General features: G+C 68.3%; 41 protein-coding genes, 4 tRNA genes and 3 rRNA genes (1 of these 48 only partly in view). 35 read left to right on the top strand and 13 right to left on the bottom strand.

What is annotated here, in order from left to right:
• The 3 genes from DY157_RS05940 to DY157_RS05930 form a co-directional block, all read left to right on the top strand.
• Positions 1–877 carry the 3' portion of a sugar ABC transporter ATP-binding protein gene (locus DY157_RS05940; protein WP_115727654.1) on the top strand. 674 nt of this gene lie to the left of the window's left edge, so the window shows 877 of its 1,551 coding nt (coding positions 675–1,551); its start codon lies off the left edge, out of view; its stop codon occupies positions 875–877.
• A 34-nt stretch (positions 878–911) separates the two neighbouring features.
• Entirely contained in the window at positions 912–2,177 is a 1,266-nt protein-coding gene (locus DY157_RS05935; protein ID WP_115727653.1) for an ABC transporter permease subunit, read from the top strand.
• A gap of 131 nt (positions 2,178–2,308) precedes the next feature.
• Positions 2,309–3,451, top strand: coding sequence for a substrate-binding domain-containing protein (locus DY157_RS05930; RefSeq protein ID WP_115727652.1), 1,143 nt, complete (start codon positions 2,309–2,311; stop codon positions 3,449–3,451).
• Positions 3,452–3,535: 84 nt separating this feature from the next.
• Here the strand turns inward: DY157_RS05930 and DY157_RS05925 are convergent, their stop codons facing one another.
• Together DY157_RS05925 and DY157_RS05920 are read right to left on the bottom strand one after the other, a co-directional pair.
• Positions 3,536–4,285, bottom strand: coding sequence for an ATP-binding cassette domain-containing protein (locus DY157_RS05925; RefSeq protein WP_115727651.1), 750 nt, complete (start codon positions 4,283–4,285; stop codon positions 3,536–3,538).
• Positions 4,282–5,466, bottom strand: a complete 1,185-nt coding sequence (locus DY157_RS05920) for an ROK family transcriptional regulator (protein ID WP_235827079.1) — start codon at positions 5,464–5,466, stop codon at positions 4,282–4,284. The genes DY157_RS05925 and DY157_RS05920 overlap by 4 nt, the downstream gene beginning before the upstream one ends.
• 156 nt (positions 5,467–5,622) lie before the next feature.
• Here DY157_RS05920 and DY157_RS05915 point away from each other — a divergent pair, with 156 nt between their 5' ends.
• The 6 genes from DY157_RS05915 (at position 5,623) to DY157_RS05890 (ending at position 16,327) form a co-directional block, all read left to right on the top strand.
• The gene (locus tag DY157_RS05915; RefSeq protein WP_115727649.1) at positions 5,623–6,825 is read left to right on the top strand and encodes an ABC transporter permease subunit; all 1,203 of its coding nucleotides are present in this window, start codon (positions 5,623–5,625) and stop codon (positions 6,823–6,825) included.
• A 156-nt stretch (positions 6,826–6,981) separates the two neighbouring features.
• Positions 6,982–8,409, top strand: a complete 1,428-nt coding sequence (locus DY157_RS05910; protein ID WP_115727955.1) for an NAD-dependent malic enzyme — start codon at positions 6,982–6,984, stop codon at positions 8,407–8,409.
• A gap of 733 nt (positions 8,410–9,142) precedes the next feature.
• Positions 9,143–10,686 (top strand): 16S ribosomal RNA (locus DY157_RS05905).
• Positions 10,687–11,026: 340 nt separating this feature from the next.
• Positions 11,027–14,151, top strand: a 23S ribosomal RNA gene (locus DY157_RS05900).
• A 195-nt stretch (positions 14,152–14,346) separates the two neighbouring features.
• A 5S ribosomal RNA gene (gene rrf / locus DY157_RS05895) occupies positions 14,347–14,463 on the top strand.
• Together the 16S, 23S and 5S rRNA genes form the textbook arrangement of a ribosomal RNA operon.
• 466 nt (positions 14,464–14,929) lie before the next feature.
• A complete protein-coding gene (locus DY157_RS05890; protein WP_115727954.1) occupies positions 14,930–16,327 on the top strand; it encodes a threonine/serine exporter family protein in 1,398 nt (465 codons plus the stop codon).
• A 360-nt stretch (positions 16,328–16,687) separates the two neighbouring features.
• Here the strand turns inward: DY157_RS05890 and DY157_RS05885 are convergent, their stop codons facing one another.
• Positions 16,688–18,283, bottom strand: coding sequence for an aspartate:alanine exchanger family transporter (locus tag DY157_RS05885; protein WP_115727648.1), 1,596 nt, complete (start codon positions 18,281–18,283; stop codon positions 16,688–16,690).
• A 381-nt stretch (positions 18,284–18,664) separates the two neighbouring features.
• On the opposite strand from DY157_RS05885, the gene DY157_RS05880 reads away from it, so the two are divergent.
• From DY157_RS05880 to DY157_RS05860, 5 genes are all read left to right on the top strand, one after another.
• On the top strand, positions 18,665–20,425 hold the full coding sequence (locus DY157_RS05880; protein WP_115727647.1) for an acetolactate synthase large subunit: 1,761 nt from the start codon (positions 18,665–18,667) through the stop codon (positions 20,423–20,425).
• A 3-nt stretch (positions 20,426–20,428) separates the two neighbouring features.
• Entirely contained in the window at positions 20,429–20,941 is a 513-nt protein-coding gene (ilvN, locus tag DY157_RS05875) for an acetolactate synthase small subunit (RefSeq protein ID WP_115727646.1), read from the top strand.
• A gap of 2 nt (positions 20,942–20,943) precedes the next feature.
• A complete protein-coding gene (gene ilvC, locus DY157_RS05870) occupies positions 20,944–21,969 on the top strand; it encodes a ketol-acid reductoisomerase (RefSeq protein WP_115727645.1) in 1,026 nt (341 codons plus the stop codon).
• A gap of 240 nt (positions 21,970–22,209) precedes the next feature.
• Entirely contained in the window at positions 22,210–23,268 is a 1,059-nt protein-coding gene (locus DY157_RS05865; RefSeq protein ID WP_115727644.1) for a 3-isopropylmalate dehydrogenase, read from the top strand.
• 120 nt (positions 23,269–23,388) lie between these two features.
• Positions 23,389–24,534: a branched-chain amino acid aminotransferase gene (locus DY157_RS05860; protein WP_115727643.1), complete on the top strand. Its 1,146-nt coding sequence runs from the start codon at positions 23,389–23,391 to the stop codon at positions 24,532–24,534.
• Between the two features lie 576 nt (positions 24,535–25,110).
• Here DY157_RS05860 and DY157_RS05855 read toward each other — a convergent pair.
• A complete protein-coding gene (locus DY157_RS05855) occupies positions 25,111–25,812 on the bottom strand; it encodes a type 1 glutamine amidotransferase (RefSeq protein ID WP_115727642.1) in 702 nt (233 codons plus the stop codon).
• A 14-nt stretch (positions 25,813–25,826) separates the two neighbouring features.
• Positions 25,827–27,020, bottom strand: a complete 1,194-nt coding sequence (locus tag DY157_RS05850; RefSeq protein ID WP_115727641.1) for a cobalamin-independent methionine synthase II family protein — start codon at positions 27,018–27,020, stop codon at positions 25,827–25,829.
• A gap of 274 nt (positions 27,021–27,294) precedes the next feature.
• Here DY157_RS05850 and ilvD point away from each other — a divergent pair, with 274 nt between their 5' ends.
• From ilvD to DY157_RS05835, 3 genes are all read left to right on the top strand, one after another.
• Positions 27,295–29,166, top strand: a complete 1,872-nt coding sequence (gene ilvD / locus DY157_RS05845; RefSeq protein ID WP_115727640.1) for a dihydroxy-acid dehydratase — start codon at positions 27,295–27,297, stop codon at positions 29,164–29,166.
• A gap of 23 nt (positions 29,167–29,189) precedes the next feature.
• Positions 29,190–30,806, top strand: a complete 1,617-nt coding sequence (gene cimA / locus DY157_RS05840) for a citramalate synthase (protein ID WP_115727953.1) — start codon at positions 29,190–29,192, stop codon at positions 30,804–30,806.
• Positions 30,807–30,916: 110 nt separating this feature from the next.
• A complete protein-coding gene (locus tag DY157_RS05835; protein ID WP_115727639.1) occupies positions 30,917–31,966 on the top strand; it encodes a lipoate--protein ligase family protein in 1,050 nt (349 codons plus the stop codon).
• A gap of 37 nt (positions 31,967–32,003) precedes the next feature.
• Here DY157_RS05835 and DY157_RS05830 read toward each other — a convergent pair whose 3' ends face one another.
• Positions 32,004–33,743, bottom strand: coding sequence for an SWIM zinc finger family protein (locus DY157_RS05830; protein ID WP_115727638.1), 1,740 nt, complete (start codon positions 33,741–33,743; stop codon positions 32,004–32,006).
• 10 nt (positions 33,744–33,753) lie between these two features.
• Positions 33,754–34,452 (bottom strand): YggS family pyridoxal phosphate enzyme, encoded by a 699-nt coding sequence (locus DY157_RS05825; RefSeq protein ID WP_115727637.1) that lies wholly within the window; start codon positions 34,450–34,452, stop codon positions 33,754–33,756.
• 174 nt (positions 34,453–34,626) lie between these two features.
• Between DY157_RS05825 and DY157_RS05820 the strand changes: the two genes are divergently transcribed.
• Both DY157_RS05820 and ybaK read left to right on the top strand, forming a co-directional pair.
• Positions 34,627–35,016 carry a YccF domain-containing protein gene (locus DY157_RS05820; protein ID WP_115727636.1) on the top strand — a complete coding sequence of 130 codons (390 nt, stop codon included), beginning with the start codon at positions 34,627–34,629 and terminating at the stop codon, positions 35,014–35,016.
• The gene (ybaK, locus tag DY157_RS05815) at positions 35,016–35,525 is read left to right on the top strand and encodes a Cys-tRNA(Pro) deacylase (RefSeq protein WP_115727635.1); all 510 of its coding nucleotides are present in this window, start codon (positions 35,016–35,018) and stop codon (positions 35,523–35,525) included. The genes DY157_RS05820 and ybaK overlap by 1 nt, the downstream gene beginning before the upstream one ends.
• Positions 35,526–35,561: 36 nt before the next feature.
• On the opposite strand, the gene DY157_RS05810 is transcribed toward ybaK, so the two are convergent.
• The 3 genes from DY157_RS05810 to DY157_RS05800 all read right to left on the bottom strand — a co-directional run bounded on the left by DY157_RS05810 (position 35,562) and on the right by DY157_RS05800 (position 40,733).
• Positions 35,562–36,848, bottom strand: coding sequence for a CapA family protein (locus tag DY157_RS05810; protein ID WP_160159464.1), 1,287 nt, complete (start codon positions 36,846–36,848; stop codon positions 35,562–35,564).
• Positions 36,849–37,018: 170 nt separating this feature from the next.
• On the bottom strand, positions 37,019–38,062 hold the full coding sequence (locus tag DY157_RS05805; RefSeq protein ID WP_160159463.1) for a GIY-YIG nuclease family protein: 1,044 nt from the start codon (positions 38,060–38,062) through the stop codon (positions 37,019–37,021).
• Between the two features lie 7 nt (positions 38,063–38,069).
• The gene (locus DY157_RS05800) at positions 38,070–40,733 is read right to left on the bottom strand and encodes a DEAD/DEAH box helicase (protein WP_115727632.1); all 2,664 of its coding nucleotides are present in this window, start codon (positions 40,731–40,733) and stop codon (positions 38,070–38,072) included.
• 129 nt (positions 40,734–40,862) lie between these two features.
• On the opposite strand from DY157_RS05800, the gene DY157_RS05795 reads away from it, so the two are divergent.
• Positions 40,863–42,344 (top strand): alanine/glycine:cation symporter family protein, encoded by a 1,482-nt coding sequence (locus DY157_RS05795; protein ID WP_115727631.1) that lies wholly within the window; start codon positions 40,863–40,865, stop codon positions 42,342–42,344.
• Positions 42,345–42,460: 116 nt separating this feature from the next.
• A complete protein-coding gene (locus DY157_RS05790; protein ID WP_115727630.1) occupies positions 42,461–43,237 on the top strand; it encodes a fumarylacetoacetate hydrolase family protein in 777 nt (258 codons plus the stop codon).
• Between the two features lie 37 nt (positions 43,238–43,274).
• On the opposite strand, the gene DY157_RS05785 is transcribed toward DY157_RS05790, so the two are convergent.
• Positions 43,275–44,462 carry a MalY/PatB family protein gene (locus DY157_RS05785; RefSeq protein WP_115727629.1) on the bottom strand — a complete coding sequence of 396 codons (1,188 nt, stop codon included), beginning with the start codon at positions 44,460–44,462 and terminating at the stop codon, positions 43,275–43,277.
• A 194-nt stretch (positions 44,463–44,656) separates the two neighbouring features.
• On the opposite strand from DY157_RS05785, the gene gltX reads away from it, so the two are divergent.
• The 4 genes from gltX (at position 44,657) to DY157_RS05765 (ending at position 46,676) form a co-directional block, all read left to right on the top strand.
• A complete protein-coding gene (gene gltX / locus DY157_RS05780) occupies positions 44,657–46,162 on the top strand; it encodes a glutamate--tRNA ligase (protein ID WP_115727628.1) in 1,506 nt (501 codons plus the stop codon).
• A 220-nt stretch (positions 46,163–46,382) separates the two neighbouring features.
• Positions 46,383–46,454 (top strand) — tRNA-Gln (locus tag DY157_RS05775).
• Between the two features lie 30 nt (positions 46,455–46,484).
• A tRNA-Glu gene (locus DY157_RS05770) sits at positions 46,485–46,557 on the top strand.
• Between the two features lie 46 nt (positions 46,558–46,603).
• Positions 46,604–46,676 (top strand) — tRNA-Glu (locus tag DY157_RS05765).
• Positions 46,677–46,834: 158 nt separating this feature from the next.
• Here DY157_RS05765 and DY157_RS05760 read toward each other — a convergent pair.
• A complete protein-coding gene (locus DY157_RS05760; protein WP_115727627.1) occupies positions 46,835–47,569 on the bottom strand; it encodes an IclR family transcriptional regulator in 735 nt (244 codons plus the stop codon).
• Positions 47,570–47,732: 163 nt separating this feature from the next.
• Here DY157_RS05760 and leuC point away from each other — a divergent pair, with 163 nt between their 5' ends.
• The 5 genes from leuC to DY157_RS05735 all read left to right on the top strand — a co-directional run bounded on the left by leuC (position 47,733) and on the right by DY157_RS05735 (position 53,012).
• Entirely contained in the window at positions 47,733–49,133 is a 1,401-nt protein-coding gene (gene leuC, locus DY157_RS05755) for a 3-isopropylmalate dehydratase large subunit (protein ID WP_115727626.1), read from the top strand.
• Positions 49,134–49,158: 25 nt separating this feature from the next.
• Positions 49,159–49,800, top strand: coding sequence for a 3-isopropylmalate dehydratase small subunit (leuD, locus tag DY157_RS05750; RefSeq protein ID WP_115727625.1), 642 nt, complete (start codon positions 49,159–49,161; stop codon positions 49,798–49,800).
• Between the two features lie 149 nt (positions 49,801–49,949).
• A complete protein-coding gene (gene murA / locus DY157_RS05745; protein WP_115727624.1) occupies positions 49,950–51,275 on the top strand; it encodes a UDP-N-acetylglucosamine 1-carboxyvinyltransferase in 1,326 nt (441 codons plus the stop codon).
• A complete protein-coding gene (locus DY157_RS05740; RefSeq protein WP_115727623.1) occupies positions 51,272–52,213 on the top strand; it encodes a diacylglycerol/lipid kinase family protein in 942 nt (313 codons plus the stop codon). The genes murA and DY157_RS05740 overlap by 4 nt, the downstream gene beginning before the upstream one ends.
• A gap of 25 nt (positions 52,214–52,238) precedes the next feature.
• Complete coding sequence (locus tag DY157_RS05735) at positions 52,239–53,012, top strand: lysophospholipid acyltransferase family protein (protein WP_115727622.1); 774 nt, start codon at positions 52,239–52,241, stop codon at positions 53,010–53,012.
• A gap of 3 nt (positions 53,013–53,015) precedes the next feature.
• On the opposite strand, the gene DY157_RS05730 is transcribed toward DY157_RS05735, so the two are convergent.
• Positions 53,016–53,702 carry an AMIN-like domain-containing (lipo)protein gene (locus DY157_RS05730; protein WP_115727621.1) on the bottom strand — a complete coding sequence of 229 codons (687 nt, stop codon included), beginning with the start codon at positions 53,700–53,702 and terminating at the stop codon, positions 53,016–53,018.
• 50 nt (positions 53,703–53,752) lie between these two features.
• Between DY157_RS05730 and DY157_RS05725 the strand changes: the two genes are divergently transcribed.
• The 5 genes from DY157_RS05725 (at position 53,753) to DY157_RS05705 (ending at position 57,600) form a co-directional block, all read left to right on the top strand.
• The gene (locus tag DY157_RS05725) at positions 53,753–54,784 is read left to right on the top strand and encodes an NAD(P)H-dependent glycerol-3-phosphate dehydrogenase (protein WP_115727620.1); all 1,032 of its coding nucleotides are present in this window, start codon (positions 53,753–53,755) and stop codon (positions 54,782–54,784) included.
• 67 nt (positions 54,785–54,851) lie between these two features.
• Positions 54,852–55,988 carry a D-alanine--D-alanine ligase family protein gene (locus DY157_RS05720; protein WP_115727619.1) on the top strand — a complete coding sequence of 379 codons (1,137 nt, stop codon included), beginning with the start codon at positions 54,852–54,854 and terminating at the stop codon, positions 55,986–55,988.
• Between the two features lie 89 nt (positions 55,989–56,077).
• Positions 56,078–56,995, top strand: a complete 918-nt coding sequence (locus DY157_RS05715) for an ATP-grasp domain-containing protein (protein ID WP_115727618.1) — start codon at positions 56,078–56,080, stop codon at positions 56,993–56,995.
• Between the two features lie 34 nt (positions 56,996–57,029).
• Positions 57,030–57,383 (top strand): metallopeptidase family protein, encoded by a 354-nt coding sequence (locus DY157_RS05710; protein WP_235827078.1) that lies wholly within the window; start codon positions 57,030–57,032, stop codon positions 57,381–57,383.
• Positions 57,384–57,527: 144 nt separating this feature from the next.
• Positions 57,528–57,600, top strand: a tRNA-His gene (locus tag DY157_RS05705).
• Positions 57,601–57,671 lie beyond the last annotated feature (71 nt).

Below are 57,671 nucleotides of genomic sequence, written 5' to 3'. Positions count from 1 at the left end.
GACCGTCGGCTGGATGGATGCCGACAAGGAGGGGATCGACCAGAACGAGATCATCCGCCTCATGGTCGGCCGCTCGATCGACAACCGCTACCCCGACCACGAGTCCCACCCCGGAGAGGTGAAGTTCGAGGTCAAGGACTGGTGGGTCCGTCACCCGATCAATCCCGACCGCTTCGTCTGCAAGGGCTCCTCGCTCAACGTCCGCGCAGGAGAGGTCGTCGGCCTCGCGGGCCTCATGGGCGCGGGGCGCACGGAGCTCGCGCGCTCGATCTTCGGCCGCTCCTACGGCGTCCACGAGTCCGGCGAAGTCTTCGTCGACGGGAGGAAGGCGAAGGTTTCGTCCGTTCCCGAGGCGATCGAGTCCGGCATCGCCTACCTCTCCGAGGACCGGAAGATGCTCGGCCTCAACCTCCTCGAGCTCGTCCACCAGTCGGTCGTCTCGGCGAAGCCGTCGAAGATCCTCAAGCACGGCGCGCTCGACATCGAGCTCGGCAAGCGCTTCGCCGAGGAGTACCGGAAGAACCTCCGCATCAAGGCGCCCTCGGTGATGACCGGCGTCTCGACCCTCTCGGGCGGCAACCAGCAGAAGGTCGTCCTCGCGAAGTGGATGTTCACCGACCCCGAGGTCCTCATCCTCGACGAGCCGACCCGAGGCATCGACGTCGGCGCGAAGTACGAGATCTACACCTTCATCCACGCCCTCGCCGCCGAGGGGAAGGCCGTCATCGTCATCTCCTCGGAGCTCCCCGAGCTCCTCGGCATCACCGATCGCATCTACACCATCTTCGAGGGCGAGGTCACCGGCTGCGTGAACACCGCCGACGCGGATCAGGAGAGCCTCATGCGCCTGATGACGAGCCACGTCGCCTCGAACTGACCCACCCGACACGCACACTCGCGAAAGCACTTCCATGAAGAAGAATCTCAAATCACTGTTCGGCGGCGACTTCCGCCAGGTCGGCATGGTCGCCGCCCTCGCGGCGATCGCCCTGTTCTTCCAGTTCCGCACGGACGGGAAGGTCTTCCAGGCGCAGAACCTCATGAACCTCGTCATGGGGAACACCTACGTCCTCGTCCTCGCGATCGGCATGGTCCTCGTCATCATCGCCGGCCACATCGACCTCTCGGTCGGCTCGGTCGCCGCGACCGTCGGCATCGTCGTCGCGGTCGCGATGCGCGATTGGTCGCTCAACCCGTGGCTCGCGATCCTCCTCGGCATCGCCGTCGGCCTCGTCATCGGCACCTGGCAGGGCTTCTGGGTCGCGAAGTGGGGGATCCCCGCGTTCATCGTCACGCTCGGCGGCATGCTCCTCTTCCGCGGCATGAACCAGCTCATCGGCAAGTCGCTCACCGTCCCGGTCCCCAAGCTCTTCCAGACCCTCGGCGCCGGCTACATCCCCGACATCGCGCCCGACGTCATCCCCTTCAACCTCCCGACGATGATCCTCGCGGCCATCGCCGTCGCCGCCCTCGCGTGGGCCGAGTTCCGCGGCTACGCGGCGAGGAAGGGCTTCGAGGCCGAGCCGACCCCGATCTGGGTCCCCATCACCCGCATCGTCGTCCTCGGCGGCGCGATCCTCGCCTTCGCCTGGATCTTCGCGACCGGTCGTCCCGGCACCTCCTTCCCGATCCCCGGCGTCATCGTCGTCGTCCTCGCCCTCGTCTACTCCTTCATCGCCGACCGCACGGTCCTCGGCCGCTCGGTGTACGCGATCGGCGGTAACAAGGCCGCCGCCGAGCTCACCGGCGTCAAGGTCGTGAAGACGAACTTCTTCGTCATGTGCAACTCCGCCTTCCTCGCCGCCCTCGCCGGCATGCTCTTCATCGGCCGCTCGACGGCCTCGGGCCCGGCCGACGGCAACATGTGGGAACTCGACGCCATCGCGGCCGTCTTCATCGGCGGCGCGGCCGTCTCCGGCGGCGTCGGCACGATCATGGGCACGATGGTCGGCGCCCTCGTCATGGCCTTCCTCAACAACGGCCTCCAGCTCATGGGCGTCGGCTCCGACTGGACGCAGATCATCAAGGGCCTCGTCCTCCTCATCGCCGTCGCCGTCGACGTCTACTCGAAGCGGCAGGGTAAGCGCTCGATCATCGGGACCTTCCAGAACGCCCTCGCCAACCAGCGCGCCGCCCGCGGCGACGCCCCCAAGCCCGCCGAATCCTCCGCCGAATAGGCGCGGATCGGACCGTCCGCCCGACGAAGACGGTCGGGCGGACGGACCCGGAGCACGGACTCCGGAAACCCAATAGACCCATCGGATCCGGTGGAGTCTCGACACAACACGAACACAGTGGAGAAGAGACAATGAAGACTCTCAAGACCATGGCGGTCGTCACCGCCGCGGCGGCTATGTCGCTGACGATGGCCGGCTGCGGCGCCCGCGACACGGGCACCGCCTCGTCCTCCTCCGGCGATCAGTCGTCGGCCTCGGCCTCGACCTCGACCGACAAGGTCTCCGTCGGCATCGCGATGCCGCAGAAGACCTCCCAGAACTGGGTCGAGGCCGAGGAGATGTTCAAGCAGGACTGCTCCGACCAGGGCATCACCTGCACGATCCAGTTCGCCAACGGCGGCGTCGCCGAGCAGCAGAACCAGATCTCCGCGATGATCGAGAACGGCGTCAACGTCCTCGTCATCGGCGCGATCGACGGCTCCCAGCTCGGCACCCAGCTCAAGGCCGCGAAGGACGCGGGCATCAAGGTCATCGCCTACGACCGCCTCCTCACGAACACGACCGACCTCGACTACTACATCGCCTACGACAACTTCGGCGTCGGCCAGCTCCAGGGCAAGGCCCTCCTCGACGGACTCGCCGCCAAGGCGGGCGCGTCCCCGTGGGACATCGAACTCTTCGGCGGCTCGCCGGACGACTCCAACTCCCTGAAGTTCTTCGGCGGCGCCATGGACGTCCTCCAGCCGAAGATCGACGACGGCACCCTCGTCGTGAAGTCCGGCCAGACCGACTTCACCCAGGTCGCCACGCAGGGCTGGCTCCCGAAGAACGCGCAGGACCGCATGGCCGCGCTCCTCACCTCGACCTACCAGGGCGACGCGGTTCCGGACGGCGTCCTCTCGCCGAACGACACCCTCGGCCGCGCGATCATCACCGCCGTCGAGCAGGCGGGCAAGCCGATCCCGGTCGTCACCGGTCAGGACTCCGAGGACGAGTCGGTCACCTGGGTCACCCAGGGCAAGCAGTACTCGACGATCTTCAAGGACACCCGTCCGCTCGTGAAGGGCACCGTCCAGCTCGCCATCGAGCTCGCCAAGGGCGAGGCCAGCCCGACCGTCGACGGCGCGACCCTCGATGAGAAGCAGTACGAGTCGATGGAGGGCAACCCCGTGAAGTCCTTCCTCCTCACCCCGCAGATCGTCACCGCCGACAACGCGGCCGAGGTCTACAAGGACGACTCCCACCGCCTCGAGCTCGTCAACGCGGCCAAGTGACGCGAACGACGCTCTAGCGCACTGAGAACGGCGCCCCGCTCCGAAAGGAGCGGGGCGCCGTCGCGTTCGAGCCGTGGCAGCGGATCAGATCGCGACTCGCGAGGCGCCGGTGATCGCGGCGATGAGCGCCTCGGCGGAGATGTCCGGGGCGACGAAGGAGCCGTTGTTGCGGCCGTGGCGGAAGACCTCGACGCGGTCGGCGATCGCCTGGACGTCGGTGAGGTTATGGGAGATGTAGATGACGCCGATCCCGAGATCTCGCAGTCGCTCGACGTGCATGAGCACCTCGGCGGTCTGCGCGATCGACATGGAGGCGGTCGGCTCGTCGAGGATGACGAGCTCCGGGTCGGTGACGAGCGTGCGCGCGACGGCGACGCACTGGCGCTGTCCGGCGGTGAGACGCTGGAGCGGCACGCGCAGATCGGGGATCCGGGAGCCGAGTCGATCGAGGTAGGAGCGGGCGCGAAGCTCCATCGTCTCCTCGTCGAGGAGACGATTCGCGAAGAGCTCGCGACCGAGGAAGATGTTCGAGACGACGTCGAGGTTGTCGCAGAGGCTCGACTCCTGGAAGACCGTCGCGATGCCCGCCTTGAGCGCCTGAATGGGGGAGGAGAGGACGACCTCGCGCCCCTTGAGGCGGATCGTCCCCTCGTCCGGAGCGAGGACGCCCGACAGGGTGCGGGCGAGCGTCGACTTGCCCGCGGCGTTGTCGCCGACGAGAGCGACGACCTCTTGACGATGGACGGTGAAGTCGACGTCGACGAGGGCCTCGACACCGCCGAACCTCTTCGTCAGGCCCCTCACCTCGAGCAGCGGATTGCGCGGATCGATCACGAGTCCTCCTTGGACGCGGCGAACGACGGGACGAAGGCGTCTCGGGCGAGGGCGATCGCGCCGAGGGGCTCGGCGTCGTGGCCGAGCGCGGCGGGGACGACCTCGATGGGGGATCCGCCGAGGAGCGGCCGGTCGGCGAGGGCGCGGCGGATCGGATCGAGGAGGACGTCGCCGGACTCGGCGAGCTCCCCGCCGATCGCGATGCGATCGATGCCGGTCACGGTCGCGAGGTCGGCGAGGACCCCGCCGATCGAGGCGCCCGCGTCGACGACGACCTGACGGCAGCCCGGATCGCCCGCCTGGGCGAGCGAGAGGAGGTCGCGCAGCGTCATGGGACCGCGCGAGAGGCGCAGAAGATCGAGGAGGGATTCGGCTCCGACGACCGTGTTGAGACAGCCGCGGGCGCCGCACGAGCAGATCGGGCCCGAGGGGGCGACGATGACGTGGCCGATCTCGCCGGCGACCCCGGTCGGGCCCGTGTGGAGGCGCCCGTCGAGGATCAGACCCGCGCCCGTCTGATAGGAGGCGCGGACGTAGGCGCAGTTCGTCGAGCCGCGCAGTGCACCGAAGCGGTTCTCCGCGATCGCCGCGGCGTTCGCGTCGTTGACGACGAGGACGTCCTTCTCGAAGCGCCGCGAGAGGACCTTCGCGATGTCGATCCCCTCCCAGCCGCGCATGATGCCCATGAACGCGATCGTCCCGGTGCTCGGATCGATCGGGGCGGGGAGCGTGACGCCGACGCCCGCGAGGTCGTCGTGAGAGGCGCCCGAGGACTCCATGAGCTCCATGACGAGGAGCGCGGCGCGGTCGAGGGTCGTGTCGACCTTGTGATCGAGGGGGAGGGGGAGCGTCTGGCGCGCATGATCGGCGCCCGAGGCGTCCGACAGGCAGAGTCGCAGGGCGCGCCGACCGATCGAGAGCCCGGCGACGAGCGTTCCCGTCCGCTTGAGGGAGACGAGCTGGGCGCGTCGTCCCGAGCGGATCGTGCTCGTCAGCTCGATCGCGCCCTGCGCGGAGAGCTGCTTGACGATGTTCGAGATCGTCGCCTGGGAGAGACCCGTCGTCGCGGAGAGCTCGACCTGGGTGATGCGGCCGTAGCGGCGGACCGCCTCGAGGACGCGCGCGGAATTCGCCTCCCTGAGGGAGGACTGCGACCCCGCGAGTACCCCTGACGACTGCACCCGTCCAGAATACCGACCCCGCCCGACCCCGCGCGGGCCGACGCCCTGGTGGCGAGCGCCTTCGCGCACGAACGTCAAGTGGAGGACCGGGCGCCCTCGGGGCTCTACTATGTGCGAAGGCCGGACGAGGACGCTGGCGGGGAAGGTGCGGACGAGATGTCGCGATGGTCGCTGAACACCGAGCGATTCACCCAGGTCGGCTTCATCGGCGCCCTCGTGGTCATCCTCCTCCTCGTCTTCCAATTCGTCACCGGCTCGCACATGCTCGCCGCGGCGAATCTGCAGAACATCGTCATGGGGAACGCCCACATCGTCGTCCTCGCGATCGGGATGGTCCTCGTCGTCACCATCGGCCAGCTCGACCTCTCCGTCGGCTCCGTCGCCGCCTTCTCCTCGATGTCGACGGCGCTCGTCGTCGCGAAGCTCGGTCTCCCGTGGTGGATCGGAATCCTCCTCGGTCTCGCGATCGGCGCGGCCGTCGGCCTCGCCCAGGGATTCTTCGTCGCGCGCTTCGCGATCCCCGCCTTCATCGTCACGGTCGCGGGCATGATCATGCTCCGCGGCGGCGTCCAATGGGGCTCCCACGCCCTGTCCGTCCCCGTTCCTCGCGAGTTCACGGTCCTCGGCGCCGGATACCTCCCCGACTTCGGCCGCCTCCTCGGGGTCGACATCGCGACCCTTGTCGTCGGCGCCGTCTGCGCGCTCATCGGAGTCGTCCAGATCTTCTCCGCCCACATGAGGCGCCGCCGTCGCCTCGGCCTCGAGGGGCGCGACGCCGCCCCGTGGATCGCCTCGGCGCTCATCGTGGTCGGCGTCGGGATCCTCACGTGGCTCCTCGGATCGGGCCGCGAGGGCACGTCCTTCCCGGTCCCCGGAGTCGTTGTTCTCGTCCTCGTCGGCGTCTACCACGTCCTCTCGACCCGCACGGCCTTCGGCAGGCACGTGCGCGCGATCGGCGGGAACGCCGCGGCGGCCGCCCTCTCCGGCGTCGACGTCAAGCGGATCCAGCTCCTCGTCATGATGAACATGGGGCTCCTCTCGGCCCTCGCCGGAATGATGTTCGCCGGCCGGTCGACCGCCGCGGGCCCGCAGGACGGACTCCTCTGGGAACTCGACGCGATCGCCGCGGTCTTCATCGGCGGCGCCGCGGTCGCCGGTGGACGCGGCTCGATCTTCGGAGCGGTCCTCGGCGCGACGCTCATGGCGGTCCTCTCCAACGGCCTCCTCCTCATCGGCATCGGCTCCGACCGCTCCTCGGTCATCAAGGGCGCGGTCCTCCTCGCCGCCGTCGTCCTCGACGCGGTCGGGCGGCGCGCCGCGAACCGCGACGCCATCCCGAAGAACCAGTTCATCGTCTGACGGGCGGGGGCCCCGCCCTCGTCCCCCGAACAGAATCCGCCGCCCCGCCCTCGTCCGTCCACCTGTCGCACGCCGACGAGGCGGCGCCGAACGCGTCGGTAGAATCACGCTGAACGTTCACCCACGGTCGCGCGACCGGATTCTCCGAGGACGATGATGCGCACTTCCCCCTCCTACACCGCTTCCTACCGGGTCGAGATCGACGAGTCCCTCTCGAGCATCGCGAAGGTCGTCGACTCCGCCTCCGACCTCGGAGCCCAGGTCCGCGGCCTCGACGTCGCCGATTCGAACCGGGGGCGCATCGTCCTCGACCTCACCTGCGACCTGCGGGACTCCGCGCACCGCCGCGAGGTCCGCGAGGCCCTCTCGACCCTTCCGGGCGTCACGATCTCGTCGACCGCCGACCAGACCTTCCTCTCCCACATCGGCGGGAAGATCGAGGTCCACTCGAAGGTGCCGCTGCGCAACCGCGACGACCTCTCGCGCGCGTACACGCCCGGCGTCGCCCGAGTCTGCACCGCGATCCACGACCAGCCGCACAAGGCCCACCTCCTCACGATGAAGGCGAACACCGTCGCCGTCGTCTCCGATGGCACCGCGGTCCTCGGCCTCGGCGACATCGGCCCCGAAGCCGCCCTCCCCGTCATGGAGGGCAAGGCCGTCCTCTTCAAGGAATTCGGCGGCGTCGACGCGTGGCCCGTCGTTCTCGACACGAAGGACACCGAGGAGATCATCGCCATCGTCAAGGCGATCGCCCCCGCGTACGGCGGCATCAACCTCGAGGACATCTCGGCGCCCCGTTGCTTCGAGATCGAGGAGCGCCTCCGCGCCGAGCTCGACATCCCCGTCTTCCACGACGACCAGCACGGCACCGCGATCGTCGTCCTCTCGGCCCTCATCAACGCCCTGAAGATCGTCGGCAAGAAGATCGAGGACGTCCGCATCGTCGTCTCCGGCGTCGGCGCGGCCGGCAACGCGATCATCCGTCTTCTCCTCGCCCAGGGCGCGAAGGACATCGTCGGCTACGGCCGCTCCGGCGCGCTCGCCGCCGACGACACCGAGGGCATGCACCCGACGCGCAAGGCCCTCGCCGAGGCGACGAACCCGCGCCTCGTCCACGGAACCCTCAAGGAGGGCGTGAAGGACGCCGACGTCTTCATCGGCGTCTCCCACGGCGACATCCTCGACCCCGAGGACATTGCAACCATGGCGAAGGACGCGATCGTCTTCGCGCTCGCCAACCCCACGCCCGAAGTCGACCCGATCGGCGCGGGCGAGTACGCCGCCGTCGTCGCGACCGGCCGCTCGGACTATCCGAACCAGATCAACAACGTCCTCGCGTTCCCGGGCCTGTTCCGCGGCCTGCTCGACGCGAAGGTCAAGGAGATCACGACCGAGGTCCTCCGCGTCGCCGCCGTCGCGATCGCCGAGGTCATCTCCGAGGAAGAGCTCTCGCCGAACTACATCATCCCCGGCGTCTTCGACGAGCGCGTGGCCCCCGCGGTTTCGCGCGCCGTCCGTCAGGCGGTGCGCGATCTCCCGACCATCGACATCCCCGTCCAGGAGGACGTCGACAACCGCTGAGTGCTTCGCGAGAACGCCGTCGCCGGATCCTTCGGCGGCGGCGCTTCGTGTTCTTATCCCCGTTGTCCGCAGCCCGCGCGTCTCCCCGCCGTCGCCGAGCGATGCGCGCCCTGCGGTAGTCCTTCCGCGATTCGCTTCCACCAGCTGCCGGTCATCCATTCGCGTTCCCCGGTTGCGCTTCATCGAATCCTCTCCGGCCCGGTTCCCCTCATCGACGAGGCCGCCCCGGCGACCTCCGGTCGGCGGGGAGAGAGGCTCTCGGACTCGACGAGTGGAAGTGAAGCCGGTCTCGAATACGCGCAGGTCATGTGGGGTGGGGAACAGGATGGGATCACAATTCGGGTCCCTGGCGACTCGCTCGGAGGCAAGATCCCCGGAATTCTGCGGATCGTCCCCCTCGACGCAAGCCCTCGGCGGCGCGGAGCGCGATTTGACGGTGTGGTGGGGGGTGGGTAGTGTTTTGGTCGTTGCGCCGAACGGCAGTGGCCTTGTGGCTCGGGGGTTTTTCCTTGTGGCTGGGGGTTGTGGGTTCTTGGCGTGTGGCCTCTTCTGGCTTGTCCTGGTGCGTTTGTGTTGGGGTGGCTGGTGTGTGGGTGTTGTTTGTGAACTCGATAGTGTGTTTGTTTTTATGCCTGTTTTTTGTTTTTGAGTTGTTTTTTTGTTGGGATTGCCTGCGTGTCTTGTGCCTGTTGTTTGTTGGGTGTGGGGTGTGTGGGTTTTTTCGAATGGTTTTTGTTCGGAGAGTTTGATCCTGGCTCAGGACGAACGCTGGCGGCGTGCTTAACACATGCAAGTCGAACGGACTGGCTTGGGGTTTCGGCCTTGGGTTGGTGAGTGGCGAACGGGTGAGTAACACGTGAGTAACCTGCCCTCTTCTTCGGGATAACGGTCGGAAACGGCTGCTAATACTGGATATTCACTTTTGGGCGCATGCTTGGGGGTGGAAAGAGTTTTTTGGTGGGGGATGGGCTCGCGGCCTATCAGCTTGTTGGTGGGGTGATGGCCTACCAAGGCTTTGACGGGTAGCCGGCCTGAGAGGGTGACCGGTCACATTGGGACTGAGATACGGCCCAGACTCCTACGGGAGGCAGCAGTGGGGAATTTTGCACAATGGGCGAAAGCCTGATGCAGCGACGCCGCGTGAGGGATGGAGGCCTTCGGGTTGTGAACCTCTTTCGCTCATGGTCAAGCCGCAACGTGGGTTGTGGTGAGGGTAGTGGGTAAAGAAGCGCCGGCTAACTACGTGCCAGCAGCCGCGGTAATACGTAGGGCGCGAGCGTTGTCCGGAATTATTGGGCGTAAAGGGCTTGTAGGCGGTTGGTCGCGTCTGCCGTGAAATCCTCTGGCTTAACTGGGGGCGTGCGGTGGGTACGGGTTGACTTGAGTGCGGTAGGGGAGACTGGAATTCCTGGTGTAGCGGTGGAATGCGCAGATATCAGGAGGAACACCGGTGGCGAAGGCGGGTCTCTGGGCCGTTACTGACGCTGAGGAGCGAAAGCGTGGGGAGCGAACAGGATTAGATACCCTGGTAGTCCACGCTGTAAACGTTGGGCACTAGGTGTGGGGGCCACCCGTGGTTTCTGCGCCGTAGCTAACGCTTTAAGTGCCCCGCCTGGGGAGTACGGCCGCAAGGCTAAAACTCAAAGGAATTGACGGGGGCCCGCACAAGCGGCGGAGCATGCGGATTAATTCGATGCAACGCGAAGAACCTTACCAAGGCTTGACATGCACCCAGAGCCCTCAGAGATGGGGGTGCATTTGGTTGGGGGTGTGCAGGTGGTGCATGGTTGTCGTCAGCTCGTGTCGTGAGATGTTGGGTTAAGTCCCGCAACGAGCGCAACCCTTGCCCTATGTTGCCAGCACGTTGTGGTGGGGACTCGTGGGGGACTGCCGGGGTTAACTCGGAGGAAGGTGGGGATGACGTCAAATCATCATGCCCCTTATGTCTTGGGCTTCACGCATGCTACAATGGCTGGTACAGAGGGTTGCGATGCTGTGAGGCGGAGCGAATCCCTTAAAGCCGGTCTCAGTTCGGATTGGGGTCTGCAACTCGACCCCATGAAGGTGGAGTCGCTAGTAATCGCAGATCAGCAACGCTGCGGTGAATACGTTCTCGGGCCTTGTACACACCGCCCGTCACGTCACGAAAGTTGGTAACACCCGAAGCTCATGGCCTAACCGTTTTGGCGGGGGGAGTGGTCGAAGGTGGGATTGGCGATTGGGACGAAGTCGTAACAAGGTAGCCGTACCGGAAGGTGCGGCTGGATCACCTCCTTTCTAGGGAGCCCTGTTGTGGGGGGGTGTTGCCTGTTCTGGTGCCCTGTGGGGTGTTGGGGTGGGTGGTGCTTCCTTGTGCTCATGCTTGTTTCATTGCCTGTTGTGGGTGGTGGGTGTGGGTGCGTTTGTGGGGTTGGCAGGCATGGAGGCAAGCACGCTGTCGGGTTCACGTTCAACACCTGTTGGGCGTGGTGCCTCCCTTTTGGTTGTGGGCCTGTTGTGGTTCGCGTGTGGGGGGTTGGCCTGCTGCTTGTGCTGGCCTGGTTGGGTTGGTGTGGGTGGTGTGGTGGGTTGTTTGTGATTTGTATAGTGGTTGTGAGCATCTTTTGTTCTGTGGTTTTGTTTAGTTTTGTTGGGCATTCGGTGGATGCCTTGGCATCAAGAGCTGATGAAGGACGTTGCGGCCTGCGATATGCCTCGGGGAGTTGGCGAGCGAACTGTGATCCGAGGGTGTCCGAATGGGGGAACCTAGCTGGGGTTGTGCCTGGTTACCATCATCTGAACGTGTATAGGGTGGTGGGGGGAACGCGGGGAAGTGAAACATCTCAGTACCCGTAGGAAAAGATATTCCGTGAGTAGTGGCGAGCGAAAGCGGAGGATGGCTAAACCGTGTGTGTGTGAGAGCCGGCGGGCGTTGCATGTGCGGTGTTGTGGGGCTCATTCGTCTGCCTTCTGCCGGGGGTGGGCTGGTGTGTGTTGTGGGAGTTGAACCGTTTGGGATGGCGGACCGGAGTGCGTGAGAGTCGCGTAGATGGACTTCGACATACAGCAGTGGGGTGGGTGCCCGAGTAGTGCGGGACTCGTGAAATCTCGTGTGAATCTGCCAGGACCACCTGGTAAGCCTGAATACTCCTTGATGACCGATAGTGCATAAGTACCGTGAGGGAATGGTGAAAAGTACCCCGGGAGGGGAGTGAAATAGTACCTGAAACCGTGTGCCTGTAAGCCGTCAGAGCCTTGTGGGGTGATGGCGTGCCTTTTGAAGAATGAGCCTGCGAGTCAGTGATACGTGGCGTGCTTAACCCGTGTGGGGTATGCGTAGCGAAAGCGAGTCTGAAATATGGCGTTTGTCGCGTGTTCTGGACCCGAAGCGGGGTGATCTACCCATGGTCAGGTTGAAGCGATGGTAAGACGTCGTGGAGGACCGAACCCACCAGGGTTGAAAACCTGGGGGATGAACTGTGGGTAGGGGTGAAAGGCCAATCAAACTCCGTGATAGCTGGTTCTCCCCGAAATGCATTTAGGTGCAGCGTTGTGTGGTTCCTCGTGGAGGTAGAGCTACTGGATGGCCGATGGGCCCTTGGGGTTACTGACGTCAGCCAAACTCCGAATGCCATGAGGTGGAGCACGGCAGTGAGACGGCGGGGGATAAGCTTCGTCGTCGAGAGGGAAACAGCCCAGATCATCAGCTAAGGCCCCTAAGTGTGCGCTAAGTGGGAAAGGATGTGAGATCGCGGTGACAACCAGGAGGTTGGCTTAGAAGCAGCCATCCTTGAAAGAGTGCGTAATAGCTCACTGGTCAAGTGGTTTCGCGCCGACAATGTAGCGGGGCTTAAGCGTACCGCCGAAGCTGTGGCACTCACACGTATACGCCTGGGATCTTCAGGGTCCTGTGGTGGTGTGGGTGGGTAGGGGAGCGTCCTGCGTGCGGTGAAGCCTGCTGGGAATGGTGGGTGGAGCGTGTGGGAGTGAGAATGCAGGCATGAGTAACGAATGGCGGGTGAGAATCCCGTCCGCCGATTGACTAAGGGTTCCAGGGCTAGGTTTATCCGCCCTGGGTTAGTCGGGTCCTAAGGCGAGGCCGACAGGCGTAGTCGATGGACAACCAGTTGATATTCTGGTACCGCGTCGCAACCGCCAAGTGCTGAAGCTTTTGTGCTAACCAATCGCCGTCCTCCTCCTGCTGCCTTCGGGTGGTGGGGTGTGGGGGTGGTCTTGGGATCCTGATTGTGTGTAGGCAAGCGTGTTGACAGGGGTGACGCAGAGAGGTAGCTGCCGCGCGCCGATGGTTGTGCGTGTCTAAGGTTGTGGCCCGTCCGCCAGGCAAATCCGGTGGACAGAAGGGTGAGGGCTGATGGGGGTGCCCCTTATGGGGTGTCTGGTGGTGATCCTGTACTGTCAAGAAAAGCCTCGACGTGAGGGGGCGACGCGCCCGTACCCTAAACCGACTCAGGTGGTCAGGTAGAGTATACCGAGGCGTTCGAGTGAATCATGGTTAAGGAACTCGGCAAAATTCCTCCGTAACTTCGGGATAAGGAGGACCCTGCTGTGTGAACACCCCTTTTGCGGTGGGAGCGTGGTGGGGTCGCAGAGAATAGGGAGAAGCGACTGTTTATCAAAAACACAGGTGCGTGCGAAGTCGTAAGACGATGTATACGCACTGACGCCTGCCCGGTGCTGGAAGGTTAAGAGGAAGACTCAACCGCATTCGTGTGGTGAAGGTTTGAATTTAAGCCCCAGTAAACGGCGGTGGTAACTATAACCATCCTAAGGTAGCGAAATTCCTTGTCGGGTAAGTTCCGACCTGCACGAATGGCGTAACGACTTCTCCGCTGTCTCGACCGTGAACTCGGTGAAATTGCAGTACGAGTAAAGATGCTCGTTTCGCGCAGAAGGACGGAAAGACCCCGGGACCTTTACTATAGCTTGGTATTGGTGTTCGCTTGAACTTGTGTAGGATAGGTGGGAGACTGTGAAGCTTGGGCGCCAGCCTGGGTGGAGTCGTCGTTGAAATACCATTCTGGTTGAAGCGGTCATCTAACCTCGGCCCGTGATCCGGGTTGGGGACAGTGCCTGGTGGGTAGTTTAACTGGGGCGGTTGCCTCCTAAAATGTAACGGAGGCGCTCAAAGGTTCCCTCAGCCTGGTTGGTAATCAGGTGGCGAGTGCAAGTGTACAAGGGAGCTTGACTGTGAGACCGACGGGTCGAGCAGGTGCGAAAGCAGGAACTAGTGATCCGGCCATGGCACGTGGGTGCGTGGTCGCTCAACGGATAAAAGGTACCCCGGGGATAACAGGCTGATCTTGCCCAAGAGTCCATATCGACGGCATGGTTTGGCACCTCGATGTCGGCTCGTCGCATCCTGGGGCTGGAGTTGGTCCCAAGGGTTGGGCTGTTCGCCCATTAAAGCGGTACGCGAGCTGGGTTCAGAACGTCGTGAGACAGTTCGGTCCCTATCCTCTGTGCGCGCAGGAAACTTGTGGAGGGCCGTCCCTAGTACGAGAGGACCGGGATGGACGAACCTCTGGTGTGCCAGTTGTACCGCCAGGTGCATGGCTGGTTGGCTACGTTCGGAAGGGATAACCGCTGAAAGCATCTAAGCGGGAAGCCTGCTCCAAGATGAGGTTTCCGACACCAGTAATGGTGTGAAGGCCCCCGCCAGACTAGCGGGTTGATAGGCCAGAGGTGGAAGCGCCGCAACGCGCTCGTGAGCCGACTGGTACTAATGGGCCGACACTAAACACAACCCCCCCACCCCCCGCGGACGCCACGGTGGCAACACCAGGCCGAAGGACAAAAAGGGGGGACACAAAATTTGGGGGGAAGCGGAACACGCTGGAATGCTCACAACCACTATACGAATCACATCCAACCCACACCCCCGGGTGGTGGCACCACCACAAGGCGGGGGAAACACATGTGAATACGGATGATCATTCTTGCGGTGGTCATAGCGTTGGGGAAACGCCCAGCAACATTCCGAACCTGGAAGCTAAGCCCAACAACGCCGATGGTACTGCACCTGGGAGGGTGTGGGAGAGTAGGACGCCGCCGCAACACACCCAACCGGGGAGGGGGGAGAACCATTGTTGGTTCTCCCCCCTCCCGCCGTATCACACCCACACGCGCACACACCCGGTCACACCACCAGACGCGCACCCACACACACCAACACACGCGCGCACCCACGCGCACACAGTCCGCACCGGAAACCACGCGCCCTCACACGCGGTCACACCACCACACGCGCACACCAACACGCGCGCACGGTCCGCACCGGAGACCACGCGCGCTCACACGCGGTCACACCACCACACGCGCACACCCCCGCAAAAGGCCCACAACCCCCACACCCAACGGGTCCGCACCACCCGCAGTGGCCCATCCGACAACGCGCGTATGACAATCGTCCGTCCCGTGTTCACCCCGGTCGTGGAATGCTGTTCCCATGACGGAATCCACCCCTGCGGTCTTCCCGGCGTACGTCCCGGAAGAGCCCTCCGATGAGATCCAGGCCTCGCGAATCGCGGCTCACGATCGCCTTGCCCACCAGTCCCGCGTCGTCCTCCGACTCGGCCAGATGTTCCTCGCGTCGGGTGCGAGCGCCTACCGCGTGAAGGCCTCGATGGCGACCGTCGCGCATGCCGTCGGCATCGCGGAGCACCACGCCCAGGTGACGTACACGGAGATCATCGCGACTGCGTACGCCAACGGCACGTTCCGCACGGGCCTGGCGGAGCAGCGCCAGATGGGCGTGAACGCCGACAAGATCGACCGGCTCAACAACTACGTCGCATCGATCCGAGGCAAGTCCGTCCTCGTCGAGGATGTCGACAAGGCGCTCGACGACATCGAGCGGGTCCCCGCCCTCTACGACTGGTTCTCGAACGCCGCGGCCTCGGGCCTCGCCTGCGCGGCGTTCTCGTTCCTCAACGCCGGCGGTTGGGTCGAGTGCTCGGCGGTGGCTGTGGCCGCATTCTTCGGTCAGGCACTGCGCCGTCAAATGCTCCACCGCCGCATGAATCACTTCGGCGTGTGGATGGCGTGCGGCGCCGTCGCCGCGCTCATCTACATCCTGCTCGTCGCTCCTGCGCAGCACTTCCTGGGACTCGAGCCGACGCACCAGGCGGGGTTCATCTCGGCGATGCTGTTCCTCGTTCCGGGCTTCCCGCTCGTCACAGGCATTATCGACCTCGTTCGCCACGACTTTCAGGGGGGCATCGCGCGGCTTGTGTACGTCTTCATGCTCGTGGTCTCGGCGGGCGTGGCGACATGGGTCGTGTCGAGCGCGTTCCACTGGTCGGTGACCCCCGAGTACGTCTACATCCTCGCGCCGTGGCTGCTGTACACGCTGCGATTCTTCACGAGCTTCGTCGCGTCCTACGGCTTCGCGATGCTTTTCAATTCGCCGGCGAGAGTAGCGGCCGTGGCCGCGCTCATCGGCGCGGTGATCAACACGAGCCGCCTCGCCCTGCAGAACGAGGCGGGGCTCCCGACGCCCGCGGCGGTCGGTCTCGCGGCGCTCGCCGCCGGCCTGCTGGCGAGCTACGCGGCGAGCAAGACGCGCTTCTCCCGCGTCACCCTGTCGGTACCGGCGGTCGTCATCATGATTCCGGGCGTGCCGCTGTACCGCTCACTGACGTACCTCAACAACGGGCAGATGGTCGAGGCGCTCCAGTCGCTCTTCACGGTCGCCTTCACCATCCTCGGCATCGGCATCGGCTTGGCGGTCGCCCGCATGCTCACCGACAAGAACTGGCTGATGGAGAAGCCGCCGGTCGTCCCGCCGCTCGAGGAGACGGTGGTCGAGCTCGGCTCGGAGGACTCCGTCATCGTGGCCGCGGCCGAGGAGGACGCGGCGGGCGCGGTTTCCGCGGCGGAGGGCGCGGCCGAGGTCGGGATCGACGAGGCCGGGGCCTGAGGGCTTCCTCGACGGAGAGGATCAGGAGCGGGGCGACGCCATCGGCGCCGCCCCGCTCCCTTTTTTCGTCGGGGTGCGTCGGCCGGTCGCACGCCGAAGCCGGCCCCCTGACCAAGGCATTTCCCCGCCCGGATCACCCTCCCGCGACGTCGATAGTCGTGCGCGCTGACGTCGTGCGTTTGCGCAGGACGTCAGCGCGCATCCCCTCGACGGACCAACGTGATGCTCTCGGTGAGGCGAGGGCGAGTGGCGGGCGGGGGCGAGTGGAAAGGGCGGCTGAACGGCGGAGGGGGCCGCTGCGATAGCAGCGGCCCCCTCCGGGCGTCCTCGTCGATCGGAGGATCGAACGAGGAGGTGGAATCAGCCGATCCCGCCGAGGATCTGGGCGACGAGGATCTTGCCGACCATCGCGACCGGGTAGATGAGCGCGTAGCCGAGGGACACGCGCGGATCGGCGTTCGTACGGCCGTTCGCGAAGGCGAGGACCGCCGGCTGCGTCTGAGCGCCGCCGAGGAAGCCGGACAGCTGCGTGCCGCCCATCTTGAACATCCAGCGCATCGTGCAGTAGATGCCGACCGCCATGATCGACGTCATGATGAGGCCGAGGACGAAGATCTTAATCCAGTCGCCCGAGGTGAAGGCATTGGCGATCTGACCGCCCGCGTTCGCGCCCGCCTGCGCGAGGAACACGAGAAGTCCGAACTCGGAGAGCACCTGGCACGCGGTGTAGGGGAGCGCGGTGACGACCGGCCCGACGCGGCCGAGGCGGCCGAAGATCAGGCCGACGATGAGCGTGCCCGCCGCCGAACCGATCGAGAAGTAATCGCCGGACGGCGTGAGGATCGGGAGCTCGCCGATCGCGATGCCGAGCGCCATGCCGATGCCGAGGGCGATCGGGTTGATGTCGGAGAGGCCGCGCGCCGAGTCGCCGAAGAACTTCGTGATCGCCGCCATCTTCGAGGTCGGGGCGACGACGCGAACGCGGTCGCCCTCCTGGAGGATGAGGCCGGGCTCGGCGATCATGTCGACGTCGCCGCGGCGGACGCGCGAGATCGTCGCGGAGAACTGCTTGGCGAGGTCGAGATCGCCGACCGCGCGGCCCGCGACCTTCGGATCCGAGACCGTCATACGACGGAAATCGAGGTACGTGCGGTCCTGCATGAGCGAGTGCGAGGAGGCGTGGCCGAGCTCGGTCGCCGCGCGGGCCACCAGCTCGCGGGGGCCGACGACGGTGACGAGATCGCCCGGGTCGAGCGTGTCCGACATCGACGGGCGGGTGATAGGCCCGGTTTCGCCGCGGCGCAGACGCGAGAACGTGACCTTCGAGCCGAGCTTCTCGTAGATGTCGCCGACGAAGGGGTGGTCGTCGCGCTCGACGCGAATCGTCCTGTTCGACAGGGGGGAGGGGGTGTCGCGGTCGTTCTTGCCGTAGGAGAGGGCCGCCATCGAGGCGGCGAGCATGCCGATGACGCCGAAAAGGTAGGCGATCGAGTAGCCGACCGTCGCCCGGTCGAGCTGCCCCGTCGCGTCGCCCGCGGCCGCGAGGGCCGGCGTGTTCGTCACGGCGCCGGCGAAGGTGCCGGAGATCAGTGCGATGTCCATGCCCATCGCCTTGCCGACGCCGAGGCCGACGCCCGCCGCGACGATGTAGAGGACGACGACCGCGAGGATCGGACCGATCGCGGTCTTGAGGTTGTGGAAGAACGACGCGCCGGAGTTGATGCCGATCGCGAAGGTGAAGAGCGTGAGCCCGAGCGTGCCGAGCTGCGGGGTCACGCGCAGCTCGATGCCGTAGGCCTGCGCCCACGCCGCGAGGATGATCGCGAGGAACAGCACCGCCGCGGCGCCGAGGCCGATGCCCTTGATCTTGAGGTGGCCGAAGGCCATACCGATGCCGATGAGGATGAAGAGGAAGAGTACTGGCTGCTCCGCCAGCAACGTGAAAACCGTTTCCACAGGCGTGGACTCCCACTGTTGTAAGGGACACGAAACGTGGCCATTATCCCAGTGGGAACTCCGCCCGAAGCGGCCCATCGTCCCATGCCCTCCGGATCGCCGACGCCCGCGCCCGGCGCCGCGCGGGTCGACTCCGGCGGCCGATCGACGAGGGCGGGGCGGTGGTCCCGAAGTGTGAGACATCACGGGTGTGGGCCTCCACTGGGCCTACCGTAGAGACGTGCTCAACATTCTCGCGATCGGCATTCGCGTCCAGGTCCTCGTACCCGGGCGTGCGATTCCTGCCGCGTGAATACGGATGGATCGCACGCCTCATCCCCTCTCGCCCTGCGGCTGGGGATTTTTTCATGCGATCCACCCACGTGAAGAGAGGACCAAGCGGTGAAGGACACTGCGGAAACCCAGACGATGACCGGGGCCGAGGCGATCGTCGCCAGCCTCGAGGCCCTCGGCGTGACCGACGTCTTCGGCATGCCCGGCGGAGCCATCCTCCCCACCTACGATCCGTTGATGAGCTCGACGCTCCACCACATCCTCGTGCGCCACGAGCAGGGCGCCGGCCACGCCGCCGAGGGCTACGCCCTCGCAACCGGCCGCACCGGATGCGCGATCGTCACCTCCGGACCCGGTGCGACGAACACCCTGACGGCGCTCGCCGACGCGAACATGGACTCCGTCCCCATGGTCGTGATCTCCGGCCAGGTCGGGGCGTCGCTCATCGGCACCGACGCGTTCCAGGAGGCCGACATCGTCGGCGCGGCGATGCCCCTGACGAAGCACGCCTTCCTCGTCACCGACCCGAACGAGATCCCCGCCCGCCTCGCCGAGGCGTTCATGATCGCCTCCTCCGGGCGCCCCGGCCCCGTCCTCGTCGACGTCACGAAGTCCGCGCAGACGTCGAAGATGGAATTCTCGTGGCCGCCGATCATGGACCTGCCCGGCTACAAGGTCGCCGGCAAGCCGCACAAGAAGCAGGTGCGCGCCGCCGCCAAGGAGATCCTCAACGCCCAGGCGCCCGTCCTCTACGTCGGAGGCGGCCTCATCCGGTCCGGCGCCTCCGACTCGCTCGCGAAGCTCGTCGAGCTCACTGACGCGCCCGTCGTCACGACGCTCACCGCTCGCGGCGCCTTCCCCGACTCCGACCCGCACAACCTCGGCATGCCCGGCATGCACGGGACCGTCGCGGCCGTCGGCGCCCTCCAGCGCGCCGACCTCATCGTCGCCCTCGGCGCGCGCTTCGACGACCGCGTCACCGGGCGGCTCGACTCCTTCGCGCCGCGCGCGAAGGTCGTCCACATCGACATCGACGCCGCGGAGATCTCGAAGAACCGCTACGCCGACGTCCCGATCGTCGGCGACCTCTCCTCGGCGCTCCCCGCCCTCGTCGACGAGATCGCCGAGGAGCGCGAGAACGGCGCCGCCGACATCTCCGGATGGTGGCGCTACCTCAACCGACTGAAGGACTGCTACCCGATGGGGTGGACGGACACCGAGGACGGGCTCATGGCCCCCCAGGACGTCCTCTCCCGCCTCTCGAAGATCGCCGGCCCCGACGCGATCTACGTGACCGGCGTCGGCCAGCACCAGATGTGGGCCGCGCAGTTCATCGACTACGAGGAGCCGCGCCACTTCATCTCCTCGTCCGGCCTCGGCACGATGGGCTTCTGCATCCCCGCCGCCATGGGCGCCCAGGTCGGCGCCCCCGACAAGGTCGTGTGGGCGATCGACGGCGACGGCTCCTTCCAGATGACGAACCAGGAGCTCGCCACCTGCGCGATCAACGACATCCCCATCAAGGTCTGCCTCATCAACAACTCGGTCCTCGGAATGGTCCGCCAATGGCAGTCCCTCTTCTACGGGAAGCGCTACTCGAACACGACCCTCAACCCGGTCGACGGGGAGCAGATCCCCAACTTCGAGATGCTCGCGACCGCCTACGGCATGGCCGCGCGGACCGTCCGGTCGATCGACGAGGTCGACGAGGCGATCGAATGGGCGATGTCGATCAACGACCGGCCCGTCCTCATCGACTTCCGCGTGTCCAAGGACGCGATGGTGTGGCCGATGGTCGCCGCCGGCGTATCGAACGACGAGATCAGGTACGCCAAGGGCATGGCCCCCGACTGGGACGTGGAGGACTGAACGATGACGCAGATGCACACCCTCAGCGTGCTCGTGGAGAACAAGCCCGGCGTCCTCACGCGGGTCGCCGCCCTCTTCGCGCGCCGCGCGTTCAACATCAAGTCCCTCGCGGTCGGCGAGACCGAGCACCCTGAGATCTCGCGGATGACGATCATCGTCGCCGCCGACGACCAGCCCTTCGAGCAGGTGACGAAGCAGCTCAACAAGCTCGTCAACGTCCTCAAGGTCGTCGAGCTCGACGCGAACGACTCGGTCGAGCGGCGCCTCCTCCTCATCAAGGTGCGCGCCGACGAGGAGCGCCGCACCGGCGTCCTCCAGGTCGTCGACCTCTTCCGCGCGCACGTCGTCGACGTGCAGACCGAGTCCGTCGTCATCGAGTCGATCGGCTCGCTGTCGAAGTTGGAGGCGCTCGTCGCGGCACTCGAGCCGTACGGCGTCACAGAAATCGTCCAGTCGGGCGCCGTGGCGATCGGCCGCGGATCGCGCTCGATCACGGATCAATTGAAGGAGAAATGACAATGGCAGAGATCATCTACGACGACGGCGCCGATCTGTCGATCATCCAGTCCAAGAAGGTCGCCGTCATCGGATACGGCTCGCAGGGCCACGCCCATGCGCTCAACCTCAAGGACTCGGGCGTCGACGTGGTCGTGGGCCTCCGCCCCGGATCCTCCTCCTGGGAGAAGGCCGAGGCCGCCGGCCTCGAGGTGAAGGACGTGCCCGAGGCGGTGAAGGAGGGCGACGTCGTCATGATCCTCCTCCCGGACCAGGTGCAGCGCTACGTCTACGCCGAGCAGATCGCCCCCAACCTCAAGCCCGACGCCGCGCTCTTCTTCGCGCACGGCTTCAACATCCGCTACGGCTACATCGCCCCCGAGGCCGGCCACGACATCTGCATGGTCGCCCCCAAGGGGCCGGGCCACACCGTCCGCCGCCAGTTCCAGGACGGACGCGGCGTCCCCGCCCTCGTCTGCGTCGAGCAGGACGCCTCCGGCCAGGCCTGGGACCTCGCCCTCTCCTACGCGAAGGGCATCGGCGCGACCCGCGCCGGCGTCATCAAGACGACCTTCACCGAGGAGACCGAGACGGACCTCTTCGGCGAGCAGGCCGTGCTCTGCGGCGGCGTCTCGCGCCTCATCCAGTACGGCTTCGAAACCCTCACCGAGGCGGGCTACATGCCCGAGATGGCCTACTTCGAGGTCTGCCACGAGATGAAGCTCATCGTCGACCTCATCAACGAGGGCGGCCTCACGAAGCAGCGCTGGTCCTGCTCCGACACCGCCGAATACGGCGACTACGTCTCCGGCCCGCGCGTCATCGGCCCGCAGGTGAAGGAGGCCATGAAGGAGGTCCTCGCGGACATCCAGGACGGCACCTTCGCCAAGCGCTTCATCGCCGACCAGGACAACGGCGGCCTCGAGTTCAAGGCGCTGCGCGCCGAGGGCGAGGCCCACCCGATCGAGAAGACCGGTCAGAAGCTCCGCAAGGCCTTCGGCTGGACCTCGGCCGACGCCGACTACACGGACGGCTCCGCCGCCCGCTGATCCGGGAACCTCCGAGTCGGTGAGTCCGACTCGAGCTTCGGGGCCCGCGCCGCACGGCGCGGGCCCCGCCGCATCCTGTGCCCCCGACCCGTTCCCACCCTTCGTCGGCGCCCCGCCCCGACCTCGTCGATCAGGGAACGAGGCGCGCCCCCGAAAGGCTGGAATTCTCACCTGCCGGACCGTTCGACCAGTGGGCGGACGACTCCGGGCGGCCCGCGCGCGCCGCCCCACAATGGGCGCATGACGACTCTCAAGCTCGCAGTGATCCCCGGCGACGGCATCGGCAAGGAGGTCGTGCCCGAGGGCCTCAAGGTCCTCGCCGCCGTCCTCGACGGGTCCGACATCGCCCTCGAAACGACCGAATTCGACCTCGGCGCCGACCGGTGGCACCGGACCGGCGACACCCTCACCGACGAGGACCTCGAGGCGATCAAGGGCCACGACGCGATCCTCCTCGGCGCCGTCGGCGACCCGTCCGTCCCCTCCGGAGTCCTCGAGCGCGGACTCCTCCTCAAGCTCCGCTTCGCCCTCGACCACTACGTCAACCTCCGCCCGTCGAAGTACTTCGAGGGCGTCCCCAGCCCGCTCGCCAACCCCGGCGACATCGACTTCGTCGTCGTCCGTGAGGGCACCGAGGGCCTCTACTGCGGCAACGGCGGCGCGGTCCGCGTCGGCACCCCGCATGAAATCGCCACCGAGGTCTCCGTCAATACAGCGTTCGGCGTCGAGCGTGTCGTCCGCTACGCCTTCGAAAAGGCGAACGCGCGGCCCGCCAAGCACCTCACCCTCGTCCACAAGCACAACGTCCTCGTCAACGCCGGCCACCTCTGGCGCCGCACCGTCGAGGCCGTCGGCGCCGAATACCCGGACGTCCGCGTCGACTACTGCCACGTCGACGCCGCGACGATCTACATGGTGACCGACCCGCAGCGCTTCGACGTCATCGTCACGGACAATCTCTTCGGCGACATCCTCACCGACGAGGCCGGGGCGGTGACCGGAGGCATCGGACTCGCCGCCTCCGGCAACATCAACCCCGACGGCGCCTTCCCCTCGATGTTCGAGCCCGTCCACGGGTCCGCCCCCGACATCGCCGGGAAGGGCCTCGCCGACCCGACCGCGACGATCGCCTCGGTCGCCCTCCTCCTCGACCACATCGGCCGCGCGGACCTCGCCGCCCGCGTCGACGCCGCGATCGAGAAGGACATGGCCGCGCGCGCCGCTGCCGCCGCCTCCGGCGCCCCGCTCGTCCGCTCCACCTCGCAGATCGGGGACGACCTCGTCGCCGCGCTCGCCTGAGCGCACGCTTTCGCTGAGGCCCGCCCGTCCCTTCCGTCCGACGGTCACATGACGGAACCGGGGCGGGCGCGCCGCATCCGCGCCATATCCTGTGAGGGAACCGACTCTCAGGAGGAACCCATGGCGATCACGCACACACCGACGGAACTCGAAGCCCTCTCGGAGCAGCCGATCGCCGTAGCCGATGAGCTCGCCGGCCGCTTCCCGCTCACGCCGAACCCGAACCCGGCCAGCCAGGAGCAGTACGACGAGGTCATGAGCACCCTCGCCTTCGGCCGCCAGTTCACCGACCACATGGCCCACATGCGCTGGACGCGCGACGGCGGCTGGTCCGACCGCGGCGTCATCCCCTACGGGAAGCTCGAGCTCACGCCCGGCGCCTCCGTCCTCCACTACGCCCAGTCCGTCTTCGAGGGCATCAAGGCCTACCGCCACGACGACGGCTCGATCTGGACCTTCCGCCCCGCGTACAACGCCGCGCGCCTCAACCACTCGGCGGCCCGCCTCGCACTCCCGCAGATCGACCGCGAGGACTTCGTCGCCTCCCTCGTCGACTACGTCCGCGCCGACGCGAAGTGGGTGCCCGAGGGCGACGGCACGAGCCTCTACCTCCGTCCCTTCATGTTCGCGTCCGAGGAGTTCGTCGGCGTCCACCCGGCCGGCGTCGTCGACTACTACGTCATCGGCTCCCCCTCGGGCCCCTACTTCACCTCCGGCTTCACCGGCGTCCCGATCTGGGTCGTCAAGGGCGCCCATCGCGCGGGCCCCGGCGGCACCGGCTCGGCGAAGTGCGGCGGCAACTACGCCGCGTCCCTCGCCCCGCAGATGGAGGCGGCCGCGAAGGGCTTCTCCCAGGTCTGCTTCCTCGACACCTACGAGGAGAAGTACCTCGAGGAGCTCGGCGGCATGAACATGTTCGTCGTGATGGCGGACGGGACGATCCGCACGCCCGAGCTCACCGGCGTCATCCTTGAGGGCGGCACGCGCTCGGCGATCTGCAAGATGCTGCGCGAGCAGGGCGTCGACGTCCGCGAGGAGCGGATCGCCCTCGACGAGCTCGTCTCCGGCATCGAATCGGGCGCCGTGTCCGAGGTCTTCGCCTGCGGCACCGCTGCGGTCGTCACTCCGATCACGCGCCTCGCCAACGACGACTTCGACGTCGAAATCCCGGTCGGGGAGCGCACCCGCGCGATCCACAAGGCCCTCACCGACATTCAGATGGGCCGCGCCGAGGATCCCTACGGCTGGATGTACCGGCTTGCCTGACGGGCGGCGACGTCGCGGCCCACTGTCGACTTCGACGAACGGAGGGGCTCCCTCACCATTCGGTGAGGGAGCGCCTCCGTTGTCTGCGCCCGCCCGCAGTGTGCCCGAAACCGACGCGGGACCTGGCGTTTTCGGGCGTTTACGTCGGAATCGGGCACATGCCGTTCGCAGTGTGCCTGAAACCGTCGCGGGCCCCAGCGTTTTCGGGCGCTTACGCCGGAATCGGGCACACTCCGCTCGTGGGGCGCCCGAAACCGGCCCGTGCCCTGGCGTTTTCGGGCGCTTACGCCGGAATCGGGCACATGCCGTTCGCAGTGTGCCTGAAACCGTCGCGGGCCCCAGCGTTTTCGGGCGCTTACGCCGGAATCGGGCACACTCCGCTCGTGGGGCGCCCGAAACCGGCCCGTGCCCTGGCGTTTTCGGGCGTTTACGTCGGAATCGGGCACACTCCGCTGACAACGCACCCGATTCCCTCGTCCGACCGAAGGGGAGATCCCCTCGACGCGCGAAGGTAATGCTTTCGACGGAGAAAGGTAATGCTCTCGGCGAGAGGGAGCGGGAGGCGAGAGGGCGGGGTCAGAGGGCGGGATTGCCGGTAGCGACCCAGCCGGCGAGGAGCTCGCACAGGGCGACGAGTTCGGGCTCGGCCGCGTCGTACCCGGCGAGGATCTCCTCGGTGTCGGTCCTCTCGTTCGTCGCCTGCCAGGCGGCGACGAGCTCCCGTTCGACCTCGGGGTGGAACTGGACGCCGAGCGCCGATCCGAGACGGATGACCTGCGGGTACTTGTCCGAGGTCGCCCACACCTCCGCTCCCTCGGGGATGCGCGTCACCGCGTCCCCGTGGTCCTCGAAGGCGACGCGGATCCCCGCGAGGGCGAGCCCGAGCGGGCTCACGCGCGCGGAGTCGTCCCAGAAGACGTCCGTGACGCCGTACTCCGGCCCGGCGGACGCGCCGACCTCGACCTCGCCGCCGGTCGCGACCGCGAGGAGCTGATGGCCGAGGCAGATCCCGAGGACGCGGACGTCGGCGCGGACCGCGCGGCGCAGGAGCTCCTTGGCGTCGGCGAGCCACGGGACGAGCTCGTCGGCGTAGGCGTTCGGGCGTCCACCGAGGACGACGATCCCGTCGGGGAGCGCCCCGCCCCGATCGTGCGCGTCGAGGAGGTCGGCGATCGCGCCGGGAGTCTCGTGCATCCTCAGGACGCGCGCGTCCGGGAGGAGCGTTGCGAGGCGGCCCGGGTGGACGTCGGGCTCGTTCTCGACGATGACGACGCTCATCGGCCTCCGGCCCGTCACTTCGAGGCGAGTCGCGCGCCCTCGGCGAGGGACGCGAGCTTCGCCCACGCGATCGACGGGTAGACGCGCCCGCCGAGGCCGCAGTCGGTCGAGGCGACGACGCGCTCGTCGCCGACGATGTCGGCGAATTGGCGGATCCTCTGGGCGACGAGTTCGGGGTGCTCGACGACGTTCGTCGAGTGGGAGACGACGCCGGGGATGAGGTACTTGCCGTCGGGAAGCGGCGTGTCCTTCCAGATCGTCCACTCGTGGGCGTGGCGGGCGTTCGCGGCCTCGAAGGTGAGGCCGTTCGCGTTGACGGCGAGGGCGAGGTCGACGATGTCCGTGAAGGGAATGTCGGTCGTGTGGGGGCCGTGCCACGAGCCCCAGCAGACGTGGAAGCGGACGAGCTCGGGGTCGATGCCGCGCAGCGCGTGGTTGAGCGCGTCGATGCGGACGCACTGGAAGGCCCGGTAGTCCTCGAGGCTCGGCTCGACGGCGAACTGGTCCCAGCCCTCCGCGATGTCCGGAGCATCGACCTGGACGGTGAGGCCGGCGTCCGTGATCCGCTTGTACTCCTCATGGAGTCCCTCGGCGAAAGCCCAGACGACCGCCTCGTCGTCCTCGTAGAAGGCGTTGGCGACGCGGGCCGCCGAGCCGGGCGAGATCGCGGCGACGAAGCCCTCGGACACGGGCTTGCCCGCGGCCTCGAGGCCCGCCTTCGTTCCGGCGATGTCGCGTTCGACGGCGTCGGCGCCGATGTAGGCGAGCTCGGAGACGATCGTCGGGAAGGCGACGGGATTCTTATTCGCGATGTGGATGCCGGACTCGGGGTCGGAGTAGGCGTCGGCGAAGCGATTCCAGTCGCGGCGCTCGGCGAACGAGGAGAAGGAGATCCGGCCGTCGCGTCCCGCCGGGGGCTTGACGTCGAAGCGCGAGATGTCCTCGATCGAGAGGCCCGAGAAGCGGGAGAAGGAGTAGGTCCACCATGCTCCGTAATCGACGTTGTCGATCATCGCGTGCCCGTACTCGCCGTCGTTGACGACGTCGATCCCGAGCTCGGCCTGGCGCGCGACGACGCCGTTCACCTCGTCCTGGAGGAGGGCAGTGAAGTCCTTCTCGGACAGGGTTCCAGCGCGGCGGGCGCGGTTCGCCTCGATGAGTTCGGTCGTGCGGGGCAGCGAGCCCACATGAGTCGTGCGGATGGTCATGGGGGTGGTCCTTCCGTGGTACCGGCGTGTTGCCCCGAGCCTACGTTTCATCGACGAGGCTGGGGCCGGGCGTCCACGAGGAGGGCGAATGCAACACGGTCGCCCGCGGACGGACGCCCGGAGGCGGAACGGGCGCCTCCGGGCGGGCGCCCAAGAGCGCGCGCCGCCCCGACCTCGTCGATCCGCGACCGCGGGGACCGTCCACCCTCCGGCCCCGGCGGCGAAGGAGGTCGCGGACTCCTAGGCTGGTGCCAACCGATTCCAGGAGGACGAAATGGCCAGGCAGCTCCGCTCCGCGACGTCGACGCAGGGACGCAACATGGCGGGCGCCCGATCGCTCTGGAGGGCGACGGGCATGGGGGACGACGACTTCGGGAAGCCGATCATCGCCGTCGTCAACTCCTTCACCGAATTCGTCCCCGGCCACGTCCACCTGCGCAACGTCGGAAAGCTCGTCGCCGACTCCATCGCAGCCACCGGCGGCGTCGCCAAGGAGTTCAACACGATCGCCGTCGACGACGGCATCGCGATGGGCCACACCGGCATGCTCTACTCGCTGCCCTCGCGCGAGGTCATCGCCGACTCCGTCGAGTACATGGTGAACGCCCACCGCGCCGACGCGATGGTGTGCATCTCGAACTGCGACAAGATCACGCCCGGCATGCTCATCGCCGCGATGCGCCTCAACATCCCCGTCGTCTTCGTCTCCGGCGGCCCGATGGAGGCCGGCAAGAACATCGACCCGTCCGCCATCATCGGCGACTCGGAGGACGGGCACGGCAACCTCATCACGGTGATGAACGCGACCGCGAACGACGCCGTCTCCGACGACGCGCTCCTCGCGATCGAGAAGGCCGCCTGCCCGACCTGCGGCTCCTGCTCGGGCATGTTCACCGCGAATTCGATGAACTGCCTCACCGAGGCCCTCGGGCTCTCCCTCCCCGGCAACGGCTCGACCCTCGCGACCCAGGTCGCCCGCCGCGGCCTCTTCGTCCGCGCCGGCGAGCTCGCCGTCGACCTCTGCCGCCGCTACTACGAGGAGGAGGACGACTCGGTCCTCCCGCGCAACGTCGCGAACGTCGACGCGTTCCGCAATGCGATGACCCTCGACATGGCGATGGGCGGCTCCTCGAACACCGTCCTCCACCTCCTCGCCATCGCGCACGAGGGCGGGATCGACTTCGACCTCGAGGACATCGCCGAGCTCGGCCGCACCGTCCCGTGCCTCTCGAAGGTCGCGCCGAACCACAACGACTACCACATGGAGGACGTCCACCGGGCCGGCGGCATCCCCCGCATCCTCGGTGAACTCGACCGGGCCGGGCTCCTCACCCGCACGGTCCACGCCGTCCACTCGCCCTCGCTCGACGAGTGGCTGGGGGAGTGGGACCCGAAGTCGCCGACCGTCTCCGAGGCTGCGCTCGAGCTCTGGCACGCGGCACCCGGCAACGTCCGGACGACCGAGGCCTTCTCCACCGCGAACAAGTGGGCCGACCTCGACCTCGACGCCGAGAACGGCTGCGTCCGCGACGTCGCCCACGCGTACACGGCGAACGGAGGGCTCACCGTCCTCTTCGGCAACCTCGCCCCCGAGGGCGCGATCATCAAGGCCGCGGGCATCGACCCCTCGCTCTTCCGCTTCGAGGGTCGCGCCCGCGTCATGGAGTCCCAGGAGGAGGCGATCGACCGGATCCTCGACAAGACGGTCGAGGCCGGCGACGTCGTCGTCATCCGCTACGAGGGCCCCGCGGGCGGCCCGGGCATGCAGGAGATGCTCTACCCGACCTCCTTCCTCAAGGGGCGCGGGCTCGGCAAGGTCTGCGCGCTCATCACCGACGGCCGCTTCTCCGGCGGCACCTCCGGCATCTCCGTCGGGCACATCTCGCCCGAGGCCGCCGACGGCGGGCTCATCGGACTCATCGAGGACGGCGACCGGATCATCATCGACGTCAACGAGGGCCTCATCGAGCTCGACGTCGCGCCCGAGGAGATCGAGCGCCGCCGCGCCGTCGAGGAGTCCCGCGAGCACCCGTGGACCCCGAAGAACCGCGATCGCGTCGTCTCGCCCGCCCTCCAGCTCTACGCGGCCACCGCGATGTCGGCGTCCAAGGGCGCCGCGCGCGACGTGTCGCGCGTCCTCCGCTGACGAACGCCGACGAAAGGCCCGTGATGTCCGACCACGTCGCCCTCTACGACACGACCCTGCGCGACGGCGCCCAGCAGGAGGGGATCTCCCTCTCGATCGCCGACAAGCTCGCGGCGCTGCCGATCCTCGACGACCTCGGCGTCGACTACATCGAGGGCGGCTGGCCGGGCGCGATCCCGAAGGACACTGCCTTCTTCGAGCGGGCGCGCGGCGTCAAGCTCCGTCACGCGCGCCTCGCGGCATTCGGGGCGACGACGAAGGCGGGCGTGCCCGCGGCCGAGGACCCGCAGGTCCGGGCGCTGCTCGCATCCGGCGCTCCGGTCGTCACGCTCGTCGCCAAGTCCGATCCGCGCCACGTCACGCGCGCGCTGCGGACGACCCTCGAGGAGAACCTCCGGATGGTGCGCGACACCGTCGAGTACCTGACGAACGAGGGCGTCGACGTCATGGTCGACCTCGAGCACTTCTTCGACGGCCTCGCCTTCGACCCCGGCTACGGGATCGCCGTCATGCTCGAGGCCGCCCGCGCCGGAGCCGTCGCCGTCATCCCCTGCGACACGAACGGCGGGAACCTCCCGACCCTCGTCGCCGAGGTGACGCGACGCGCGCGCGCCGCGCTCGACGAGGCCGGGTGCGTCGGGACCGTTTTCGGCATCCACACGCACAACGACACCGGCTGCGCGGTGGCGAACGCCATCGCCGCCGTCGAGGCGGGCGCCCGCCAGGTCCAGGGGACCGTCAACGGATACGGGGAGCGGACCGGCAACGCGAACCTCCTCACGTGCGCCGCGAACCTCCAGCTCAAGCTCGGGTACGACGTCATCCCCGAGGAGTCGATGGCCTCCCTCGACTCGGTCTCGCACCGAATGAGCGAGCTCGTCAACATTCCGCCCTTCGCGCGCGACCCCTACGTCGGCGCCTCCGCCTTCGCCCACAAGGCGGGTCTTCACGCTTCCGCGATCCGCGTCGATCCCGACCTCTACCAGCACATCGATCCGGGCGTCGTCGGCAACGGCATGCGGATGCTCGTGTCGGAGATGGCGGGCAAGTCGTCGATCGAGCTCAAGGCCGAGGAGCTCGGCATCGACCTCGACGGCGTCCCGAACGCCGCCGCGATGCTCGCCCAGAAGGTGAAGGAGCGCGAGGCCGAGGGCTACACCTACGACGCCGCCGACGCCTCCTTCGAACTCCTCGCCCTCGAGCAGCTCGGGCGGCTCCCGCGCTTCGTCCGCGTCGAGTCGTGGAAGGTGACGACCCAGGAGATCGCCGAGGTGAAGGGCGAGCCCTTCGCCGAGTCCGAGGCGACGGTGAAGATTCACACCGACCGCCGCCACATCCGCACCGCCGAGGGCAACGGCCCCGTCAACGCTCTCGACCGGGCGCTGCGCCACGTCATGACCCGCGACTACCCGGTGTGCGCGAACTTCGAGCTCACCGACTTCAAGGTCCGCATCCTCGACGAGGACCGCGCGGGCACCGACGCGACGATCCGCGTCCTCATCGAGACGACCGATGGCCGCCGCACCTGGTCGACCGTCGGCATCGGCACCGACGTCATCGAGGCCTCCTGGGAGGCGCTCTTCGATGCCTACTGGTGGGGGCTGCTCCACTCCGGGGCGACGTCGCTTCTTCAGGAGTGACTTCTCCAGCGACGGGGAGGATCGACGAGGGCGGGGCGGCGCATTCTCCGAGCGAGAAGCAAACGCCGGGTGATTGGAGTCGGACCCGCAGGTGAGGGACAATGAGCGCCATGCATGGTGAGTACAAGGTTCCCGGTGGAAAACTCGTCGTCGTCGACTGCGAGGTCGAAGGCGACTCCCTCGTCGACGTCACCCTCTCGGGCGACTTCTTCCTCGATCCGGACGACGCCCTCACACGGATGACCGCGGCGCTCGAGGGCGCGTCCGCGTCCGCGAGCGGCCAGGAGATCACCGCCCTCGTCGAGAAGGTCCTCCTTCCCTCTGACGTTCTCATGGGGATCACGCCGGCTGCGGTGGGCGTCGCCGTCCGCAGGGCCCTCGGCCACGCCCTGTCCTGGGACGACATCGACTTCGAGGTCATCCACGGGCCCGTCGTCGACCCGATGGTGAACGTCGCGATGGACGAGACCCTCGTCGAGGACGTCGCGGCGGGCCGCCGCAAGCCCTTCATGCGCCTGTGGGAGTGGAACGCCCCGCAGGTCGTCATCGGCTCCTTCCAGTCGTACCAGAACGAGATCCAGCCCGAGGGGCAGAAGAAGCACGGGATCATGGTGTCCCGCCGCGTCACCGGCGGCGGCGCGATGTTCATGGAGCCCGGCAACTGCGTCACCTACTCGCTCGTCATCCCCACGGCCCTCGTCGAGGGGATGAGCTTCGAGCAGTCCTACCCCTTCCTCGATCAGTGGGTGATGGAGGTCCTCGAGAAGGTCGGGATCAAGGCGAAGTACGTGCCGCTCAACGACATCGCCTCCGAGGCGGGCAAGATCGGCGGCGCCGCGCAAAAGCGCTGGTCGAACGGCTACATGGTCCACCACGTGACGATGGCCTACGACATCGACGCCGAGAAGATGAACGAGGTCCTCCGCATCGGCATGGAGAAGATCCGTGACAAGGGCACCCGCTCAGCGGTCAAGCGCGTCGATCCGATGCGCTCGCAGACGGGCCTTCCGCGCGAGACGATCCTCGAGGCCTTCTACGACCACTTCAAGGAGAAGTACCACGCGACTCCCGGCGAGATCACCGCCGAGGACATCGCGGTCGCCGAGGAGCGCTGCCGGACGAAGTTCGCCACCCCGGAGTGGACCTACCGGATCCCCTGACGGATCCTTCCCCTCTGACCGACGGCAAGCCCGCCGGTCAGAACCCGGCCCGGTCGAGCGCTTCGAGGAGCCTCGGCCGGTTCGCGTATTCGGAGCGGATGCGCAAGGCGAGCTCCTCGACCTGTACGAGCTGCGCGGGATCAAGGCGCTTCGCCTCCTTCATCATCGCCTTCAGGCGCTTGACGACCTCCGCCGCGCCCTCGCGTCCCGCCTTCTGCTTCGGCGACTCGAGCACCCAGGGGCGGAACAGGGCGACGGCCTCGGCGGCGTGCTCGGGACCGCTCGCCGCGACGAGGTCCCGCCACGTGTAGCCCGCGCCCCAGCGCGTCGCGTACTCCCACGCGCGCGCGACGTCGCCCTCGTGGAGGGCGAGGGCGATCGGCTTCTCGCCGGTCGTGCGAACGGCCTTCTCGGCGAGGTCGACGGCCCACGCGCGCGCCTGCTCGGCGACGCCGAGCTCCGCGCCGGCGCGGAGGACCCGGTCGAAGTCGGAGGGGTCGAGACGAAACGAGAAGACGAGCTTCGCGACCTCGAGCGCCTCCTCGCCGCGTCCGTCGTTCAGGTAGAGGTCGACCATCATGTCGGCGTTCATCGGGAGGACGAGGGGGTTGAAGGCGCGCCGCGCGATCTGGGCGTCCATCCTCGCGCGAGCGCGGTCGACCCAGCTCATCGCCTCGCGCTCGCGGTTCGCGGCCATGAGGCGCGAGACGATCGCGTCGTAGTCGATGTACTCGGTTTCCGAGAGGATCGCGACGGCGGCGTCGACGTCGCCGTTGAGATCGGCGAGCTCGAGGCGCAGCCCGCGGATCGTCGACGCGCGGTAGTCGTACCCCTCCGCCGGATGGGCGAGCGACTCCGCGTGCGCCTTTTCAACCGCCTTCCGATACGCGGCGAGCCCCTTCCCGTCGAGCGCCCCGGCGAGCTCGGCGAGGGGAGGATCCGGCCAGCCGGGGGACTCGAGGCGGAACTTCGCGAACCACTTGCCGAGGACCGCTCCGTGCGGACCCGAGTCGTGGAGCGCGCGGGCGTAGACCTCCCACGCGTACTGGCACGAGCTGCCGAAGGCGCCTGCGGAGTCGTCGACGTTCGAGAAGAGCATCTTCTGCATCCGCAGGAGGACCTTGCGCGCGAGCGGGAGGATCTCCTTCGCGTAGCCGCGCTCGCGAAGCGCGTCGATCTGCTCGATGAGGGCATCGGCCTCGCGGGCGAAGTCCATCGCCTCCCGCCAGTCGATGCCGCGCCGTGTGGAGAGGAGGGAGGAGCAGGCCTGGCCGAGCAGATCGAGGACGCCGCCGATGTCTCCGGCCGCGATCGACGCGGTGCGCATGAGGGCGGTCCTCGCCTCCTCGGAGTAGCCGGCCATGTCGAGGACGAGGCGTTCGAGGGAGGCGCGGTCGAGGGACTCGATATAGGAGCGGACCTGATCGGGCGTCGCGGAACCCACCTCCGTCGCTGCGCCGTCAGGAGACCCCGAGGGGGCGGATCCGTGCCCGTCGAGGACCTCGAGGGCCGCGAGCCCGACCGCGACGAGGTGCTTGCAGAAGAAGCCCGAGTCGAAGTGCGGGCACGTGCACCGGGCTTCGAACGCTCCCTCCTCCTCCCACAGGAGCTCTACGGCGTAGGGGTGCGTGCCCGTGACGATCGCGCTCGCGCTCGTGGCCCCGATGTCGAGTCCGACGACGCGGTCGACGTAGCGCTTGCCGCGCGCGAAGACGACGTCGCCGGCGGAGAGCCTGAGGGCCGTTTCGCTCAATCCTGGGTGGGGCGCGGTGCTCATCGGATTCCCCTCAGATTCGCGGGTTGCGGGGCCCGAAGACCGCCGTCCCGATGCGGACGAGAGTCGCGCCCTCGTCGATCGCCCACTCGAGGTCGTTCGACATTCCCATCGACAGCGCGAGGCCGCCGATCCCGGTCGCGACCTCCGCGTCGTCGCGGATGCGCCGCAGGAGCGCGTAGGCGGCGCGGACGTCCTTTTCGATGGGGGAGTTGAGGCCGACCGTCATGAAGCCCTCGAGATCGAGGTTCCGGGAGCCGACGACCGCGTCGACGAGTGCGACGACCTCCGTCGGCGCGCACCCGTGCTTCGAGGATTCGCCCGAGACGTTGACTTCGACGAGGACGGGGAGGCGCCGGTCGAGTCGGGCGTCGATCTTCGCGACGAGGCCGGGGGAGTCGATCGACTCGATGGCGTCGACGCAGGCGAGGGCGTGATTGATCTTGTTCGACTGGAGCGGGCCGATGAGGCGGATCGAGGCGCCCTCGACCTCGCGGATCGCGGCGGCCGTGTTGCGCGCCTCCTGGACGCGGTTGTGCCCGAGGAAGATCGGGCGACCGAGGTCCTTGAGGCACTGCGCGGTCTCGCGGCACTCGTCGGGGGTCCGGGTCTTCACGGCGAGCTCGAGGTCCACCTCGCCCGGCCGTCCCGCGGCGTCGGCGGCCGACTCGATCCTCGCGAGCGCCCGCTCGATCCCTTCACGAATGGTCATGGTGCGATCCTACGGCCCCGGCGTCGACCAGGGGCGGGGCGGGCCGAGAGCGGCCCGCGGGATCGGGGTCGAATCAGGGGCGGATCGGGGGACGCCGATGAGCGCCACGAGCGCGGGCGGGGGATAATAGAGGGTTCCGGCGACCGCCGGCATCGCCTCTTCAAGGAGAACGCATTGCGCACCCTGCTCAACATCATCTGGTTCCTCTTCGGGGGGTTCTGGCTGTGGCTGGCGTACATCTTCTTCGGCGTCCTCGCCTGCCTCTTCGTCGTGACGATCCCGGCGGGCGTCGCGTGCTTCCGGATCGCCCAGTACGTCGTCTGGCCCTTCGGCAAGCGCGTCGTCGAACTGCCGAGCGCAGGCGCGGGCTCGGCCCTCATGAACGTCGTGTGGTTCTTCGTCGCCGGCCTCTGGCTCGCGATCGGGCATGTCGCGACGGCCCTTGCGCAGTCCCTGACGATCGTCGGCATCCCTGTCGCGATCGCGAACATCATGATGATCCCCGTGACGTGCTTCCCCTTCGGGAAGGCCGTCGTCACCGACCCGACCGCCTCGATCCTCTGATGTCGAAGAAGAAGCACGAGGAGCACGGCTCGGGGTCGACACGCGCCATCGAGGCTCTCACCGCCGCGGGCGTCGACTTCGAGGTCCTCGAGTACGAGCACTCGGCCCGCGCCCGCGCCTTCGGCGAGGAGACCGTCGAGAAGCTCGGCGTCGATCCCGCCGCGACTTTCAAGACGCTCATGGTGCGCACGACGCCCGAGGAGTACGTGTTCGGGATCATCCCCGTCCTCGCCCACCTCTCGATGAAGCTCATCGCGAAGGCCGCGGGCGCGAAGTCCGCCGAGATGGCCGACCCGAAGGTCGCCGAGCGGCGGACGGGCTACGTCGTCGGAGGGATCTCCCCGCTCGGGCAGACGACTCCGCATCGGCTCTTCATCGACGAGTCGTGCCTCGACCATGAGGAACTCATCGTCTCGGGCGGCAGGCGGGGCCTGTCGGTGAGGCTCTCGCCCCTCGATTTCCTCGAGGTCTCGGGCGCCGAGGTCGCGCCGCTCACCGCTCAGGAGTAGACGCGCGCTCGGTGGCGACGCCGCGCTCGCGGTCGATCAGCCCTCTTCGAGGCCTGTGGCGGGCGGCGCGCCCAGACCCGGATCCTCGCTCATCGCCGGCGCCTCGGGCACTCCGAGGGAGAAGACGACGTCGTGCGTGACGGCGCGGGCCGTCTCGAGGTCGGCGGCGACCCCCTCGCCTGCGCCGAGAGCCGAGGTCACGTGCCGAAGAAGCGGCGTCTGACCCGCCCAGTACGAATCCATGAGCGTCGGAATGTACTGCGCGCGGGCGACCGCGAACCCGCCGCCCGGCTGTTCGACGAAGGTGAAGCGCGCCGTCACGCCCTCATGAGAGCGCCGGTAGTCGACCGGGGGAGTGGCGATCATGTTCCCGAGCCCGTAGACGACCCACTTCCCGTTGACGATCGCCCAGGGCTGGACGACGTGCACGTGGTGGCCGTAGACGAGGTCAATGGCGTCCGATGCGGTGAGCGCCTCGGAGAGCTCGATCTGCTGGGCGTTCGGCTCGGCGACGTACTCCTCGCCGGCGTGGACGGCAGCGAGGACGATGTCGGCTCCGGCGGCCTTCGCCGCCTCGGCCCGGGCGATCATGTCGGCGGCGTCGAGCATCGCGACCGACCATTCGCGCCCCTCCGGAAGGGGGATCCCGTTCGTCGAGTACGTGCCGGAGACGACCGCGATCCTCACGCCCTCGGCGGTCGTGGAGATCGTGGGCGTCGCGCGCTCCTCGGGGCTGCGGAAGGTACCGGTGTGGAGGACGCCGACCTTGTCGAATTCCCGCAGCGTCGTCTCGATCCCGGCGAATCCGCGGTCGATCGAATGATTCGACGAGGTCGTGCACAGGTCCCATCCGGTCTCCGCGATTGCCGGGGCGACCTCTTGCGGCGCGCCGAAGACGGGGTAGCCCGAGGGGGTCTGGTCGTCGGGGGAGAGAGGGACCTCCTCGTGACAGATCGCGAGGTCGGCGCCCTCGATGACGGGGCGCATCCCGGCGAACAGTTCGGAGAAGTCGTAGGGGAGGCGACCGGTCCGGGCTCCGACCGCCGCCGCGGTCTCCCACAGCCCCGAGTGCCAGAGGAGATCGCCGCTCATCACCACCGTCGCCGTGCGCGAGGGCGCGGGTTCGGGTTCAGGCTCGGACGTCGCGGACTGGGGGACGAGGGCGGGGCCGGGCTCGGAGGCGTCGGATCGGCCCTCGGATGCGGAGGGAGCCCCGTCCGGTGCGAGGGACGGGGTGCAGGCCACCATGAGGGCGCCCGTCGCGAGGACGAGCGGGAGGCAGCGCGCGAGACGGCCTCGGAGATTCCGTGCGTGCCGGGTCACAGGCCCATGGTATCGGGGCTCTCCCATTCCGCGATACGTCCCGCCGGTCGGCCCGGTTTCGAACGCGGATTCTGCAAATCCTCCCCTAGAACATCTGCAATTCCTCCCCTAGGAGGTCTGCAATTCCTCCCCTAGGAGCTAGTCGTCGCAGGTGAAGAGGACTTTCTGGGTCATTCGACAGTGTCATCGTGCGCGATGAGGATCTCCTCGTAGGCGCGTCGGGCGAGTTCGGGGGAATGCCATCGCTTGAACATCGATGACGGTCCCTTGCGCATGAGCGCGAGGCTCGTTCGTCGCACCGCCGACTGCATGAACGCAATGTCCATGAGCTCAGGCAGAAGGCCGACGGGCACGGTGATCTGATCCATCCACGTCATGGGGTACTCGACTCGGTCAGCCGCGGCGATCCATCCGAAGACCTCGTCGGGAAGGGCGGGGTTCCACTCGCCCTCGTCGGTGATGAACGTTCCCGGGAGAAGATTGAGACGAGAGCACGGCGTCCTCGTCCACACGGGCCCTTGTCCCAGCTCCTCCTCCCATCGCGGAATGTAGAGAAGCTCGAGGGATCCCGCGTTGAGTGTGGCAAAACGACCGCCCGAGGTGCTCGGAAAGTCGCTGATCGTCCAGTACTCCCCCTCGAGCTCGACGATCTGGGGAATGGCGTCGAGGATGGCAGCGAGATCCGCGACTACGAGATCGGCCACGGTCCAGCGCTCGTCCCCTTCATTGAACGCCCATGACGCTCGCCCTCGTCGTTCGGTGAAGAGCCGCGGCTCGGGGCCGCTGGGCCTGCGCGCCGCGGAGGCGATGGCGGCGAGATCCCGAACGCCGCCCCCCGTCGACCAGTGCTCCTGTTGGACGGGCGGAATCCAGTGGTCGAGCGCACTCGATCCGGCGAAGTCGAAGTTCCACGTCTTGTTACGCAGTCGGTGACCGAGCGCGCGCTGCTGGGCGATCGTCTCCCGTTCAGCGCCGGTGAGGTCGCCCTCGTCGATCCGCCGGAACTCGACGCCGACGATGTCGGTCCACGGTGCGTGATGCCGACCCCCGTGGCGATGCGTCGCGAAGCGATGGGTGAAGTCAACGGTCTGACCGACATAGCGCTCACCGTTCGCGAAGACGAGGACATAGATTCCGCGCGCGCCCGAGCGGAAGATCGGCGCGACGCTCTCGAGCTCGCGGACGTCGTACGAGATCGGGGTGCTCTCGCCCATCGTGCGATCACCGCGGCCCGACGGCGAGGATCCGCAGATCGACGCTCCCGCGCCGATCGGACTCGGCGAGGTCGACGAGCGCGGTGATCCGCCAATCGCCGTCGCCATTCGGGTCGAGGAGCGTCTGCGTCGCGAGCCAATAGCGGCCCGACGCAGCATCGACGTCCGCGCCGGCGGCGTCGAGATCCGCCTGGGAGGGCGACTCGTCGAGAGCGCAGAGGGAGGCGGAGCGCGCCGCCTGATCGATGCCGATCCAGTCGTACTCGGCCCAGTAGCGGCCGAGGGCCTCGTCCCACTTCGACTCGTCCCAGCCGGAGGCCCCGTCCTCGCGCCCGAGCGCCGCGACGGCGTCGCGGCTCATGAGCTCGACGCGGTGAAAGAGCGCGGTCCGCACCGCGGTGCGCAGGGCGTGCAGGTTCGCCGTGAAGGAGACGGTCCCGTCCTCGTCGGCGCCGTAGGCGAGCTCGGAGCCGACGGTCTGCGCGTCGGCGGACATCTCGCGGCCCTCGGCGAGCGCCTCCCACTCGTCGAGGAGGGACGAGTCGACCGCGCGGATGAGCGCACCGAGCCACTCGATGATCGACTCGACCTCCGGGGTCATCGCCGAATCGGGGATCACCTGGCGCATCGCCCGGTAGGCGTCGGTGAGGTAGCGGAGGACGACGCCCTCGGAGCGCCCGATGTCGTAGCGGGAGACGAGCTCCGTGAAGGTCATCGCGTTCTCGACCATCTCCCTGACGACCGACTTCGGGGAGATCTCGAGGTCGCCGACCCAGGGATTCGCCTTCACGTAGGTCGTGAACGCCGACTCGAGGAGCTCGGCGAGCGGCCTCGGCCATGTCACCTCCTCGAGCGCCTCAATCCGCTCCTCGTACTCCATTCCCTCGGCCTTCATCGCGGCGACGGCCTCGCCCTTCGCGGCGGAGCGCTGGGCGAAGAGGAGCGGACGGGGATCCTCGAGGACCGACTCGACGACGGAGACGACGTCGAGAGCGAAGGACGGGGAGTCCGGATCGAGGAGGTCCATCGCCGCGAGCGCGAAGGGGGAGAGCGGCTGATTGAGGGCGAACTCGTCGGGCAGGTCCGTCGCCGCGCGCAGACGCGGGCGCCCGTCGGCCGCGGCCGTCGCCGATGAGGCGTGCTCGACGACGCCGGCGATGCGCATCGACGTGTAGATCTCGCCGAGGCGGCGCAGATGCGGATTCGCCTCCTGCGGGAGGTCGTCGTTGGTGCGCGCGAGGAGAAGAAGGTGCTCGCCGGGGTCGCGGCCAGCTGCCTCGGCGCCCGCAAGGACGTTGAGGACCATCGAGTGCGTGAGGGCGAAACGGGAGCGGAGTTGCTCGGGGGATTCGCCCGCGAGACGCTCGAAGGTCCCCTTCGTCCACGAGATCGTTCCCTCGGCCGGGCCCTTCCGCTTTTTCGCCTGCTTCTTCTTCGCCCGCTTGAGTTCGCGGGCGTCCCGGGCGGCCTCCTCGGCGGCGGTGAGCCGCGCGCGCTCGCGGGCCGCCTCGACCTCGTGCTCGGGCGCGAGGACGCGGACGAACCCGACCGTGTCGAAGCCCGCGCGCCCCGCGCGACCAGCGATCTGGTGGAACTCGCGCGCCGAGAGGTGACGCATGCGCTCCCCGTCGAACTTCACGAGCGACGTGAGGAGGACCGTGCGGATCGGGACGTTGATGCCGACGCCGAGCGTGTCGGTTCCGCAGACGATGGGGAGGAGCCCCTGCTGGGTGAGGCGCTCGACGAGCCTGCGGTAGCGGGGGAGCATCCCCGCGTGATGAACGCCGATCCCCTGGGCGAGCAGCCCCTTGAGGGTCTGACCGAAGCCGCGGCCGAAGGAGACCGTCGAGAGCTCCGCCGCGATCCTCTTGCGCTTCTCGTCGTCGACGAGCTTCGACTTGTCGAAGGACCGGGCGGTCGTCACCGCGTCCTTCTGAGCGAAGTGGACGATGTACACGGGCCAACGGCCCTCGGCGAGGAGGCGCTCGACCGTGTCCTCGAGGCGGTCGACGACGTACTCGAACTCGAGGGGGACCGGGCGCTCCGCGTCGTCGACGAGGGCGACCTCGCGTCCGGTCCGCTCCTTCCAGGCCCTCTCGAAGCGGGACGTGTCGCCGAGCGTCGCGGACATCGCGACGAATTGGGGCGTCGTCAGCTCGAGGAGCGGCACCTGCCAGGCCCAGCCCCGCTGAGGGTCGCCGTAGAAGTGGAACTCATCCATGACGACCATGTCGGCGTCGAGGCGCGGCCCGTCGCGCAGCGCCTGGTTCGCGAGGATCTCAGCCGTGCAGCAGATGATCGGCGCCTTCGCGTTGAGGGAGACGTCGCCGGTGATCATCCCGACGTTCTGAGCCCCGAAGAGGGCGACGAGGTCGAAGAACTTCTCCGAGACGAGCGCCTTGAGGGGCGCCGTGTAGTAGCTGCGGCCCCCGTGCGCCATCGACACGAAGTGCGCGGCGAGGGCGATCATCGACTTGCCCGATCCGGTCGGCGTCGCCGCGATGACGTGCGACCCCGAGAGGATCGCGAGGAGCGACTCCTCCTGATGCGGGTAGAGCGGGCGCCCCGTCGACTCCGCCCACGAGGCGAAGGCCGTGTAGAGGGCGTCGGCGTCGTCGAGGAGTCCGTCGTCCTCGAGGTCGTCGAGGAGCGCGTTGAGGGAAGCCGTCATGCGCCCATTATCGCGGAAGCGCGAGCGCCCACCTGCTGGATCGATGCGCGGCCCCGCCCTCGTCGGTGGCATCCTTCTCGGGTCCCATCAGGAAACCCACCTCGCCGGTGGAAGAGAAAGGAGTGCGACGTGGACGATCTTGCGAACGGAATTCTGGCGGTCGCGGACTGGCTCACCTTGCACGTGACGGTCTGGGTCCTCGTCGGCACCGGGCTCTTCCTCACGATCGCCTCGCGCGGACTGCAGTTCCGCCACCTCGGCACGATGCTCCGCACGGTCACCGGATCGCGGCAGGGCGCGAAGGGCGGCATCTCGTCCTTCCAGGCCTTCACGATCTCGCTCGCCGCGCGCGTCGGCGTCGGCAACGTCTTCGGCGTCGCCGCCGCCCTCCTCATGGGCGGCCCCGGCGCGATCTTCTGGATGTGGATCGTCGCCCTCGTCGGCATGGCGACGGCGTTCTTCGAGGCGACCCTCGCTCAGGTCTTCAAGGTCCGCGCCGCCGACGGCACGTTCCGCGGGGGCCCCGCCTACTACATCAAGCTCGGCATGAAGAACAAGGTCCTCGCCTCGATCTTCGCGATCATCACGGTCGTCACCTGCGCGTTCGTCATCACCTCGGTCCAGTCGAACGCGATCGCCGGCACCCTCCTCTCCGCCCTCGGGACGACGGGCGCGGCCCCCGTGTTCTGGGGCCTCACCGAGGCGCAGCTGTCGATCGCCGCGCTCCTCTTCGTCTTCTCCGCGATGGTGATCTTCGGCGGCATCCGCACCGTCGCCCGCGTCACCGAGTGGATGGCCCCGATCATGGCGACGATCTACGTCATCATGGTCGCGATCATCGTCGTCATGAACATCGGGCAGTTCCTCCCGGTCCTCGGCCAGATCGTCGCGGGCGCCTTCGCCCCCGCCCCGATCGCGGGAGGCCTCGGCGGCGGCGTCCTCGCCGCGATCATCAACGGCACGAAGCGCGGCCTCTTCTCCAACGAGGCCGGCCAGGGCACCGCCCCGAACGCCGCCGCGACCGCGACCGTCGCGCACCCGGTGAGCCAGGGCCTCATCCAGTCGCTCGGCGTCTTCATCGACACGATCATCGTCTGCACCGCGACCGCGTTCGTCATCCTCATCGCCGGCCCCGACGTCTGGGGCGCCGAGGGCGTCAACCCCGCGAACCTCACGACCCTCGCGGTCGCCAACGAGCTCGGGAACTGGACGATCATGCCGATGGCCGTCCTCATCTTCGTCCTCGCGTACTCGTCGATCATCGCCGCCTACGTCTACTCGGAGACGAACATGACCTTCGTCACCGACTCGAAGGTCGCGACTTGGGTCGTCCGCGTCATCTCCGTCGCCTCCGTCGTCATCGGTGCCCTCGCCTCCCTCGACCTCGTGTGGAACTCGGTCGACATCGCGATGGCGATCATGACGGTGACGAACCTCGTCGCGCTCCTCTGGCTCTCGAAGTGGGGCCTCGGCGCCCTGCGCGACTTCGAGAAGCAGCGCAAGGAGGGCGTCGGCGAGCCGGTCTTCATCGGCGAGGGCAACCCGCTCCTGCCCGGCGACGTCCCGACGGATTCGTGGTCGCGCGCGGCGGTTCTCTCCGAGACGCGCTGACGAGGTCGGGCGCTTCCGCTCGACGGGGGCGGAGGGGGCGAGTCCCCTCCGCCCCCGTGGCGTTCCGTCGCGGCCTTGCACCGCCCGCGGAGCCCCGAACGACTAGGCTCACCGCCATGAGAATCGTGCGCTTCTCCTATGGAGACTCCCCCCGCTACGGCGCCCTCGAGGAGGGCTCGACCCGCATCGTCGTCCTCAAGGGCGACCCCCTCTTCAACCCGGTCGAACCCGACGGCCGCATCGTCGAACTCGACGAGGTGCGCCTCCTCTCCCCGGTGATCCCGCGCTCCAAGGTCGTCGGCATCGGGAAGAACTACGCCGAGCACGCCCGCGAGATGGGCGGCGAGGCTCCCGCCAAGCCGGTGATCTTCCTCAAGCCGAACACGTCCGTCATCGGCCCAGATGATCCGATCGTCCGCCCGAGCTGGTCGAACGAGGTCCACCACGAGGGCGAGCTCGCCGTCGTCATCAAGTCCCTCGCGAAGAACGTCCCCGTCGACGAGGTCGATCGGGTGATCCTCGGATACACGGTGGCGAACGACGTCACCGCCCGCGACTGCCAGCGGACGGATGGGCAGTGGACCCGGGCGAAGGGCTTCGACTCGTCGTGCCCGCTCGGCCCGTGGATCACCGTCGACCCCGCCCTCGACGTCGAGAACCTCCGGGTGACGACCCGCGTCGACGGCGAGATCCGCCAGGACGACACGACCGCGCACATGATCACGCCGGTCCGCGAGCTCATCGCCTACGTGTCGACCGTCTTCACGCTGCTCCCCGGCGACGTCGTCATCACCGGCACGCCCGCCGGCGTCGGCCCGATCGAGGCGGGCCAGCGCGTCGAAGTGACGATCGAGGGCATCGGAACGCTCTCGAACCCGGTCGTCGACGCCTGACGGATCCCCTCGAGACCACCCGTCGCGGGCGCCTCGCTCAGCCGAGCGAGGCGCCCGCGATGAGGTTGAGCGAGCGCTCGATGATCTCGGCGACGACCTCGTGCGAGGTCGCGAGGTTGATCCGCGCCCACTGCGACCAGTCCCGCCCGAGCGTCTTGCCGTCGTTCGCCGCGATCCCCGCGAACTCGCGGAGCGCCCGTGCGGGCGATTCGCCGAGCCCGAGGCCCTCGAACCCCCACCACGCGAGGTAGGTGCCCTCCGGCCTCGTGAACTCGATCGGGGAATTCGCGATCGCGACCTCGACGGCCTCGACGTTCGCGGAGATGTACTCGCGGACCTCGTCCTGCCACGGATCGTGCGAGGTGTAGGCGGCGATCGCGCCGACCGTGCCGATCGTCGAGGCGCCGTGGGCGAGTTCCTCGCCGAAGACATCCCAGCGCTCGCGCAGCGCCTCGTCGGGGAGGATCACCTGCGCGGACGGGAGGCCCGCGATGTTCCAGCCCTTCGACGCGGCCGTCGCCGTCACCGTCCGGGCGGCCGCCCGCGCGCCCAGGCGCGCGTAGGAGATGAGCGGCGTCGATTCGTCGAGGACGAGGGGGGAGTGGATCTCGTCGGAGAAGACGAGGGCGTCGAAGTCGGCGACGACCGCGTCGAGGGCGCGGAGCTCCTCCTCGGAGAGGACTCGGCCCACGGGGTTCCACGGGTTGCAGAGGATGACGAGGCCGGCGCCGGCCTCGAGGCCCGTCCGGATCGCCTCGAGATCGAGCGCCCAGCCGCGCCCGGCGGCAGCGTCCCCGCGCAGGGCCGGAACCTCGATGACCGGGTGATCGAGAGCGCCCGGGATCGTGAGGAAGGGCATGTACGCCGGCGTCGGGACGATGACCGGAGCGCCGGGCCGCACGAGGTGCCGGATCGTCGCCTCGAGCGCGGGCAGCACCGCGGAGGAGAGGCGAACGGACTCGGCCGGGATCTCCCAGCCGAAGCGCTCGGCCTGGAAGACGCTCGTCGCCTCGGCGATCCTCGATGCGAGCCAGCGCGGCTGGTAGCCCAGCAGGCCGTCGTCGATCGCCGTCTTCATCGCGTCCGCCACGATCGGGGACGTCCCGAAGTCCATCTCCGCGACCCATGCGCCGATCGTCGGCGCCCCGTTCCTCCGGGTGATTCCGGTCCACTTGAGGGAGCCGATCCTGCGCAGCTCCTCGGGGCTGAAAGTCCGAATGGTCACGGGGCGATCCTTCCGAGTCGACGATGAAACCCCGCCAGGCTACCGCGCCCCCGTCGCGCCCTCGTCGAGCGTCGTCGCTCGGGAACGCGTCACGGGCCCGGGGGAGGGGCGGCCCGAGGTGTGGGGAAGGGCTCGGGAACGCCCGGGATCCGGGCCCAAGGGCGGGGTGGCGGGCGAGTAGAATCGGCGTCACCATGAGTGAAACGACTGCCTCCGGCGCCGATGTGCGCGTTCGATTCTGCCCGTCCCCGACCGGTACCCCCCACGTGGGCATGGTCCGCACCTGCCTGTTCAACTGGGCGTACGCGCGGCACACCGGCGGCACCTTCGTCTTCCGCATCGAGGACACCGACGCGGCCCGTGACTCCCAGGAGTCCTTCGACCAGATCCTCGACTCCCTCGCGTGGCTCGGCCTCGACTGGGACGAGGGCGTGAACAAGGGCGGCCCGCACGGCCCCTACCGTCAGTCCGAGCGCATGGACGTCTACCGGGACGTCGCCGCGAAGCTCCTCGAGGCCGGCTACGCCTACGAGTCCTACTCGACGCCCGAGGAGATCGAGGAGCGCCACCGCGCCAAGGGCGAGGACCCGAAGCTCGGCTACGACGGCTTCGACCGCGACCTCAGCGACGAGCAGATCGCCGCGTACAAGGCCGAGGGGCGCGAGCCCGTCCTCCGCATCCGCATGCCCGATGAGGACATCACCTTCACCGACCTCATCCGGGGCGAGATCACCTTCAAGGCGGGCTCGGTGCCGGACTACGTCATCGTCCGTGCGAACGGCCACCCGCTCTACACGCTCGTCAACCCCATCGACGACGCCCTCATGGAGATCACGCACGTCCTGCGCGGCGAGGACCTCCTCTCCTCGACCCCGCGCCAGATCGTCCTCTACCGGGCGCTCGAGGCGATCGGCGTCGCCAAGTTCATGCCCCGCTTCGGCCACCTCCCCTACGTCATGGGGGAGGGGAACAAGAAGCTCTCGAAGCGCGACCCCGAGTCGAACCTCCTCCTCCACAAGGAGGCCGGCATGATCCCCGAGGGCCTCAACAACTACCTCGCCCTCCTCGGCTGGTCGATCGCGCCCGACCGCGACATCTTCACGATGGACGAGCTCGCCTCCGCCTTCGACATCGAGCAGGTGAACCCGAACCCCGCGCGCTTCGACTACAAGAAGTGCGTCGCGATCAACGCCGAGCACATCCGGCGCCTCGATCCGGCCGACTTCCGCGGACGCCTCGTCCCCTTCCTCTCTCGCGAGGGCCTCGTTGCGGCCCCCGCGTACGAGGAGCTCTCCGACGCGGAACGCGAGATCCTCGACGCCGCGGCCCCCCTCGCGCAGACGCGCGTCCAGCTCCTCGGGGAGGTCGGCCCGCTCATGCGGTTCCTCTTCGTGGGGGCCGAGGACGTCGCCTACGACGAGAAGGCGTTCTCCAAGCTCAAGGATTCGGCCCCCGAGGTCCTGCGGGCCGCCCGCGAGACGCTCGCGGCGCTTCCGGAGTTCACCGCCGAGGCGATCAAGCCGGCGCTCGACGTGGCGCTCGTCGAAGGGCTCGGCGTCAAGCCGCGCTTCGCCTTCGGCCCGTTGTTCGTCGCGATGACGGGATCGAACGTCTCGCTCCCGGTCGTCGACTCGATGGCGATCCTCGGGCGCGACGAGGTTCTCGCGCGCATCGACAGGCTGACGGCGGCGCTCGCCTGAGCGATCGTCCTCGTCCTGCGGGGCGCGGCCCTCGGGTCGCGCCCCGCAGTGCGTTCGGGCGGGGCGGGGGAGTCCTCGAGGGAGCCGCCGCGCCTGCGGAAGGGCCCTGATCTGCGGACGTGAGCGGGAGCACGCCCCGCGGATTTGGCAGAGCGCGGCCCGCTCCGCTACTCTTTCCATTCGTCGCCAGTGACTCGACGGGGTTGCCGGTGATACCCAATGGGGTATGGTGTAATTGGCAACACAGCTGATTCTGGTTCAGCCATTCTAGGTTCGAGTCCTGGTACCCCAGCGATCGCGAGCTTCGCTCGCATGCGATCAGGCCCCCATCGTCTAGCGGCCTAGGACGACGCCCTCTCACGGCGTTAACGCCGGTTCAAATCCGGCTGGGGGTACGATTCCGCTCCGGCGGAAGACAAACACTCCTTCGGGAGTCAGAAGGCCCCCATCGTCTAGCGGCCTAGGACGACGCCCTCTCACGGCGTTAACGCCGGTTCAAATCCGGCTGGGGGTACGAACGGAGGCGGGGAAGTCGAAGACTTCCCCGCCTTTCGCATGCGTGCCGTCGCCCGTCTGAGTCCGGAACGCCGACCGCCCTCGTCGATCTCCAGGAGGAGGGACGAGGGCGGGGCGCGCGACTTTGCGAGGGAAGCGGACGGGCGCGGGGAGGACCTAGAGGTCGACGTCCTCGACCGAGCGGAGGAAGTCGGAGAGGCGGTTCGCCGCGGCGACGACCGAGGGGCCGTGCTGACGGCCGGGCTGACGGCCCATGCGCTCGATCGGACCCGAGATGGAGAGGGCCGCGAGGACGCGCCCCGACGGGCCGCGCACAGGCGCGGAGACCGAGGCGACGCCGGGCTCGCGCTCTCCGACCGACTGCGCCCAGCCGCGGCGGCGGACCTGAGAGAGCATCGTCGCGTTGAAGGAGGCGCCGTAGAGGCCGCGGTGAAGGCGGTCGGGCTCCTCCCACGCGAGGAGGACCTGAGCGGCGGATCCCGCGGCCATCGACAGGGTCGCGCCGACGGGGATGGAGTCGCGCAGACCCATCTCGCGCTCGGACGCTGCGACGCACACGCGGTAGTCGCCCTGGCGGCGGAAGAGCTGCGAGGACTCCTTCGTGTGATCGCGGAGCGCCTGCAGAACGGGCATCGAGGCCGCGAGGAGGCGATCCTCACCGGCGGAGGAGGCGAGCTCCTGGAGCCGGGGTCCGAGGACGAAGCGCCCCTGCATGTCGCGGGCGACCATGCGGTGATACTCGAGGGCCACCGCGAGGCGGTGGGCGGTCGGTCGTGCCAAGCCTGTCGCGGAGACGAGCTGGGCCAAGGTGGCGGGTCCCGCCTCGAGGGCGCCGAGCACCAGCGCCGCCTTGTCCAGGACTCCCACTCCGCTCGTTGTCGAGTCCTCCATACCTCCGAAGTTTGCCATCTCATCCAGTGAGACTGCAAGTCCTCGCATGGTGGAACGGTCGACGATGATCGGTAGAGGGAACGCGCGCGCGAGGGCGCCCGCGACGGCGATTTCGCCAATGCCCTGTTCGCAGCGGTTTTCCGCGCAATCGCAAGGAGGAACCATGACCGGCACGATGGCCGAGAAGGTGTGGGCCGACCACATCGTGAAGAAGGGCGAGGGCGGCGCTCCCGACCTCCTCTACATCGACCTCCACCTCGTCCACGAGGTGACGAGCCCCCAGGCCTTCGAGGGCCTGCGCCTCGCGGGCCGCAAGGTCCGGCGTCCCGATCTCACGATCGCCACCGAGGACCACAACACCCCGACCCTCGACATCGACCTCCCGATCGCCGACGAGACCAGTCGCCTCCAGATCCAGACCCTGCGGTCGAACGCGGAGGAGTTCGGCGTCCGCCTCCACTCCCTCGGCGACGCCGACCAGGGCATCGTCCACGTCGTCGGCCCTCAGCTCGGCCTCACCCAGCCCGGCATGACGATCGTCTGCGGCGACTCCCACACCTCGACCCACGGCGCCTTCGGCGCCCTCGCCTTCGGCATCGGAACGAGCCAGGTCGAGCACGTGCTCGCGACCCAGACGCTCCCGCTCGCCCCCTTCAAGACGATGGCGATCACCGTCAACGGCTCCCTGCCGGCCGGCTCGACGGCGAAGGACATCATCCTCGCCGTCATCGCGAAGATCGGCACGGGCGGCGGTCAGGGCTACGTCCTCGAGTACCGCGGCCAGGCGATCCGCGAGCTCTCCATGGAGGGCCGCATGACGATCTGCAACATGTCGATCGAGGCCGGCGCCCGCGCCGGCATGGTCGCCCCCGACGAAACGACCTTCGAGTACATCAAGGGCCGCCCCCACGCCCCCGAGGGGGAGGAATGGGATCGCGCCCTCGAGTACTGGAAGTCGCTCCCCTCCGACGACGACGCCGTCTTCGATGCCGAGGTCGTCCTCGAGGCCGCCGACATCGAGCCCTTCGTCACCTGGGGGACGAACCCCGGTCAGGGCGTGCCGCTCTCCGCGACAGTTCCGGACCCCGAGGACATCGCAGACGAGACGAAGCGCCTCGCCGCCGAGCGGGCCCTCGAGTACATGGGCCTCACCGCCGGCACCCCGATGCGCGACATCAAGGTCGACACCGTCTTCCTCGGCTCGTGCACGAACGGACGCATCGAGGACCTGCGCGCGGCGGCCGCCATCGTCAAGGGGCGCAAGAAGGCCGACTCCGTCCGGATGCTCGTCGTCCCCGGCTCCGCCCGCGTCCGCCTCCAGGCCGAGGCCGAGGGCCTCGACGCGATCTTCACCGAGTTCGGCGCCGAATGGCGCAACGCGGGATGCTCGATGTGCCTCGCGATGAACCCCGACAAGCTCGCGCCCGGCGAGCGCTCCGCCTCGACCTCGAACCGCAACTTCGAGGGCCGCCAGGGCAAGGGCGGGCGCACCCACCTCGTGTCCCCGCTCGTCGCCGCCGCGACCGCGGTGCGCGGCACCCTCTCGAGCCCGGCCGACCTCTGAGCAGCGCTAAAGGAGAAGAGCACTCATGGAGAAGTTCACGACCCACACCGGCGTCGGCGTCCCGCTGCGCCGCTCGAACGTCGACACCGACCAGATCATCCCCGCCGTCTACCTCAAGCGGATCACCCGCACCGGCTTCGAGGACGCCCTCTTCGCCGCCTGGAGGAACGACCCGGCCTTCGTCCTCAACCAGCCCTCCTACGCCTCCGGCTCCGTCCTCGTCGCCGGCCCCGACTTCGGCACCGGCTCGTCGCGCGAGCACGCGGTGTGGGCGCTCAAGGACTACGGCTTCCGCGTCGTCCTCGCCCCGAAGTTCGCCGACATCTTCCGCGGCAACGCCGGCAAGCAGGGCCTCGTCGCCGGCGTCATCACGCAGGAGGACTGCGAGTCCCTGTGGAAGGTCCTCGAGAACGAACCGGGCACCGAGGTCACCGTCTCCCTTGAGAACCGGACCGTCACCGCCGGCCCCGTCACCTGCTCCTTCCAGATCGACGACTACGTCCGCTGGTGCCTCATGGAGGGCCTCGACGACATCGCCCTCACACTCCGCGAGGAGGAGGCGATCGCCGCCTACGAGGCGAAGCGCCCCTCCTTCAAGCCGACGACCCTCCCGGCGAAGACCCTCCCGAAGGAGGAGGTCCTCCCGGCCCGCCCCGTCGGAGCCTGATCGGCCGTCGTTCCCGCTGCCAAAAGGCGGGAACGGCCGGATCCGCGGCCGCCCGTGTGGGAGAAGCGACTCCCCAACTCGGGCGGCCGCGCCGCGTCCTGGCCTACAGTTGAGGCCAGTTTCATCGGACGACTCAGGAGACACCCCTTATGCCCTCCGTGCTGCGCGTCGAAGGCGGCCACCCGCTCACCGGGACGATCACGGTCCGCGGAGCGAAGAACTTCGTTCCCAAGGCGATGGTCGCATCGCTCCTCGGCGACACCCCCTCGCAGCTGTCGAACGTCCCCCTCATCCGCGACGTCGACGTCGTCTCCGACCTGCTCCGCCTTCACGGCGTGACGGTCGACTTCGACCAGAAGTCCGGCGTGATGAGCCTCGACCCGACGAACGTCGAGGTCGCCTCCCGGTCGGACATCGACTCGCTCGGCGGCGAATCGCGCATCCCGATCCTCTTCTGCGGACCCCTGCTCCACAGACTCGGCGAGGCCTTCATCCCCGAACTCGGCGGCTGCAACATCGGCGGACGCCCGATCGACTTCCACCTCGACACCCTCCGCCGCTTCGGCGCGATCGTCGACAAGCGCGTCGACGGCGTCCACATCCGCAAGCCCGCCGAGGGCCTCCACGGCGCGATCATCGACCTTCCCTTCCCCTCCGTCGGCGCGACCGAGCAGACGCTCCTCACGGCCGTTCGAGTCGACGGCATCACGACCCTCAAGGGCGCGGCCGTCGAGCCGGAGATCATGGATCTCATCAACGTCCTCCAGAAGATGGGCGCGATCATCTCCGTCGACACCGATCGGACGATCCGCATCGAGGGCGTCCCGGCCCTGCGCGGGTACCGTCACACGGCACTGCCCGACCGGATCGAGGCGGCCTCGTGGGGGGCCGCGGCCCTCGCGACCCACGGCGACATCTACATCCTCGGCGCCCACCAGCCCGACATGACGACCTTCCTCAACACCTTCCGCAAGGTCGGCGGCGCCTTCGACATCGATTCGGAGGGCATCCGCTTCTACCACCCGGGCGGCGAGCTCCACTCGATCGCGCTCGAGACCGCGGTCCACCCCGGGTTCATGACGGACTGGCAGCAGCCCCTCGTCGTCGCCCTCACCCAGGCGCAGGGCCTCTCGATCGTCCACGAGACGGTCTACGAGAACCGCTTCGGCTTCACGAAGGCGCTGCGGAAGATGGGCGCGAACATCCAGGTCTACCGCGAGTGCCTCGGCGGGACGCCGTGCCGCTTCGGCCAGCGGAACTTCTTCCACTCGGCCGTCATCTCCGGACCGACGCCCCTCCACAGCGCCGACATCGTCGTCCCCGACCTGCGCGGCGGCTTCTCCCACCTCATCGCGGCGCTCGCCGCACAGGGCGCGTCGACCGTCTCCGGCATCGACGTCATCGCCCGCGGCTACGAGCACTTCACGACGAAGCTCCATCAGCTGGACGCCCGCGTCGAGTACGCGGACGCATGAGCGCGCCCGCTCGCCGCGTCGCGCGGTCGATCCGCCTCCTCGTCTCCTCGATGTCGGCCGGGGGCCGCTCCGTCTCCGTCGGCCCGTCGGTCGTCCGCGCTCTGCGCGCCGGCGGTTGGGCCGTCGAGGTCACGGTGACCACCTCTTCAGACGACCCGATGGCTTTCGCCGCCTCCGCGACCGAGGACGTCGTCGCCGCCCTCGGCGGGGACGGGTTCCTTTCGGCGGTCGCGCGCGGCTGCCACGAGTCCGGAGCCCTCTTCGCGCCGATCCCCGGCGGACGCGGCAACGACCTCTGCCGGGCGCTCGGCATCGGCCCCGATCCGATCGCGCGCGCCCGCACCCTCGCCGACCTCGGGTTCCGCGAGGACGAGGCCGACGCCGAGCTCGCCGCGCGCACGCGCCCGCTCGACGGCATGTGGGTCGAATCGGATGAGGGGAGGCGGCGCTCGCTGGTCCTCGGAGTCGTCTCCCTCGGGCTCGACGCCCGCGCCAACGTCCTCGCCAACGAATCCTTCCTCACGTCCGGTCCGCTCGCCTACGGCTACGGGGCCTTCGCGGCCCTCGCCTCGTACCGGCCGACCGCGATCCGCGCCCGCGTCGACGGGGTCGAGCGGGACCTCACCGGATGGCTCGCCTCGATCTCGAACTCGGGGAGGATCGGCGGCGGCATCCGCCTCGTCCCGACCTCGGACCTCCACGACGGGCGGATCGAGCTCTGCCACGTCGGGCCGATCCCGCTGCGCAAGGCGCTCCCGGTCCTCACGAAGGTCGTCGCCGGCCGCTCCGACGGCCACGACGTCATCGAGGTGGAGGAGGTGCGCGACGTCGAGGTCCTCGAGCCGCGCGGCCTCATCGCGATGGCCGACGGCGATCGCGTCGCCGAGGTCCCCTTCACCGCGCACTGCGCGCCCGGCGTCGTCGAGGTCCTCATCTGAGCCCCGCCCGGTAGACTCCGGAACCATGAGCAGCACCGTCACCGGCTTCTACCGCTTCGCGCGGGGCGTTCTGCGCCCGATCATGGCGCCGTGGGTGAAGATCGAGGCGACCGGCCTCGAGAACCTCCCCGAGAAGGGCCCGTACCTTCTCGTCTTCAACCACCTCTCGAACGTCGACCCGCTGTGCGTCTGCTGGTTCTTCATGAAGCGGAACGTGCCCGTGCGCTTCCTCGCGAAGAAGTCGATGTTCTCCGTGCCCGTCTTCGGGAGGATCATCGACGGGATGGGGCTCATCCCCGTCGATCGCGATTCGAATCCCGCGGCCTCGCTCGTCCCCGCCGCGAAGGCGCTCGAGGACGGGGAGGTCGTCTGCATCTGGCCCGAGGGGACGCTCACGCAGGAGCCGGACATGTGGCCGATGTCGTTCAAGACCGGCGCCGCGCGCCTCGCCCTCGACACCCGGGTTCCCGTCATCCCCGTCGCCCAATGGGGCGCCCAGGAGATCATGGACCGCTACGAGTCCTCGATCGACTTCCGGCCCGGTCGGCCGATCCGCTACTCGTTCTTCCCGGCTCTCGACCTGTCCGACCTCGTGTCCGACGCGGGGTCGGCCGACCGCGCTGCCGTCGACGAGGCGACCGAGCGGATGCACGCCCGCATCACCGCCGGCGTCGAGGAACTGCGCGGCGCGAAGGCGCCGACGCGCGTGTGGCGCGCGAAGACGCAGGCCGGCCCCTGGTGGGAGTACGAGCAGAAGAAGGCGGCGAAGAAGGCCGCCAAGGCCGCGAAGAAGGGCTGAGCCCTACTTCCTGACGTCGATGACGACGCGCACGGGATCGTGAAGGAACCCGATCTGGAATTCGCGCGCCTGATCCATGCCGATGACGATGTGCGTCGTGTCCTCGAAGGTCCCGTCCTCGCGGACGTCGAGCGGGCCGACGGCGAGGTTCGACGGTCCGGAGTAGTAGACGGCCTGTTGATCCGCCTCGACGGGCATCGAGGTCCCGGAGATCATGAGGTCGAGGTAGGAGACTCCCTCGACGGGAAGCTGGCGGCCGCGTCCCTGCTCGACCGGCGTATCCGCCCAGGAGCTGAAATAGCCGGGCGTTCCCTCGCCCGTGAATTCGACGACGACCCGGTAGAAGCCCTCGTGATCGCCGACGCGCAGCGCGTGGAAGATCAGCGGTTCGGCGCCCGGGATCGGGTCGACCTGCCCCGACGCCGTCGTCCACTGGTCGCCGAGGATCGGCGAGGTCGTCTGCTCCTGGCGCGCGGCCTCGGCGGCCGAGACCGCGGACTGCGCGTCCTCGGCGGCGGATCGTTGCTCGCCGACGTTGTGCCGGTCGGCCGACTGCGCGGACGCGCTCGACTGCGGCGACGAGGCCGGGGCGTCGGCGTTCGACGAGCCGGAGGACTTCTCGGCGCAGGCGCCGAGGACGAGGAGGCTCGCGGCGACGAGGAGGGAAGCCGCTCGGCGATGGGGGATCATCTCGTGCTCCTGCGGTCGGGATGGGAGGTGCTGCGAGTAGGCTCTCACACATGACCAACGAACGCGCCTATTCCCGCGCCGCGGTCCTCGGAACCGGCGCCTGGGGAACCACCTTCGCCCAGATCCTCGCCGATGCGGGCGTGCACGCGACCATGTGGGGACGCAACGCCTCGGTCGTCGACTTCATCAACTCCGGTGAGAACGCCACCTACCTGCCCGGAATCGAGCTCTCCGACGTCATCAGCGCCACGACCGACCTCGCGGCGGCGGTGACCGGCGCGGACCTCGTCGTCGTCGCCGTCCCCGTCGCGGCCATCCGCCCGACGCTCGAGGCAGCGAGGCCCCACCTGTCGGACGACGCGGCGATCGTCTCCCTCGCGAAGGGCCTCGAGCTCGACACGCACCTGCGCGTCGACGAGATCATCGCCCAGGCGTCCGGCGCTCCGCACGAGCGGATCGCCGTCATGTCGGGTCCGAATCTCTCGCGCGAGATCGCCGAGCACAATCCGACCGCGACCGTCGTCGCGTCGGTCGACGCCGACCTCGCGATCTCCATCGCGAAGACCTGTCACACCTCCTACTTCCGCCCCTACGTCTCGACCGACGTCGTCGGCTGCGAGATCGCGGGCGCGGCGAAGAACGTCATCGCCGTCGCGATCGGCGCCGCCGAGGGCATGGGGCTCGGGCTCAACACCCGCGCCACCCTCATCACCCGCGGCCTTGCCGAGATCACGCGGCTCGGTACGGCGATGGACGCCGATCCTCAGACCTTCGCCGGCCTCGCCGGCGTCGGCGACCTCATCGCCACCTGCTCCTCGCGCCTGTCCCGCAACTTCTCCCTCGGCCACCGGATCGGCACGGGCCTCAGCCTCGACGAGGCGCTCGCCCTCTCGCCCGGCGTCGTCGAGGGCGTCCGGTCGGCCGCCCCGATCCTCGAGGTCGCGGACTCGCTCGGCGTCGACATGCCGATCACGCGGGCCGTCGTCTCGGTCGTCCGCGACGGCGCGACGATCCAGGAGATGGGGGAGATGCTCCTCTCGCGGCCTCAGAAGATGGACGGCTGGAGGATCGAGCTCCTCTGACGCGCCGCGAGGCGCGCGGGCCCGCGCCTGCCGGGCGGCGGGTCGCGGCGGGTCTACCCTTGCCCCCATGAGCGAAACCACCACCCGCCGCGTTCTCATCGTCTTCGGCGGCCGCTCCGGAGAGCACGAGGTCTCGTGCGCGACGGCGGCCGGGATCCTCCGCGCCATCGACCGGACGAAGTGGGACGTGCTCCCCGTCGGCATCACGCGCGACGGCCAGTGGGTGCGCGTCGCCGACGACCCGGAGGCGCTCGAGTTCCGCGACGGCCGCGGCCAGTCCGTCGAGGCCGGTGACTCCCGCGTCGTCCTCGCCCCAGGCTCCGGTTCGCTCCTCGAGGTCTTCTACGAGGGCGACCCCGCCGATCCGTCCGCGCGCGTCTCCAGGGTCGAGGACTTCGGGCGCGTCGATGTCGTCCTTCCGCTCCTCCACGGCCCCTATGGGGAGGACGGGACGATCCAGGGACTCTTCGAGATGGCCGATGTCCGTTACGTCGGTTGCGGCGTCTCATCCTCGGCGATCTCGATGGACAAGCACCTGACGAAGACGGTCCTCGCGGCTGCGGGCGTCGAGGTGGGATGCTGGGAACTCATCACGCCCCTCGAGTGGCGCGAGGATCCTCAGGCGTGCGCCGCGCGCGTCGCCGACCTCGGCTACCCGGTCTTCGTCAAGCCGTGCCGCGCCGGCTCCTCGATCGGCATCACGAAGGTCGATTCGCCCGAGGGGCTCGCCGTTGCGATCAAGGAGGCCCAGAACGTCGATCCGCGCGTCATCGTCGAGGCCCTCCTCACCGGGCGCGAGATCGAGTGCGGCGTCCTCGGCGGCACGGGCGTCCACCCCCGCACGGCCCCCCTCGGCGAGATCGAGGTCCCCGAGGGCGAGTTCTACGACTACGCCCTCAAATACGTCGACACCGAGGCGATCGGCCTCGTCTGCCCGGCGCGCGTCGCCCCCGAGTACGAGGCGCTCATCCGCGAGACCGCCGCGAAGGCCTTCGACGCCCTCGAGTGCGAGGGACTCGCCCGCGTCGACTTCTTCTATGACGAGGAGACCGGCTCGGTCGTCGTCAATGAGGTGAACACGATGCCCGGTTTCACGCCTATTTCGATGTTCCCGCAGATGTGGGCCGCCGACGGTCTCGACTACCCGGCCCTCATCGACGAACTCCTCACTCAGGCGCTCGACCGCGATCTCGGACTTCGCTGATCCTCGGCTGGCTCCCGGCGGGCGCGCTCGAGGGGAGGGGCGCCCCGCCCGGCGCCGGTGCGGCGCGCGGGCGGGGTATCGTGAGCACCATGACGACGAAGCCCAAGGTCACTCTCGTGACGTCCACCGCGATGCCGAACCTCTATCACGGGGAGGAGGGGCTGCTCGACGCCCTCGCCGAGCGCGGATGCGATCCCCAGATCAAGTTCTGGACCGACGAGGACGTCGACTGGGCCGAGGCGGGCACCGTCGTCGTCCGCTCCGTCTCCGACTACCCCCTCCAGCGCGAGCGCTTCCTCGAATGGACGAAGCGGGTGCCGAGGATCCTCAACCACCCCGACATCCTCGAGTGGAACACCCACAAGACCTACCTGCGCTCGCTCGCGAAGCGCGGACTCCCCACGATTCCGACGATCTGGCTCGAGCCCGAGCAGAAGCTTTCGAAGCACCAGATCCACACGCGCTTCCCCGCGTCCGGCGAGTTCATCGTCAAGCCCGCGGTGTCGTCCGGCGTCCGCGATATCGGCCGCTACACGACCCTCTCGACCTCGCAGCGCCAGGCCGCGATCGCGCAGGTCCAGCAGCTTCTCGGTGAGGGACGCACCGTCATGCTCCAGCGCTACGTCGAGGAGATCGACACGCACGGCGAGATCTCCCTCGTCTTCTTCAATGGGCTCGTCTCCCACGCGGTCGAGAAGCGCGCCGTTCTCCACCCGGCCTCCGTCACCGAGCCGACGATGCACGAGGCCGTCGTCACCGCCGAGCCCGCCGACACCGTCGCCTGGCAGTGGGGAGAGGACATCCGCCGGGTCCTCCACGCCTATGTGCGCGAGCGCATCGGCCGCGACGAGCAGTTCCTCTTCAATCGCGTCGACATCGTCCCCGACGGGCAGGGATCCTTCCTCGTCATGGAGGTCTCCCTCGTCGACGCCGACCTCTACCTCGGCGCCACCCCCGATGCGCTCGGCAACTTCGCCGACGCGATCTCCGTGCGCGCGCACTGGTGACGTCCGCCGAACCGGCGATGAGGAGGAGGCGCCCGTGAGCGTCGAGATGAGCCGCGAGGAGTTCGAGGATCTCGTCGAGGATGCGCTCGACGAGATCCCCGACGCCTTCTGGGACCAGCTCGAGAACGTCGCGATTTTCGTCGAGGACGCCCCGCCCGCCGACATGGAGCCCGACCTCCTCGGCCTCTACGACGGCGTTGCCCTCACAGAGCGCGACGACTACGCGGGCGTGCTGCCGGATCGGATCCTCGTCTTCATGAATCCGACGCTCGCGATCTGCGAGACCCGCGAGGAGGTCGCCGAGGAGGTCCGGATCACCGTCGTCCACGAGGTCGGCCATTACTTCGGCATCGACGACGACGCGCTCCACGAGATGGGCTGGGCGTAGCGCGCGCCTGCTCTCGCGGTTGTGCGCGCCTCGTCGCCGCGCGACGTTCGGCGTGCGCAACGCCACTGGTGGGGGAGCGAATCGGATTTTCACCTGCGCCCGCTTCTTTGCTAGAGTTCCCTCGTTGCGCTCAGCGCATCGATGGTGGCTGTAGTTCAGTTGGTAGAGCACCTGGTTGTGGTCCAGGACGTCGCGGGTTCGAGTCCCGTCAGCCACCCGGAAGGAGCCCCGGGCCGAGGAATCGGCCCGGGGCTCCGCGCATCCGGCGCACCGCCCCGTCCTCGTGAG

Origin of the sequence: Actinomyces culturomici (genome assembly GCF_900499005.1) — a bacterium.
In the GTDB taxonomy this organism is placed as follows: domain Bacteria; phylum Actinomycetota; class Actinomycetes; order Actinomycetales; family Actinomycetaceae; genus Pauljensenia; species Pauljensenia culturomici.
The sequence above is the reverse complement of the archived record's forward strand: the minus strand, read 5'-3'. Positions and strand labels throughout refer to the sequence as shown.

What these genes read in the sequence shown, in the direction of transcription:
- DY157_RS05935 (WP_115727653.1), top strand. Translation starts at nt 912, where the DNA reads ATGAAGAAGAATCTCAAATCACTGTTCGGCGGCGACTTCCGCCAGGTC.
- DY157_RS05930 (WP_115727652.1), top strand. Translation starts at nt 2,309, where the DNA reads ATGAAGACTCTCAAGACCATGGCGGTCGTCACCGCCGCGGCGGCTATG.
- DY157_RS05915 (WP_115727649.1), top strand. Translation starts at nt 5,623, where the DNA reads ATGTCGCGATGGTCGCTGAACACCGAGCGATTCACCCAGGTCGGCTTC.
- DY157_RS05910 (WP_115727955.1), top strand. Translation starts at nt 6,982, where the DNA reads ATGCGCACTTCCCCCTCCTACACCGCTTCCTACCGGGTCGAGATCGAC.
- ilvN (WP_115727646.1), top strand. Translation starts at nt 20,429, where the DNA reads ATGACGCAGATGCACACCCTCAGCGTGCTCGTGGAGAACAAGCCCGGC.
- ilvC (WP_115727645.1), top strand. Translation starts at nt 20,944, where the DNA reads ATGGCAGAGATCATCTACGACGACGGCGCCGATCTGTCGATCATCCAG.
- DY157_RS05865 (WP_115727644.1), top strand. Translation starts at nt 22,210, where the DNA reads ATGACGACTCTCAAGCTCGCAGTGATCCCCGGCGACGGCATCGGCAAG.
- DY157_RS05860 (WP_115727643.1), top strand. Translation starts at nt 23,389, where the DNA reads ATGGCGATCACGCACACACCGACGGAACTCGAAGCCCTCTCGGAGCAG.
- DY157_RS05855 (WP_115727642.1), bottom strand. Translation starts at nt 25,812, where the DNA reads ATGAGCGTCGTCATCGTCGAGAACGAGCCCGACGTCCACCCGGGCCGC.
- DY157_RS05850 (WP_115727641.1), bottom strand. Translation starts at nt 27,020, where the DNA reads ATGACCATCCGCACGACTCATGTGGGCTCGCTGCCCCGCACGACCGAA.
- ilvD (WP_115727640.1), top strand. Translation starts at nt 27,295, where the DNA reads ATGGCCAGGCAGCTCCGCTCCGCGACGTCGACGCAGGGACGCAACATG.
- cimA (WP_115727953.1), top strand. Translation starts at nt 29,190, where the DNA reads ATGTCCGACCACGTCGCCCTCTACGACACGACCCTGCGCGACGGCGCC.
- DY157_RS05835 (WP_115727639.1), top strand. Translation starts at nt 30,917, where the DNA reads ATGCATGGTGAGTACAAGGTTCCCGGTGGAAAACTCGTCGTCGTCGAC.
- DY157_RS05830 (WP_115727638.1), bottom strand. Translation starts at nt 33,743, where the DNA reads ATGAGCACCGCGCCCCACCCAGGATTGAGCGAAACGGCCCTCAGGCTC.
- DY157_RS05825 (WP_115727637.1), bottom strand. Translation starts at nt 34,452, where the DNA reads ATGACCATTCGTGAAGGGATCGAGCGGGCGCTCGCGAGGATCGAGTCG.
- ybaK (WP_115727635.1), top strand. Translation starts at nt 35,016, where the DNA reads ATGTCGAAGAAGAAGCACGAGGAGCACGGCTCGGGGTCGACACGCGCC.
- DY157_RS05805 (WP_160159463.1), bottom strand. Translation starts at nt 38,062, where the DNA reads ATGGGCGAGAGCACCCCGATCTCGTACGACGTCCGCGAGCTCGAGAGC.
- DY157_RS05800 (WP_115727632.1), bottom strand. Translation starts at nt 40,733, where the DNA reads ATGACGGCTTCCCTCAACGCGCTCCTCGACGACCTCGAGGACGACGGA.
- DY157_RS05790 (WP_115727630.1), top strand. Translation starts at nt 42,461, where the DNA reads ATGAGAATCGTGCGCTTCTCCTATGGAGACTCCCCCCGCTACGGCGCC.
- gltX (WP_115727628.1), top strand. Translation starts at nt 44,657, where the DNA reads ATGAGTGAAACGACTGCCTCCGGCGCCGATGTGCGCGTTCGATTCTGC.
- DY157_RS05760 (WP_115727627.1), bottom strand. Translation starts at nt 47,569, where the DNA reads ATGGAGGACTCGACAACGAGCGGAGTGGGAGTCCTGGACAAGGCGGCG.
- leuC (WP_115727626.1), top strand. Translation starts at nt 47,733, where the DNA reads ATGACCGGCACGATGGCCGAGAAGGTGTGGGCCGACCACATCGTGAAG.
- leuD (WP_115727625.1), top strand. Translation starts at nt 49,159, where the DNA reads ATGGAGAAGTTCACGACCCACACCGGCGTCGGCGTCCCGCTGCGCCGC.
- murA (WP_115727624.1), top strand. Translation starts at nt 49,950, where the DNA reads ATGCCCTCCGTGCTGCGCGTCGAAGGCGGCCACCCGCTCACCGGGACG.
- DY157_RS05740 (WP_115727623.1), top strand. Translation starts at nt 51,272, where the DNA reads ATGAGCGCGCCCGCTCGCCGCGTCGCGCGGTCGATCCGCCTCCTCGTC.
- DY157_RS05735 (WP_115727622.1), top strand. Translation starts at nt 52,239, where the DNA reads ATGAGCAGCACCGTCACCGGCTTCTACCGCTTCGCGCGGGGCGTTCTG.
- DY157_RS05730 (WP_115727621.1), bottom strand. Translation starts at nt 53,702, where the DNA reads ATGATCCCCCATCGCCGAGCGGCTTCCCTCCTCGTCGCCGCGAGCCTC.
- DY157_RS05725 (WP_115727620.1), top strand. Translation starts at nt 53,753, where the DNA reads ATGACCAACGAACGCGCCTATTCCCGCGCCGCGGTCCTCGGAACCGGC.
- DY157_RS05720 (WP_115727619.1), top strand. Translation starts at nt 54,852, where the DNA reads ATGAGCGAAACCACCACCCGCCGCGTTCTCATCGTCTTCGGCGGCCGC.
- DY157_RS05715 (WP_115727618.1), top strand. Translation starts at nt 56,078, where the DNA reads ATGACGACGAAGCCCAAGGTCACTCTCGTGACGTCCACCGCGATGCCG.